At 36.8% G+C, this 57671-nt stretch carries 40 protein-coding genes and 2 pseudogenes; 24 read left to right on the forward strand and 18 right to left on the reverse strand.

What is annotated here, in order from left to right; all coding sequences use genetic code 11:
• The 4 genes and pseudogenes from HR057_RS17040 to HR057_RS09235 form a co-directional block, all read left to right on the forward strand.
• A pseudogene (locus HR057_RS17040) lies at nt 1–207 on the forward strand (IS21 family transposase); the annotation flags it as partial.
• 215 nt (nt 208–422) lie between these two features.
• Entirely contained in the window at nt 423–1469 is a 1047-nt protein-coding gene (locus tag HR057_RS09225; protein WP_173731140.1) for an IS630-like element ISBs2 family transposase, read from the forward strand.
• Nucleotides 1470–1501: 32 nt separating this feature from the next.
• Nucleotides 1502–1789 (forward strand): annotated as a pseudogene (locus tag HR057_RS09230) (transposase); the annotation flags it as partial.
• Nucleotides 1790–1827: 38 nt separating this feature from the next.
• Nucleotides 1828–2706: an IS3 family transposase gene (locus HR057_RS09235; protein WP_329955862.1), complete on the forward strand. Its 879-nt coding sequence runs from the start codon at nt 1828–1830 to the stop codon at nt 2704–2706.
• 144 nt (nt 2707–2850) lie between these two features.
• Here HR057_RS09235 and HR057_RS09240 read toward each other — a convergent pair whose 3' ends face one another.
• Entirely contained in the window at nt 2851–3360 is a 510-nt protein-coding gene (locus HR057_RS09240; RefSeq protein ID WP_173731141.1) for a hypothetical protein, read from the reverse strand.
• A gap of 139 nt (nt 3361–3499) precedes the next feature.
• On the opposite strand from HR057_RS09240, the gene HR057_RS09245 reads away from it, so the two are divergent.
• The 3 genes from HR057_RS09245 (at nt 3500) to HR057_RS09255 (ending at nt 6832) form a co-directional block, all read left to right on the forward strand.
• A protein-coding gene (locus HR057_RS09245; protein ID WP_173731142.1) for an IS3 family transposase occupies nt 3500–4641 on the forward strand; the annotation gives its coding sequence in 2 pieces (ribosomal slippage) (nt 3500–3740 and nt 3740–4641; 1143 coding nt in all).
• A gap of 164 nt (nt 4642–4805) precedes the next feature.
• Nucleotides 4806–5549, forward strand: a complete 744-nt coding sequence (locus HR057_RS09250) for a YiiX/YebB-like N1pC/P60 family cysteine hydrolase (RefSeq protein WP_173731143.1) — start codon at nt 4806–4808, stop codon at nt 5547–5549.
• A 74-nt stretch (nt 5550–5623) separates the two neighbouring features.
• The gene (locus HR057_RS09255; protein WP_173731144.1) at nt 5624–6832 is read left to right on the forward strand and encodes a hypothetical protein; all 1209 of its coding nucleotides are present in this window, start codon (nt 5624–5626) and stop codon (nt 6830–6832) included.
• A 294-nt stretch (nt 6833–7126) separates the two neighbouring features.
• Here the strand turns inward: HR057_RS09255 and HR057_RS09260 are convergent.
• Nucleotides 7127–8270 (reverse strand): IS3 family transposase gene (locus HR057_RS09260; RefSeq protein ID WP_445347035.1). Its coding sequence is split into 2 segments (ribosomal slippage): nt 7127–8000 and nt 7999–8270, totalling 1146 coding nucleotides; the frame shifts between segments, so codons are not numbered across the junction.
• Between the two features lie 641 nt (nt 8271–8911).
• Between HR057_RS09260 and HR057_RS09265 the strand changes: the two genes are divergently transcribed.
• Nucleotides 8912–10053 (forward strand): IS3 family transposase gene (locus tag HR057_RS09265; protein WP_173731146.1). Its coding sequence is split into 2 segments (ribosomal slippage): nt 8912–9152 and nt 9152–10053, totalling 1143 coding nucleotides; the frame shifts between segments, so codons are not numbered across the junction.
• Nucleotides 10054–12303: 2250 nt separating this feature from the next.
• Entirely contained in the window at nt 12304–14199 is a 1896-nt protein-coding gene (locus tag HR057_RS09270) for a PrkA family serine protein kinase (RefSeq protein ID WP_173731147.1), read from the forward strand.
• A 463-nt stretch (nt 14200–14662) separates the two neighbouring features.
• Here HR057_RS09270 and HR057_RS09275 read toward each other — a convergent pair whose 3' ends face one another.
• Nucleotides 14663–15211, reverse strand: a complete 549-nt coding sequence (locus HR057_RS09275; protein ID WP_173731148.1) for a pyridoxamine 5'-phosphate oxidase family protein — start codon at nt 15209–15211, stop codon at nt 14663–14665.
• Nucleotides 15212–15320: 109 nt separating this feature from the next.
• Between HR057_RS09275 and pdxR the strand changes: the two genes are divergently transcribed.
• The 4 genes from pdxR to yhbH all read left to right on the forward strand — a co-directional run bounded on the left by pdxR (nt 15321) and on the right by yhbH (nt 23731).
• Nucleotides 15321–16715, forward strand: coding sequence for a MocR-like pyridoxine biosynthesis transcription factor PdxR (pdxR, locus tag HR057_RS09280; RefSeq protein WP_230474413.1), 1395 nt, complete (start codon nt 15321–15323; stop codon nt 16713–16715).
• A gap of 1934 nt (nt 16716–18649) precedes the next feature.
• Nucleotides 18650–18964, forward strand: a complete 315-nt coding sequence (locus HR057_RS09285; protein WP_173731150.1) for a hypothetical protein — start codon at nt 18650–18652, stop codon at nt 18962–18964.
• 955 nt (nt 18965–19919) lie between these two features.
• Entirely contained in the window at nt 19920–21656 is a 1737-nt protein-coding gene (locus tag HR057_RS09290; protein WP_173731151.1) for an S-layer homology domain-containing protein, read from the forward strand.
• A gap of 905 nt (nt 21657–22561) precedes the next feature.
• Complete coding sequence (gene yhbH / locus HR057_RS09295; RefSeq protein ID WP_173731152.1) at nt 22562–23731, forward strand: sporulation protein YhbH; 1170 nt, start codon at nt 22562–22564, stop codon at nt 23729–23731.
• 80 nt (nt 23732–23811) lie between these two features.
• Here the strand turns inward: yhbH and mreB are convergent, their stop codons facing one another.
• The 4 genes from mreB to HR057_RS09315 form a co-directional block, all read right to left on the reverse strand.
• Nucleotides 23812–24831 (reverse strand): rod shape-determining protein, encoded by a 1020-nt coding sequence (gene mreB / locus HR057_RS09300; protein ID WP_173731153.1) that lies wholly within the window; start codon nt 24829–24831, stop codon nt 23812–23814.
• 276 nt (nt 24832–25107) lie between these two features.
• Nucleotides 25108–25476: a DnaJ family domain-containing protein gene (locus HR057_RS09305; RefSeq protein WP_173731231.1), complete on the reverse strand. Its 369-nt coding sequence runs from the start codon at nt 25474–25476 to the stop codon at nt 25108–25110.
• Between the two features lie 35 nt (nt 25477–25511).
• Nucleotides 25512–25853, reverse strand: coding sequence for a cupin domain-containing protein (locus HR057_RS09310; RefSeq protein ID WP_173731154.1), 342 nt, complete (start codon nt 25851–25853; stop codon nt 25512–25514).
• A gap of 214 nt (nt 25854–26067) precedes the next feature.
• Nucleotides 26068–27003, reverse strand: a complete 936-nt coding sequence (locus tag HR057_RS09315; protein ID WP_173731155.1) for a DMT family transporter — start codon at nt 27001–27003, stop codon at nt 26068–26070.
• A gap of 266 nt (nt 27004–27269) precedes the next feature.
• On the opposite strand from HR057_RS09315, the gene HR057_RS09320 reads away from it, so the two are divergent.
• From HR057_RS09320 to HR057_RS09340, 5 genes are all read left to right on the forward strand, one after another.
• Nucleotides 27270–29441, forward strand: coding sequence for a bifunctional diguanylate cyclase/phosphodiesterase (locus HR057_RS09320; protein ID WP_173731156.1), 2172 nt, complete (start codon nt 27270–27272; stop codon nt 29439–29441).
• Between the two features lie 629 nt (nt 29442–30070).
• Nucleotides 30071–31618 carry an L-glutamate gamma-semialdehyde dehydrogenase gene (pruA, locus tag HR057_RS09325; RefSeq protein ID WP_173731157.1) on the forward strand — a complete coding sequence of 516 codons (1548 nt, stop codon included), beginning with the start codon at nt 30071–30073 and terminating at the stop codon, nt 31616–31618.
• 210 nt (nt 31619–31828) lie between these two features.
• Entirely contained in the window at nt 31829–33301 is a 1473-nt protein-coding gene (gene putP / locus HR057_RS09330; RefSeq protein WP_173731158.1) for a sodium/proline symporter PutP, read from the forward strand.
• Nucleotides 33302–33476: 175 nt separating this feature from the next.
• The gene (locus tag HR057_RS09335) at nt 33477–34715 is read left to right on the forward strand and encodes a PucR family transcriptional regulator (RefSeq protein ID WP_173731232.1); all 1239 of its coding nucleotides are present in this window, start codon (nt 33477–33479) and stop codon (nt 34713–34715) included.
• Nucleotides 34716–35400: 685 nt separating this feature from the next.
• Nucleotides 35401–36585 (forward strand): MFS transporter, encoded by a 1185-nt coding sequence (locus HR057_RS09340; protein ID WP_173731159.1) that lies wholly within the window; start codon nt 35401–35403, stop codon nt 36583–36585.
• A gap of 112 nt (nt 36586–36697) precedes the next feature.
• Here the strand turns inward: HR057_RS09340 and HR057_RS09345 are convergent, their stop codons facing one another.
• From HR057_RS09345 to HR057_RS09370, 6 genes are all read right to left on the reverse strand, one after another.
• Nucleotides 36698–39094 (reverse strand): glycoside hydrolase family 31 protein, encoded by a 2397-nt coding sequence (locus HR057_RS09345; protein WP_173731160.1) that lies wholly within the window; start codon nt 39092–39094, stop codon nt 36698–36700.
• 334 nt (nt 39095–39428) lie between these two features.
• Entirely contained in the window at nt 39429–40307 is an 879-nt protein-coding gene (locus tag HR057_RS09350) for a DUF1002 domain-containing protein (RefSeq protein ID WP_173731161.1), read from the reverse strand.
• A gap of 117 nt (nt 40308–40424) precedes the next feature.
• A complete protein-coding gene (locus tag HR057_RS09355) occupies nt 40425–41555 on the reverse strand; it encodes a bifunctional cystathionine gamma-lyase/homocysteine desulfhydrase (RefSeq protein ID WP_173731162.1) in 1131 nt (376 codons plus the stop codon).
• A 27-nt stretch (nt 41556–41582) separates the two neighbouring features.
• A complete protein-coding gene (locus tag HR057_RS09360; RefSeq protein ID WP_173731163.1) occupies nt 41583–42500 on the reverse strand; it encodes a PLP-dependent cysteine synthase family protein in 918 nt (305 codons plus the stop codon).
• 123 nt (nt 42501–42623) lie between these two features.
• Nucleotides 42624–43085 carry an S-ribosylhomocysteine lyase gene (locus HR057_RS09365; protein WP_173731164.1) on the reverse strand — a complete coding sequence of 154 codons (462 nt, stop codon included), beginning with the start codon at nt 43083–43085 and terminating at the stop codon, nt 42624–42626.
• Between the two features lie 16 nt (nt 43086–43101).
• The gene (locus HR057_RS09370; RefSeq protein ID WP_173731165.1) at nt 43102–43740 is read right to left on the reverse strand and encodes a class I SAM-dependent DNA methyltransferase; all 639 of its coding nucleotides are present in this window, start codon (nt 43738–43740) and stop codon (nt 43102–43104) included.
• A gap of 187 nt (nt 43741–43927) precedes the next feature.
• On the opposite strand from HR057_RS09370, the gene HR057_RS09375 reads away from it, so the two are divergent.
• Nucleotides 43928–44680 carry a glycerophosphodiester phosphodiesterase gene (locus HR057_RS09375; protein ID WP_173731166.1) on the forward strand — a complete coding sequence of 251 codons (753 nt, stop codon included), beginning with the start codon at nt 43928–43930 and terminating at the stop codon, nt 44678–44680.
• Nucleotides 44681–44829: 149 nt separating this feature from the next.
• Here the strand turns inward: HR057_RS09375 and HR057_RS09380 are convergent, their stop codons facing one another.
• Entirely contained in the window at nt 44830–45786 is a 957-nt protein-coding gene (locus HR057_RS09380; RefSeq protein WP_329955863.1) for a DMT family transporter, read from the reverse strand.
• 273 nt (nt 45787–46059) lie between these two features.
• Between HR057_RS09380 and HR057_RS09385 the strand changes: the two genes are divergently transcribed.
• The gene (locus HR057_RS09385; protein WP_173731168.1) at nt 46060–47796 is read left to right on the forward strand and encodes a phospho-sugar mutase; all 1737 of its coding nucleotides are present in this window, start codon (nt 46060–46062) and stop codon (nt 47794–47796) included.
• A 236-nt stretch (nt 47797–48032) separates the two neighbouring features.
• Here HR057_RS09385 and HR057_RS09390 read toward each other — a convergent pair whose 3' ends face one another.
• A complete protein-coding gene (locus HR057_RS09390; protein ID WP_173731169.1) occupies nt 48033–48383 on the reverse strand; it encodes a hypothetical protein in 351 nt (116 codons plus the stop codon).
• A 206-nt stretch (nt 48384–48589) separates the two neighbouring features.
• Nucleotides 48590–48832, reverse strand: coding sequence for a YhdB family protein (locus HR057_RS09395; protein ID WP_173731170.1), 243 nt, complete (start codon nt 48830–48832; stop codon nt 48590–48592).
• Between the two features lie 607 nt (nt 48833–49439).
• On the opposite strand from HR057_RS09395, the gene HR057_RS09400 reads away from it, so the two are divergent.
• The gene (locus HR057_RS09400) at nt 49440–50861 is read left to right on the forward strand and encodes a SpoVR family protein (RefSeq protein WP_173731171.1); all 1422 of its coding nucleotides are present in this window, start codon (nt 49440–49442) and stop codon (nt 50859–50861) included.
• A 229-nt stretch (nt 50862–51090) separates the two neighbouring features.
• Nucleotides 51091–51885, forward strand: coding sequence for an NRDE family protein (locus tag HR057_RS09405; RefSeq protein ID WP_173731172.1), 795 nt, complete (start codon nt 51091–51093; stop codon nt 51883–51885).
• A 488-nt stretch (nt 51886–52373) separates the two neighbouring features.
• Here the strand turns inward: HR057_RS09405 and HR057_RS09410 are convergent, their stop codons facing one another.
• Nucleotides 52374–53249, reverse strand: coding sequence for a cation diffusion facilitator family transporter (locus HR057_RS09410; protein WP_173731173.1), 876 nt, complete (start codon nt 53247–53249; stop codon nt 52374–52376).
• A 232-nt stretch (nt 53250–53481) separates the two neighbouring features.
• Between HR057_RS09410 and HR057_RS09415 the strand changes: the two genes are divergently transcribed.
• Entirely contained in the window at nt 53482–54291 is an 810-nt protein-coding gene (locus HR057_RS09415; RefSeq protein ID WP_173731174.1) for a tyrosine-type recombinase/integrase, read from the forward strand.
• Between the two features lie 211 nt (nt 54292–54502).
• Entirely contained in the window at nt 54503–55396 is an 894-nt protein-coding gene (locus HR057_RS09420) for a LysR family transcriptional regulator (RefSeq protein WP_173731175.1), read from the forward strand.
• Nucleotides 55397–55468: 72 nt separating this feature from the next.
• Here the strand turns inward: HR057_RS09420 and HR057_RS09425 are convergent, their stop codons facing one another.
• Entirely contained in the window at nt 55469–57652 is a 2184-nt protein-coding gene (locus HR057_RS09425; RefSeq protein WP_173731176.1) for a malate synthase G, read from the reverse strand.
• Nucleotides 57653–57671 lie beyond the last annotated feature (19 nt).

Below are 57671 nucleotides of genomic sequence, written 5' to 3' on the forward strand. Positions count from 1 at the left end.
TTGAACGATATCGATGAGGTCTTATCAGATGAGAGTAGATTCGAAAGAACTCCCCATGAACTTGGCTGCTTATTAAACGCCAAAACAGCCATGTACCCAGAAAAAATGGAGGAAGATCATACACCTAAAATATTAATAAATCATGAGACCAATTTAGAAAATTATAACCAGCTTTGCCCTTCTTACGAAGGGAGGGTATCTGGATGATTGAATTAAAAGAAGTATGCAAGTTACTTCATCTTGCCCACGTAGCCGCTTATTAGCCCCATAATGAACTTGGACAATAAGCGTGATTTTTAATATACTGCTTATATACCAAGGAGGCTAACATCATGGCAAGAACTATATAAATTGAAATAAAGGTTTTCTCCCGTTCCACGGCGAATAAATACAAAGAGAAAATAGGGGAACGGAGAGAAAATATGATGCCAAATCACAAAGACGAGATCGAAAAGTTGTCCACTGCCATGAAAGAAGCAAAAAGTAAACGAGCATATGAACGCTACCAAGCGATTTATCTTCATTTGCAGGGATATACCAAAGGAGAAATCGCAACGATTATTGGTCGATCCAAGAAAACTATTTATAACTATATTCATGCCTACGCCCAGCGCGGTCTTGATGGACTGGAGATGAAATACTCACCTAGCGCCCCACGTCGATTGACCCCTGAGCAGGAAAAAGAGCTGGCTTTGATCATTGAACATCAGCTCCCCGTAGATGTGGGATTCGAAGCAAAATATAATTGGACGCTTGCGATAATCGCTGAACTCATTCAACAAAAGTGGGGGCCAACATACACGCTTCGCGGAACAAGTGACATTCTGCATCGGTTAGGGCTAAGCTATACGAAACCGACCTATACACTAGCCAATGCCGATGAAGAGAAACAAAAAGAATTCGTCGAAATCACCTTCCCTGAAGTAAAAAAAAAACTGGTAGATGGGAACATCGCCCATGTCCTCTTTCAAGATGAGTCGATGATTCGTGATTACCAAGCGATTCAAAAAACATGGTTTGTCAAAGGAAAACAACGAATCATTCCGACGTTTGGAAAACATCAAGGGCTGAAGCTGATTGGCACGTTGAACTACGAAACAGGGGAAGTGTTTTGCATCGAAGAAGAACGCTATGACGCGGAAACATTTCTTCGATTTCTTCAACTTGTGTTAGAACGCTATCCCACAGGCAAAATAGTGATGATTTTAGATAACGCTCGAATTCACCATGCCAAACTCATTCAGCCATTTTTAAAAGAACACGAAGATCGGTTAGAGCTCGTCTTTTTGCCACCATACAGTCCGCAATTGAACTTGATTGAAGGGCTATGGAAATGGCTGAAATCAGACGTGATTTACAACGTGTTCTATTCGAGTGTGCAAGAAATTAGAAAGAATGTCCAAGCCTTTATTCAGCGAATCAACCAGAAACCAGAACAAACGATCGATCGTTTGTGTGTTCAGTTGTAAATCTTTAATTCAACTTATATAGATATTCCAAAGATTTTAAACTGCAAGTCATCAAGGAAGCACAAGAAACAGGTAAAATTACCCTAGTAGCTCGGCGATATGAATTAAATCCAAATATGGTCGGACGTTGGATTCGTGAATATAAAGACGGTAAATATGGCAATTTGGATGTTGCCGGTCTACCAGATCTGGATACAAAGGAATTAGCGAAAGAAAATGAAAAACTTAAAACATTATTAGGTGAAAAAGATCTTGAAATCGCCATTTTAAGAGATTTAATAAAAAAGAAAAACCCTCACTTGCTGAAAAACTTGAAGTAGCCGAGAAATGGATTCAACTGGGCTATTCTATATCAAAGGTGCTAAAAATTATTGGTATTCCTCGTTCCACGTACTATTATCAAAAAAATTACCGTGTGGAAGAGAAAAAAGGAAGTGAGGGACGTCCAGCACCAGGTTATTCCACAAAAGAGGACGGTAAAAAAGTATCTGATGAACAGATTAAAGAATTTTTAATGGAAGAAATTGAAGGCGACGGATTTAACTATGGTTACCGCAAATTAACCAAAGTTCTTCGTCGAAAATATAAACTCATCATCAACAAGAAAAAAGTGTATCGATTATGTAAAGAGTTAGGCATCTTGCGTCCACAGCGACAGAAAAAATTTTCACACCCTAGGAAATTAGCACGAAACCGTATGATTACAGGCTCCAATCAACTTTGGGAGATGGATATTAAATACGGATATATCGAAGGAGAAGACCGCTTTTTCTTTGTCTTATCCATCATCGATGTGTACGACCGAAACATTGTAGGTTATCATATTGGTTTAAGCTGTACGGGTACAAACGCTGTACAGGCCGTCAAACAGGCATTATTAAAAAGGCAACAATTTAACGGAATGGAAAAACCTGTGATTCGGACGGACAATGGACCACAGTTTATTTCCCATACCTTTCAGGAGTTTTGTGAAAATTCAAAATTGGAACATGAAAGAATTCCACCAAAAATGCCAAATATGAATGCTCATATTGAATCTTTTCATCGAATTTTTGAGGATGACTGTCTATCCAGAATGCAATTTGGGACGTATGCAGAAGCCTACCAAGCTGTAGTGGAATTCATGGTATATTACAACGAAAGACGCATGCATTCTAGTATTCTAGATTTATCTCCACAGGAATTTTATAAAAAACAGCAATCACTACCGATCAGGATCAAAGAAGTTCGGGTTTAGGAAGTGCTGTATAGGTTCGAAGCACCAACTTGACTTGGAGTGGCGGGCATGATAGCCTGGGTTGGCGATGCCGATGTTGTGACACCTGGCTTCTCGGCAAGAGAATCATGCCCGCAGAGGCTCCATGTCAAGTAAACGCAGCCTTTATCGAAATAACGGCAGAAAACAAAAAATGAAAAACTGAGAAAACGAGAGATTAAGTGTGTAATTGTCCAAAATTCGGGGGTTAATCCGTTGATAAACAAGATCCAAGACAGCGAATATATTTACACCGTCTACTTCCATGACACGAAACCGTTCTGAATCAACGATTTTCAAATCAGGGTTATGAATAATTTCCTCAAAGGTCTGACTGCTTAGAAAATGATTCACACACAAGCTCGTTCGTTCTTGAATGTCGTGAATTTTCTCTTTGGATAATTGACCATCGTAATATATTTCATGGAGCATTGAATACTTGCTCGGCTGTTCATACCACTGTTGTCTTCTTTGTGTAGAATCAATGTATGCAGAATTTAAATCTGTCCGAATCCTCTCAACAAGCTCGTTTTCTGTGGGGAGTGGTTCTCCTGTTTGAACTCGTCCGATTACATCATGAATGTGACCATGAATCGAGTTGCCGAGTAAAATGTCAGTGGATACGATTTTCTTCAATCGATAAGAGTTCTTAGCAAAATCATTGGCTCCTCTTAACCATCCATTGTGTGACGAATAGTACGTGGTGCTAGTATAGTTTTATGGACAGCTTTTAGTTAACTCTCTATCATAAAAGATACGAGAGGAAGTGTCCGATATGAAACAAAAAAAGAAATATAACGACGATTTTAAGAAGACAATCGTTGAACTCTATCACACGGGTAGTTCGGTGAGTGCGTTAAGCAGCGAATATGGCGTATCTGAAGTGACAATATACAAATGGATTAAGGCTTTGACCCCAATCAGTGAGGAAACGGGGAGCCTAACCCCTAAAGACATCGCTGCGATTCAGAAAGAAAATCTTCGCATGAAACAGGAGATCGAAATCTTAAAAAAGGCTATGGCCATATTCGCCAAAAAGTAACGGACAACGAGCTCATCGATTTGATTCATGAACAAAAAGAGAACTATCCCATTCAAGTGATGTGTGAGGTACTTGACGTTCCTAGAAGTACTTACTACCAATCCTTGGAGCATATGGAATCGAATCGTGATCGTGAGAATAGGCAACTCACGGAAGAGATCCATCGAATTCACAAGGAGAGCAAAGCACGCTATGGGGCTCCAAAGATTCATCAATCCCTCCTTAAGGAGGGATACGCCGTGAGCCTTAAACGTGTTCAACGGCTGATGAGGAAGGCAGGAATTCGATCCATCACCGTGAAGAAGTTCCGTCCGCAAAAGAGTCAAGGAACGGTCATAGAACGCACGAATCACCTAGAGCAAGATTTTACAACTACCACCATTAATGAAAAATGGGTGGCTGACATCACCTATATTCATACGCTTAGGGATGGCTGGTGTTACTTGGCGTCTGTCTTAGACCTGCATTCTAAAAAAATTGTCGGATACTCTTTCTCTCGTTCCATGACAACAGACCTTGTGCTTCAAGCTCTGCATAATGCAGTAACAACGCAAAATCCCGAACCTGGCCTCATACTACATACGGATCTAGGGACACAGTACACAAGTGAAGCATTTGAAAATGCATTGAAAGCTTATGAAATAAAGCAGTCGTTTAGCCGTAAGGGATGTCCATATGATAATGCCTGCATGGAGTCATTCCATGCCATCTTGAAGAAGGAAGAAGTGCACCAAGTGAAGTATCTTGACTACGAATCTGCAAAGCTTGCCCTATTCCAATATATCGAGGGCTGGTACAATCGCAAACGTATTCATGGTCAAATAGGTTATCGAACACCTCAAGAAGTGGAAGACCTAATACGCATGTCAGCTTAACGAGTTAACTTTTTTCTGTCCAAAATATTGACTCAGGTCCATTTTTTATGCTAACTTTCATTTTTGGTTGACCATTTTTTTACAAAATAATATTTACGAATCGTAGAGTTTTTAATAAATTTGCTAATATAAGTAATTAGAGTTATGTTTTAGGAGGTAGTTTTATGTTAAAAAGTAAGCTTAAAAAGACGGTATTTCTATCAGTTATTTCTTTTTCTTTGTTAGTACCAGCAGTTTCTCACCAAGTATTTGCTTCTGACAATGCTAATGATATTTATCAAAAGATGAAATCAGCAGGAATGTCTGATTCAGATATCCAAATGATGAAGAAACATAATGAGGAAGAGTTAAAATTCATTAACGAAAACGGAATGGCTGAAAAGATTAAAAATGACAAAAAGTCTATTTCGAAACAATCCGAGCTTAAATTTGGTAAGAAATCAAATGAAGAGATGCAAATTGCTGCAGACTCCTCCGTCTTAGGAACGTATGGAGACATCTTGGTTGCGTATAACGCGAGTTCCTGGGGAATTGATTTCGGATATCCAGGTCATGCCGGAATTGTTTCAAATACGTCAGGAAAAACGGTAGAATCTTTTCCAGAAGATGGAGTACAATATCATACAAATGATTGGGGCAGCAGAGAAAATGTATATGCCATGTATGTAAAAGGGGCAACTACTACCAAATATAAAGGAGCAGCAACCTATGCAGCGAATCAGATTGGTAAGGATTATAACTGGAATTTTGTGAACCCATGGACAGAAGATTCGTTTTATTGTTCACAACTCGTATGGAAGGCATGGAAATCACAGGGAATTGATGTTGATTATATTACGATTGACCCAATCGTTACCCCAATGGAAATAGCAAAGTCCAAAAATACAATTATTTATTATTCTAACTAACCCATATATATAAAGAGAACCCAGCAGAGACTACCGTTTCTCTGCTGGTTGATCGTTTTTTAGGAGGGGAAACCTTGTTTACAAGAAAAATAATTGTCATTACCTTGATTATCATCTGTCTAGGTATTTGCAGCGCAATTGCCTACTATCTTACTACGTACACTTCGGCGAACAAAGTGTCCGAATCCAAACAGTCGGGACAAATAAATCTTCAAAATGCCTCTTTTGCTGTCATCTATTCGGATGCAATGAGGCAGGGAGCGGAAATCGTTACATACAACTCTAGTGGTAAGATCCTGGACAAGAAAGCATTGGATGGCGGCCGGGCTTTGTATCATACGGAAGAGAATGGTGGCGATTATTATATTGCATCAGAACGACAAAACCACCATTTTAAGTTAACAAAAACAGGGGAGATTATTTCCTTCTATGGACCGGCTATTTATGATAAGGATCGAGCCATTGGCACTTCTTTTATACGACGCTCAAATGATTACATGTTTTATTCTATGAACATGGGATTACATCCTAAATATTCACCAGATCGATACTCAAACGAATTAGTCTATTGGAATGACAAGACCCATCTGAATAACCATATTATACTGCCAGGTTATTTTCAATCTGCCGTTGAAATGGATGACAAGGCGTATGTTTTATATATTGATGAATCCATTGAAAAAGTCGGAATCTATGTAGTGGACCTCATGAAGAACCAACTAATCCATGATTTTCCAATCGATAACCACAAAACCTCAAATAGTGATGGCGTTTATTATCCAACGGGGCGTTTCAATGGTTCTTCTTTACAAGTGTTTCAGAACCGTATTCTCGTCCTATTAGATGGAAACCGGCCTGATATTGAAGGAAAGCCGATTATCCAAGTGATTAATCCCGCTAATGGTGTTTTAGAAAAGGAAATCAAGCTTTCGACAGAGGGGTTTAATTTATATTCTTCAACTGTTTATGATGACCAACTCTACCTGATTTCATCTGGAAATCAAGTGAATGTACTTGATCAAAAGTTTCAGCTTCACGAGGGATTGACGCTCGAAAAAACAACATCATTTATGCAAAAAGTAAAAGAGCAACGGGGATCGATGTGCGGAACGTATTTGATTGGCGATTCGGTCTATGTTCTGTATGATTTTGTGAAAAATAAACCTGCAGATCGAGACAGAGAGATTCATAAGTATAACTTGAAGACAGGAAGGGAAGAAGCTGTTATTCCCTTGTCATACAAATCAGATAAAGAAATGATTAGTTTTTTGGTATTTCAGTGAACGTGAGGCTTTGATGAAATTCCACACGGCAATAAAAAATGACCACTCGTTGGTCATTTTTTATGTTAGAACCTTCATTTTTTGTTGTTCGAGTGTAATGCCTCCCATTGTCAAGACACTTTGAGTGAAAAAATAAGTTAAGTCCTCCTGTCTTTATAAATGCTGGTGCTATTCCCGACGGCGGCTTGACATGGAGCCTCTGCGGGCATGACTTCCCCGCGATGAGGCGATGGCTAGAAGAGCAGCATCGCGAGGCTCCTCAGCCTATCATGCCCGCCCTCCATGTAAAGCTGCCTATGCTGCGGTGTTTCCATGCTGGGAATAAACCTTGCCTGGTGTTGCATAATTCAATGATTGATGGGGACGGTCCGTATTGTAAAACGTGACGTACCGTGCAAGTCCTTTCCGTAATTCCCGTGGATTTTCAAATTCATTCAGATAAATACATTCATACTTTAGAGCGCGAAAGAAACGCTCGGTACGACTATTGTCTGTCGCACGTCCTTTTCCATCCATCGATACCTGAATTTGATGTTCCGCGAGCAGCTCGAGGTAATCAGCATTCGTGAAATGGCTACCCTGGTCACTGTTCATGATGGCTGGCTTCCTTCGGCTAAACGCCCGTTTTAAGCACGTGAGGACGAACCCTTTCTCAAGCGTGCTGGATAACTCGTAGTCAATCACCTTGCGACTGAACCAGTCAATGATGGCAAACAGGTACATGAATCCCTTCCCCATGCGAATGTACGTGATATCCACTCCCCACACATGATTGGGACATTGGATGTCGAGTCCCCGTAACAAGTAAGGGCGAACATACTTGGCGTGCAGGCGCTTACTCAAATTGGGCTGGGGATGGATGCCATGAATCCCCATGAGTCGCATCAGGCGTCGCACACGCTTACGATTGACCTTGAAACCCTTCGCCCGTAGTGTTGCGGTGATTCGTCTGTACCCGAAAAAAGGCTTGTCTGTGTAGATCGCATCGATTTCGTGCATGATTTGAATGTTTTCAGCGCTCTCCGTGGATTCCTTTGGTTTGCGGTAAGCACTTGTCCGATTCACTCCTAACAACCAGGCCTGTCGTTTGATCGTGATCGTGGGATGATCGTGCTCTATCATGGTCTGGCGTTCTTTCGCCGATTTATTTAAGGCCAGATTTTTTTTTGAGCCAGTCGATCTCTACCGTGAGTTGACCGACCAGCTTTTCCAGATGCTCTTGTTTGCTCTCATATTCCTTTCTCAGTTTGTCCGATTCACTCGTTCCCTTCTCGAATACCATGGAGGCTCGGGCAAGAAATTCAGCTTTCCATCGGCTGATCATCACGGGATTGAGTTCATATTTAGCGGCAATTTCATTGACCGTTTGCTCTTCCTGAAGAACCTCAAGGACGACTTTTGTCTTAAACTCTGGGGTGTATCGATTCCGTTTTTCCATGATTTCATTATAACTTATTTATCACGCTCCCGTGTCTCAGCCTATGGGAGCATTATAGAGCAGCCTGGCCAGGTTATCGAGCGTTCGTTGATGATTTCGTTTGGGTGGAGGAGTGAGCAGAATTTTTAAGGTGTTGTTTTTTGTTTGATTCATTTTCAGGACCTCCAGTTTTATGTTTTGGTATTTTTTTACAGTTATCCTGACTTTATCATATCACAGAATAATTTTAATGTAAATATATTTTATAAAAGTTTTTTCAATAAAATTAAAAAACTACGAGAAGATGAACCACTGCGAACGAATACAAACGATAAGAACAAAAAATGTTTAGTTCATTGTTTTGGAAAAATTGCCTAAAAAACGTACAGATCTATCAAGTGTATGTCAAAGGCATATACTCAGGTGCTTAGATACTTGATCAGTACGACGAACAACTTCTCAATAAAATTTTTAACTAGAACGCAGCCACGTTAGCTATTTGCATCGTAATAATAAGAAGTTATTCGTGAAGTTACAGATTTAGAAGTTATCTGGAGCGTCCAAAAATTATCCGGAACTTCTGTAAGCTGGTGCTAGTATAGTTTTATGGACAGCTTTTAGTTAACTCTCTATCATAAAAGATACGAGAGGAAGTGTCCGATATGAAACAAAAAAAGAAATATAACGACGATTTTAAGAAGACAATCGTTGAACTCTATCACACGGGTAGTTCGGTGAGTGCGTTAAGCAGCGAATATGGCGTATCTGAAGTGACAATATACAAATGGATTAAGGCTTTGACCCCAATCAGTGAGGAAACGGGGAGCCTAACCCCTAAAGACATCGCTGCGATTCAGAAAGAAAATCTTCGCATGAAACAGGAGATCGAAATCTTAAAAAAGGCTATGGCCATATTCGCCAAAAAGTAACGGACAACGAGCTCATCGATTTGATTCATGAACAAAAAGAGAACTATCCCATTCAAGTGATGTGTGAGGTACTTGACGTTCCTAGAAGTACTTACTACCAATCCTTGGAGCATATGGAATCGAATCGTGATCGTGAGAATAGGCAACTCACGGAAGAGATCCATCGAATTCACAAGGAGAGCAAAGCACGCTATGGGGCTCCAAAGATTCATCAATCCCCCCTTAAGGAGGGATACGCCGTGAGCCTTAAACGTGTTCAACGGCTGATGAGGAAGGCAGGAATTCGATCCATCACCGTGAAGAAGTTCCGTCCGCAAAAGAGTCAAGGAACGGTCATAGAACGCACGAATCACCTAGAGCAAGATTTTACAACTACCACCATTAATGAAAAATGGGTGGCTGACATCACCTATATTCATACGCTTAGGGATGGCTGGTGTTACTTGGCGTCTGTCTTAGACCTGCATTCTAAAAAAATTGTCGGATACTCTTTCTCTCGTTCCATGACAACAGACCTTGTGCTTCAAGCTCTGCATAATGCAGTAACAACGCAAAATCCCGAACCTGGCCTCATACTACATACGGATCTAGGGACACAGTACACAAGTGAAGCATTTGAAAATGCATTGAAAGCTTATGAAATAAAGCAGTCGTTTAGCCGTAAGGGATGTCCATATGATAATGCCTGCATGGAGTCATTCCATGCCATCTTGAAGAAGGAAGAAGTGCACCAAGTGAAGTATCTTGACTACGAATCTGCAAAGCTTGCCCTATTCCAATATATCGAGGGCTGGTACAATCGCAAACGTATTCATGGTCAAATAGGTTATCGAACACCTCAAGAAGTGGAAGACCTAATACGCATGTCAGCTTAACGAGTTAACTTTTTTCTGTCCAAAATATTGACTCAGGTCCAACGTATAATAATATTGGATAGGACAGTTTAATAACGTTTTATGGCGACTAAGACTCCAACTTAAGTCAGGGTACTGTTTCACTTCAAACATCCGCTTTCACCTATTCCTCGAAATGTGCGGCTCTTGCTTTGCCTTTTTCCCACAAAAATTTCCTTACTTCCTTCTCGCTCTGAACGCTGTATCCAGGCGTTGGACTCTGCTATTCCTCTCCTTTTTGCCTCGCATATTCTTCTTAATTCCGATAATTGTGATCAACAAGATATGTTGTCCCGTACTCTCAAAAACCAATTGATTCCCATCCTCTAATCGCCATTTGAGTTTTCCTTTGAACTTCGGCATCTTTCTTAACTGTCTTTGCACCCACATCGGTGTGAAACCTTGCTCCTTGCACCTTACCAATGCATGCCTGGTGAATCTGATCTCCACGTTAATCACCTACCAATCCAAGTTCAGTTAATAGAGTTTAGGTAGTATTTTTATTGAAAATTTAAAGGGCATCGTCTCCATTGTTTTGCTTGGATCCGATGCCCTTATTTGGGGTTCGTATTTTGTTATGAGCTTTCTCCGCTTTCTTCGCATAGATATCACCTCTGACAGAACAAATGTTTGTATTTGTTAATATGGATTATAGCATGCCACAGTATGCTTGTGTATAATCACCTAAATATAATTTTCTGAATTTTTTGCCCGCCAGACAACGGAAAAGCAGGGGATGGGGTGATCGGGCGTTGGGGATAAGTTTGGATTATCCAGATGTTATTCACAATCCTTTCTGTTGATATTGTGGATATAAGAGGGTTTAAGTTTATTAGGGCTACACAATGGTTTCTACTGCTGATTATTTGTGCAACTCTTTCATACATAAGTAGTACATTTTCCATAATACTTATGAACATCTGCATAACTTTTTATCAATCCTACGATTTTCTATCCATTAAACCCACTGCATTTTTCAAACATTGTGCATAACCTTTCAGCAAATCCTTCAGAACATTTGTGGAGCAAATACAAAACAGGGGAAAGGTTAAGGATTTGTACGAAAAGAGGAGGCGATCAGTGATGATAAGTGTTATCTTCTGGGGTTCGACTATCCTTTCATTACTTTCTGCGTTGATCGCAATAATTTCTCGAAATTGGCGTTACATGATCGTAAGTGCAATCTTGTATTATCCTCTGGCCTGGTATTTGAACGCAACGCCTCGCTTTGAAGGAGCCTTACTTCTATACGTTTTTCATATCCTGATCGCTTATTCCGTCTATAGCAAACGACGGCTGATGTGGCTGGCTTGGGTTTCGTTAGTTCCGCTCATTACGTTTCCACTTTGGATTGCATTCTTGGTATTGAACCAGTAAACTGACAGTATCACGTTTTAGGAGTGTGGACATATGATCCAGAACCGACACTCCGCTCCTTTGAGGCTTAGCCTGTAATAGCCCAATCATTTCCCTGGAGGCTTTTACAGGCTAAGCTCTACTACCAGGGAGCGTGATGGAAATTGAAGCCACCGAAATCGAGCTTTTTATCGGCATCATCGCAAGCGAATTATCCATCGTAATCGTAATATCACCAAGCATTTTTGTTGGAATGTAAAGAACAATGAATATGGTCGATTAGCAAAAGGTAAAATCCATTGTTCGTGTTGGATGTGCAGAGAAAAAACTCGTTTTCTTGGTCATCCGAAATCGGAAAAAGCCAGAATTGAGGGATTTCGGCATCAGATTACTGAGTACATCAAAGAAGATCAGTAATTGAATATCAAGAGGGCATCCGAAGATGGAATGCCCTTTTCATTTGCCCAATGAACTTTATTCCGAAGCATATTTTTGAAGCTGGTGTAATCCCTTATGCCACAGCTCATTCATCTGTTCCTCAACTTTTTTCTCCTGGAACAATGGTATCTCCGCCTCTACATAGACATCGATTCATGCCCACTGATCTACCGAAATTGCTTCAATAATCTTTGAGATGCCCTCATCTTCATGTGGGACATCCCTAAACACCTGAAGACTGTTTTTATCTTCTGTCTTTACACGAGTGCATTTGCCGTTCTGCCAGTGATACAAAAGGGTATCTGATATCCGATTGGGTTTCTTTGTTTATTGCAATCATTCTTGAATAATAAAAGACATGTTCGGAGGTGGGTAAGCATAAAGTGATATAAACCACTAATTTTTTGAAATTCATCTTAGAGGGAGGTACTGGTACTTATGGATATCTTAAGAAAGATACAAAAGCACCGTGAGGAAGAAGAAAAACTGGCGTGGGAAGGTACCTTCGCTGAATATTTAGAGATCCTGAAAGAGAAACCATATGTAGCCCAATCGGCTCATTCGCGTGTATACAATATGATTAAAGATGCTGGGGTAGAGGAAGTAGACGGAAAAAAGAAATATAAATTTTTCAGCAGTCAGATTTTTGGAATTGATGATGCTATTGAGCGGCTTGTTGAAGAATACTTTCATCCTGCAGCGAAACGACTCGATGTAAAAAAACGGATTCTCCTTCTAATGGGACCTGTGAGCGGTGGGAAATCAACGATCGTAACAATGCTTAAAAGAGGATTGGAAGCATACTCGCGCACCGATCAAGGAGCCGTTTATGCGATCAAAGGCTGCCCGATGCATGAAGACCCCTTGCACCTCATTCCACCAGAACTTCGCGATGATTTTTACAAGGAATATGGCATCCGCATTGAAGGCAATTTGTCTCCGTTAAATATGATGAGACTAGAGCAAGAGTATGGCGGCCGCATTGAAGATGTTATGGTTGAAAGGATCTTCTTCTCAGAAAACAAACGGGTCGGTATAGGAACATTCAGCCCATCTGATCCGAAATCACAAGATATCGCTGATTTAACAGGAAGCATTGACTTCTCAACAATTGCTGAATTTGGTTCCGAATCAGATCCGCGCGCTTACCGTTTTGACGGGGAGTTAAATAAAGCAAATCGGGGAATTATGGAATTCCAAGAAATGTTGAAATGCGACGAGAAATTTTTATGGCATTTGCTTTCCCTCACACAAGAAGGGAACTTCAAAGCTGGCCGTTTTGCATTAATCAGTGCGGATGAACTGATCATCGCCCATACAAACGAAGCTGAGTACCGCTCATTCATTTCTAACAAAAAGAATGAAGCACTCCATTCGCGTATCATTGTCATGCCAATTCCATATAACTTAAGTTATAGTGAGGAAGAACGAATATATGAAAAAATGATTAAAGAAAGTGAAATGGCACATGTCCACATTGCTCCGCACACGTTAAAAATTGCAGCGATGTTTACGGTTTTAACACGTCTAAAAGAATCGAAAAAAGCCGGCATCGACCTTGTAAAGAAAATGCGTCTTTATAATGGAGAAATTATAGAAGGCTTTAATGAAGTAGATGTTGAAGAGTTGAAAAAAGAGCATCCGGATGAAGGAATGAAAGGGATTGACCCGCGTTACGTCATCAACCGGATTTCGTCAGCAATCATTCGAAAAGAAACACCATCTATTAATGCACTCGATGTATTAAGATCATTAAAAGACGGATTAGATCAACATGCTTCTATTTCAAATGAAGACCGTGAACGCTATATGAATTTCATCTCAATCGCCCGCAGAGAATATGATGAAATTGCGAAAAAAGAAGTGCAAAAAGCATTTGTATACTCTTATGAAGAATCAGCTAAGACATTGATGGATAATTATCTAGATAATGTAGAAGCATATTGCAATAAAAATAAAATTCGCGATCCAATTACTGGTGAAGAAATGAATCCGGATGAAAAGCTCATGCGTTCGATTGAAGAACAAATCGGAATCTCTGAAAATGCGAAAAAAGCATTCCGTGAAGAAATTTTAATCCGAATTTCTGCTTATGCCCGGAAAGGGAAACGCTTTGATTACAATTCTCATGAACGGCTGCGCGAAGCGATCCAGAAAAAGCTGTTTGCAGATTTGAAAGATGTTGTAAAAATTACAACGTCTACAAAAACACCGGATGAACAGCAATTGAAGAAAATTAATGAAGTTGTAGCTACATTGATTGATGAATACGGCTATAACTCCACATCAGCCAATGAATTGCTGCGCTATGTCGGCAGTCTTTTAAATCGATAATGAAACGTTATTTCTTTTTTGTGGTTTAATAAAATACTCCCTTGCCATCTACATTTGCTATTTTTGATGAACTTATAAAAGGTCGTCTACCATGTTAAATTAAAATCTTTGATGGGTATTGAGTTAATTACTTGTTATTAATGTAAAACTTTATATTTTTTGGAGGTACATCACTATATAGCTAGTGGTGTACTTTTTTAGTTGTAGCTTTTAAATGATTTCGGTTATCATAACAACACATAGAACTGTATTAACAACTTCATCGTAGTTTTATTATTTTTATTAATAATAGTCACTCCTAAAAGCAATTGAGCCAGATAGTTAATTAAGTGTAACTATTTATGTATATAAAAGGGAGCCATTGTATTTTTAAGCAGTGGCTCCTGATTAGTTTAAGATGTATAAAGGTGTTAGAAAATATAAAAAGATTTTTGTTGGAAACAGCATTTAGAATACTGAAAACTCAGATATCCATCTCGACGTTTCTCCCAGGATAGAAAATCCTTTGAGGATTCAATGGATTTTCTTTTGCAGTTCTTACTTTAGGAATAATTTTAAAAACAGCTGTATGACTCCCTAGAGATGAGCGATATTTTTCAACATGAGTTTGTGAAAGTTTATTATTATGGTAGCCGGGTAAATATTTATCCAACATTCCTTGCAATGCCGAAGTAGCTTCTATAATGTCATTTACACGTTCGATGACTCCAAACATCATTACACTCATATAAGCTGTATCTGTTTTTGCGGGTATAGGACTTACCAAAGTTCCGTATTCTTCAGCTACCGTAAAGCAACAGTTTGGGTTCGCACGTATTAATTCAATTTTTCTTCCTTCTTGAGCTCCATGAAAATAAATAGCCCCATTCATCCAGATGAAATTCAAAGGTACTACATAGGGTAGTTCCCCATCTGTCAAACCAAGGTAACCAATGCGTGCATTGCTTAAAAATTCATCTATTCGCTTTTCATCTGTACACATTAGTTTTTCTTTGCGAATCTTTTTTTGCATTTTTTATCCCAACCTCCATAGCAAGTGATATGATCATTATAGAAAATATCTGTACATGTTATAAGGGACAAATTTAAAAGATTTAATAGGTACAGATGGAGGGATGATCATGGAAATTACCCCATTTTTAAATCGAGAGCTTTCAGAACCTTTATATAGTCAACTGTATCATTGGATTAAGAAAGAAATTGAAGAAGGCAGACTATTACATGGAATGAAAATGCCATCCATTCGCCAACTAGCAACTCATTTAAAAGTCAGTCGGAATACTGTTGTAACAGCCTATCAACAGCTTGAATCGGAGGGATATTTAGAAAGTGTCCCGAAAAGCGGGATATGGGTAGCTGAAATAGAAAAAGCAGCCTTACATCCAATGGAGAAGGTTATTCCAGTTCGACAAGAATGGAAATCATCAAACGAAACTCTTATCAATTTTGAATATGGAAATATTGATCTTGAAAAATTTCCATTGAAGCTGTGGAAAAAATGTATTTCAGACGTTGTTAGTCAAAATAACAACTGGTTATTTGAGTACGGAGAAAAACAGGGTGAGTTTTCATTAAGACAAGAGATTTCAAAATATTTACTACAATCCAGAGGTGTCCATTGTACACCCGAACAAATTATTATTACATCTGGAACACAAAATTCCATTTCGTTAATCTGTCATCTACTAAATCTACAGCAAGAAAAAGTTGCGATAGAAGAACCAGGTTATAATGGAGTGCGAAATGTTTTTGAAAATGAAGGATGCCATATGGAACCTGTGCCTCTTGAAAAGGACGGATTATCATTAGAACATGTTCATTTGAGCAAGGCAAAAGCTGTTTATATAACACCTTCTCATCAGTTTCCATTTGGGATGATTCTCTCCATTTCGAAAAGAATCAAATTATTAAACTGGGCCTATCAAACAGGTGGATACATAATTGAGGATGATTATGATAGTGAATTTCGTTATAAAGGCCAACCCATTCCTTCCTTGAAATCTCTAGATGAAGAGGAAAGGGTCATATATCTTGGTACATTTTCTAAATCATTTCTTCCTTCCATACGTTTAAGTTATATGGTGCTTCCACCTTCGTTATTGGATCAATACACTCAAAACTTTAGGAATTATAATCAATCGGCCTCTCCAATTATTCAGCGGGCTATGGCTTTATTCATGGAATCTGGTGAATTTGAGAGGCATATTAGAAGAATGCGCAAAAAATATCAAAGAAAGCATCAAACCTTAATTAAAAGCATTGAACAAAATATGGGTAGTAAAGTACGTATCATTGGAGAAGATGCTGGATTGCATATTTTATTAAAATTAAACACTGTATCATGTTTTGAATTGATTGAAACTGCTTTACAAAAAGGAGTACAAGTTCATTCTCCATTAAAATTTTGGCTTCATCCAACTTCTGAAAGCCATCCTTACATTATGTTAGGATTTGGTGGATTATCAATTGAAGAAATTGAAAAAGGTATTCAATTACTCGCCAGCTGTCTCCCGTGAAAAAGGATGCGTAAAAGGTAATCTGCTTAAATATTATGAAAGAGTTTTTTTAACAAAACGATTAATAAATAAGTTGCTTGCTATTCAAATACTCGGCACTTTCTTTGAAAAAGGAAAGTGTCCTTTTCATTTTTAAGGGATAAATTGTGGTGGAAAATACGAACACTTCAAATATTAAGTGATCACATGGAGAACTTATAACAGTTAACAGTTAAAAAAATGAAATATTTCAAAATAATGGAAAAATAATTATTGATAATAAAAGAATGCTCTTCGTTTTCTTATTATTATTCAATATTATTAGCAAAAAATAATCTGCTAAATAAGGGATGGGTTTTATAAAGATTCATGAGGCGTATTATTTTAAGTTCTTTGAGGAAGAAAGGAAAATGTAATTCTTCTTATTTATTTTTTTCGTAAATAAAAAAATGGTTTCTTTCAGTAAATTAGTCATATGAGTCTTATTGGTGAAAAGAGGAATTTTTAAAAAATCAAATTTGAAAAATTAATGTCTATCCGAATTCATTCATAGAATTTTCTGGCAGTCACTAAAAATGGGTTCTTTATTTTACTACTATTTGCCAAGTCATTTACTTTGACACAAAAAAGTTAAATTTTGAGCATTCTAGAAAACTAGTAAAAAGCATATTGTTTTAAAATAACATCGCTTTGATTTTGTTCGCCGAATTGTTCGACATCTTTTACAAGTTTTTAATTCTTAAACACAAAAAGTTTTGTCTGATTTACAAAAAAAATTTCGTTTTCTGTTATTTTAACCGAATTTTTTGATGCGGTCTTTCTGTAAATTGAGCGATTGTTCACCGCACGAATTACAAGCAATACTAACTGATATTACGTGTTTTACTAGAGCGATTTGCGTGATAACGCAATAAACTGTTCGTTATTACTAAGCAATAACTGCGTTTTATACGGTTACCTATATAATTCTAAAGATATTATTATCAAATTGTAAGGCAAAGTCATAAAGTATTCAATTGAGATGCTCTCAATTGAAATCAAATTGACATCAATGTTTTGATAAGCAACTTCAATGTTGTAATGCCTGGAGGTGAAAAAAATGCTAAATTTCTTAGGTTTAGGCGATCTATTAGCTGGTCTAGGCAATTTACTAGGACAAGTAGCTGGTCTACTTGGTGGTTTATTAGGTGGTTTAGGTTTATTTTAATATAAACTTAATAAACTCAATAAACTAATTTTTACTCAGTGAGCTTTTTTATTAAATTGAGGAGGTGAAGATAATGTTAGATTTAGGTTTAGGATTAGGCTTATCCCTTGACCTTTTCACTGGTCTTGGCAGCATCCTAGGTGCAGTAGTTGGCCTTCTTGGCGGTTTGTTAGGTGGTTTACTATAATACAAAAATTATTCATTGGATCCTTTCATTTGCTTAAGAGGAGGTGAAAAAAATGCTAGATTTAGGCTTAGGTTTAGGTTTATCTCTTGATTTATTAAACGGCCTTGGCAGCCTTTTAGGCGCAGTAGTTGGTCTTCTTGGCGGTTTATTAGGTGGTTTGCTATAATGCAAACTCCCAATCGTTGATTTTTTCAACGAAAAGAGGTGAAAAAAATGCTAGATTTAGGATTAGGTTTAGGTTTATCTCTTGACCTATTCTCTGGCCTTGGCAGCATCCTAGGTGCAGTAGTTGGTCTTCTTGGCGGTCTACTAGGTGGTTTATTATAATATTATGCTGATTTTTGATAGGTTCTCTGTTTGTAAGGAAGAGAACGCAAATAATTTATAGCAATAGGTCTAGCAAATAATATGCTGCGTATATAAAAAATGACGTTGGGGAATAGTAGAGGGACTCAATACCGGATTACATAAAATCTTGTAATCCTATAATTCCGATAAGTTTGGCAACTCATTATAGCACAAATGATCTTTTCCTCCTTTTTCATCACAAAGGTTGAGTAGTTGATTGATAGAAAGCAGTTATGGTCTCGATTAGGAGCTTTCATTCTTCCAACTATTCACCTAAAAAGTGTTGAAAAAGGAGGGGTAATCTATTTTTATGGTAGTTTGATTTGTCTCATCACCAGTTTTTGTAATTTGAAACAAGTGGTCGTTAACTGGATTTTTGATACGACTGGACACTCTCCTTTTTTATCTTGTAACGATCCAGTTGGTGGAAAAGAAGCTGTCAAGTTTGGGGCCTTGGCAGCTTCTTTTCCACCAACTAAAAATCACAAACATGATGAAGAAGGAGAGTTTGGAAGTCGGTTTTATTGAGTGGACACATAAAATCCATCATATGAGAGTTCTAAATGGATGAATATGTAAATAAACTTTTGGGGTACATTTTCATTTTGAAACTCAGTTCTTTTTTTGGCATTGGTAGGAGTCTAAATTTGTTTTCGCTGTTTTAGTATTCGAGGATGTAAGTTCATGCCTTCCATTTAGTAATTGGTGGCAATGTTGTAAGATGACTTGAAAGTTTTTTTTAAACTTGGAGTATGTGAAAAGTTCAACATTTTTTAATAGTTATTGGTGTTTGGTAAAAAGATTGAGGCGTAATATTTTTAGTGGTTCTCATGTAGTGTCATTGGTTGTTTTTTATTTCTAAAACAGTACAAATTTTGCTTTCAATAGGCCCGTTTTCTTAAATTTTCCCTTACGAACTTTCTGAAAAACAAAAAAATATGAACGATCAAACGATTTCATAATGACTTCCCTTTCAAAAAAGGGCAAAGCAAGATTTGGTTCTGTTTATCACTTTCATTCATGTTTTGGTGTTCACTAATCTTATTAAGAGGCGGCGGATTAGAGAAACCTATAACATTGCTTTCTGTTCTAAATATTAAATGATTAAAGGCAAGAACTTGTTCCAAGAAAAATCAAATGGGTTCAAAATACGTTGATCTCTTTTGAAAAGATGGCAAAGGTAGCGAATAATTTATGACAATTTTATGACAATTTTTATACGAGAAAAAACTGAAGGGTAACTACTGTTTTCTAGATTTTTTCTCACTGGATTAAGAAATGGGATAATAAAACTCCTGTAAAGCATCAATGAAAACATTTAGGCTTATCAAATACTTGATTGCCAGAATAAAAGGAAATTTTCTTTTTTCTGTTATTTCACAAATATTTGTAAAAAATCTAGCAAGCATACATTGGAAAAATTTTTCTATTACTCCTTGACATAAGACCACATTCATTTATAATAAGCGGTGGTTGGAAAAATATGGAAAGAAAAGGAGATGGAAATCTTGTGCAAAGAAAAATAGCGGTCAGTTTGTTGTTGTCCTTTTTACTTATTTTTAGTCAATTAGCGCCATTTGTAGCCGCTAAAATGGACGATGTAAAAGGACACTGGGCTGAAAATGTAGTCACTAAGTGGGTCAATGAAGGGGTTATCAAAGGTTATCCTGATGGGTCTTTCCGTCCGAATAACAATATTACTAGAGCAGAATTTGTAGCTTTAGTAAACCGTATGTTTGATCCAACCAGTTTATATCATGGAGCTTCTTTTAAAGACGTCAAGAAAAATCATTGGTTTTATAATGAAGTAATGCGTGCAGTAGAAAATGGGTACATCAGTGGTTATTCGGAAGGCCTTTTTAAACCAAACCAAGCTATTACCCGTGAGGAAGTAGCAGCAGCTATTAGTCGTGTTGTTCGTTATCCTGATGTAGAAATGAATTATGTTAACAATTTTAAAGATGTTACTTTCATTTCTGAATGGGCGAAGTTCTCAATTAACATAGTTGCTGGTCACGGAGTAATGAGCGGTTATCCAGATGGAACGTTTAAACCACTTAATCCAATTACACGTGCAGAAGTTGTTCAAGTCCTTGATAATCTTTATAGATTGATCCAATTAGGAAAAGTATCTATTAAACAAGGAATTGTAGGAACAGTTCTTTATAAAGGTCAACCAGTAGATAAAGCTCCAGTTACATTATTTGAAGCAAATAATTACTGGCCATTGAAAACTGTTAAAACAAACGCTGAAGGTGTATATGCAATTGAAGCAAAAGATGGAACTTATGATTTAACAGTTCAACATAATAATTTAGTAGGTTATACAACTGATGCTGTCGTTAAAGGAAATATTATTAACAGAACAATCGAATTGCAAGAAGGGGTAAAAGTATTCGGTTACCTTAAATTAAAAGGAAAAAATAAAGACAAAGTTGATTACAGAGATGTAAAATTAGCGTTTACATCTGATGTTACCTTTATCACGAATGTTGATAGAGATTGGAATTTCCAAATTTACGTGCTGCCAAATAAAAAGTACACAATCCGATTACTGCTAATGAAACATAACCGAGCTATTACAATAAAAGATAATGTCTCTATCGGTGATGACGATGAAGATCTTGGTGAAATTGAAGTAGAAATTCCAGATAACATCGGCAACGGCGGTAGCGGCGGTAATGGCGGCAGTGGCGGTAATGGCGGCAGCAACGGCGGCAACAATGGTGGTAACAACGGTGGTAACAACGGCGGCAACAACGGCGGTAACAATGGCGGAAATAACGGCGGAAATAATGGCGGTAACAATGGCGGCAACAACGGCGGTAACAATGGCGGCAACAACGGCGGTAACAATGGCGGCAACAACGGCGGAAATAATGGCGGAAATAATGGTGGCAATAACGGCGGCAACAATGGTGGCAACAATGGCGGAAATAACGGCGGCGGAAAAGGCGGCGTTATTGTAGATGTTGAAGCTGGTGGCGGCGGCACAAGCGTTGACGTTGAAGCTGGTGACGTAAGCGTAGGTGTTGATACTGGTAATAAAGCCAATAATGGCAGCGGCGGTGTAAATGTAAGTGTTGGAGCTGGTACTAGCAGCAGTAGCAACAATAACAACACTAGCGGCGGTGTAAGTACTGGTGTTACAACCGGCGGAGGAAAAACTAGCGTTAATGTAAGTGCAGGTAAAGTAAATATTGGTATTAATCTACCATAAAATTACAAAATAAATGAGAAAGGTTGTTTCTAAGTCAAAATATTGGCTATAGAAACAACCTTTTTATTTTGTAATCTAACAGCAAAGCTCTCTAATTTTTTGAATGAAATTTTTGGATACATGTGTTTTAATTTAATAGTAGGAAACTGATTAGAATTGTTTTCATTCTCAAAAATATTCATGTTCTTTTATCCACAACTAAAATGAAATAATTGTTCTCCTTCTTATTTTCAAAGAAATATGCTTTTATCTATTTTTGATCAGCTTTTTGTTTAACTCATTGGAATAAAGTTAAAAATTGTTTCATTAATAGGTTTTTGTTTTTAATCGAAATTTTCCGGTTTCAGTTCTTGTACATTGTTTATTTAGGAGCTTACTATTGGGACGAATTTTTGAGATTATCAAATGCATAATATCAATCAATAGTTTAGATGAATGCAACTGTGGAACTTTTTTGTATGTATTTCTTTTGAAAAACTTTTTTATTAAAGTTTTAACAATATTTTTGTTCAAAAGTTTTACTTCTTATTGTTTGGAATAACTTTCCAACTTGTTAAAAGGGGATCTTTTTACTAAAAAAATTTATAAACGGGAAAATCTATTGTTCTTTTATGCAACAAATGTTTTTGCCTCTAAAAAAACAGTCGTATTCCGACATCTGTAAGTACTTATCCTCCTATAAACCTTCGAATATCAACATTTTGCCTACCATTTTCAGACATGCCTAATCAAATTCGCCTTGACCTTGTCCATTTTTTTGGAAAAGTTAAATTTTCATAGCAATTATTTAAAACGAATGCATAGGATAAAGTAAACTTATAATTTACAATCCTTTCACATTAGCATATGAACATTACGAATGTTTGTTACTAAAATGACAAATACGTGTAGGGAGGGGAAATGAAATGTCAACAGGCAACAATAACCATTTTACAATCTCAGAGGAAGACTGGTCCCTCCATAGAAAAGGTCATGATGATCAACAACGACATCAAGAAAAAGTAAAAGAAGCGATTAAAAATAATTTGCCAGATCTTATAACTGAAGAAAGCATAATCATGTCCAATGGAAGGGACGTCGTGAAAATTCCGATCCGATCCTTAGACGAATATAAAATCCGTTATAACTACGATAAGACGAAGCATGTCGGTCAAGGAGACGGGGAAAGTCAAGTTGGAGATATTGTCGCTCGCGACGGTTCAGGTGAAAAAGGCCCTGGAAAAGGAACCGGTGCCGGGAATTTGCCGGGTGAAGATTATTTTGAAGCTGAAGTAACATTAATGGAAATTGAAGAAGAGCTGTTCAAAGAGTTGGAGTTGCCAAACTTGAAGCAAAAAGAACGTGATGAAAATGTTGTTACAAACATTGATTTTAACGATATACGAAAAACGGGCTTAATGGGAAATATTGATAAAAGACGGACGTTAAAAAATGCCTTTTTACGAAATGCCATGCGTGGGGCTCCGGGATTTCAGCCTATTTATCGGGAAGATATACGTTTCAAAACTTGGAATGAAGTTGTCAAGCCGGAATCAAAAGCTGTTGTCCTTGCCATGATGGATACATCAGGATCTATGGGAATATGGGAGAAATATATGGCACGGAGCTTTTTCTTCTGGATGACACGTTTTCTCCGGACGAAATATGAAACGGTTGAAATTGAATTCATCGCTCATCACACGGAAGCCAAAGTTGTATCAGAAGAAGACTTTTTCTCTAAAGGAGAAAGTGGAGGTACGATTTGTTCATCTGCTTATCGCAAAGCTTTAGACATCATTGAAGAAAAATATAATCCGAATAGGTATAATATTTATCCTTTTCATTTTTCCGATGGCGATAATTTAACATCTGACAATGCGCGTTGTGTCAAGCTTGTTCAAGAATTAATGAAAGTGTCAAACATGTTTGGATATGGGGAAGTCAACCAATATAACAGACATTCCACATTAATGTCCGCCTATAAAAATATTAAGGATGAAAAATTCCGCTATTATATTCTTAAACAAAAATCAGACGTGTATCAAGCGATGAAAAGTTTCTTCCGAAAAGAAAACGAAAGCAAGGCATTTCTATAAAAAAATGAGAGGGGCAATTCAATCGTCCGCTATTTTGACTTTGAATGCCCCATTTTATATGATGGTTGTTTTCGTTTTCTTTAATTTGCAGCTTTAACTTTTTTATTGTTATTTTTCATGCCGATGGCCTTACCAGCACCAATGACAACAGCTTCAAGCGGTGAAGGTGCGATGTGGACCGGCAAATTGATTTTTTCATTTAAAAGTTGTTGGATACCATTTAAAAGCGCACCGCCTCCGGTCAAAATGATTCCATAATCAACGATATCACCGCTTAATTCCGGTGGGCATTCTTCTAGTGTAGTGCGAATAATGGTAATCATTTGCTCAAGAGATTCTTTCATCGCTTCATGGATTTCCTTTGAAGATATTGGAATCGTTTTTGGCAATCCTGTCACTAAATCTCTTCCTCGGGCACTTGTTGTAATTTCCTCATGATTCTCCGTTGCATAGCCAGCTTCCATTTTTAAAAGTTCTGCAGTTTGGGTGCCGATCAAGAGGTTGTATTTTTTTCGGATATATTGGACGATGTCATCATCCAATTGTTCACCGCCGATTTTTAACGAATGGCATGCAACAACGCCGCCATAGGAAATGATTGCAACTTCCGTCGTTCCTCCGCCAATATCAACGATCATATTGGCGATTGGTTCATCTACAGGCAAACCAGCTCCAATGGCTGCAGCAATCGTATTTTCGATAATTTGAACAGTTTTAGCACCGCAGCTCTTTAGAGCGTCTACAATCGCTCGGCGCTCGACTGGGGTAGAGTTCGTTGGAGCTGTAATCGTGGCATGTAGTTTTTTAAAGGTGAAACTCTTTTTAAATTTCGTTTTTTTCATTAAAAACGTTAAAATTTGCGCTGTTCGGTTGTAGTCGGAAATAACCCCGTTTTTGATCGGATAAATCACTTCTAGATGCTCTGGTGTTTTGCCGATCATATTTTTGGCCTCAATACCAATGGCCTCGATTTGTTTCGTGTTTGTATTAATAGCAACGACAGAAGGCTCGTTAAAAATAATTCCTTTACCTTTTTGATGGACTAATATATTTGTTGATCCTAAATCAATACCAATTTCTATATTATTGTTTGTAAACATTTCAATCATCCAATCCACGTAAGAAATAATTTCTCAATAAATTATTTCTTTGGATTGGTTATTTTTTTGGGGGTAGCTTCAAGAAGTTTGTTCGTTTTTGTCGAAAACAATGTTTTGAAGCGCTTCAAAAGTTTGTTCATTTCTGTTGAATATCGTTGTTAAGGAATTTTCGCCTTAAAATTTTGTTCATTTATGAATACATCTACTTTATTCCATAGCAAAAAAGTTTGATTGTTGAATAATCGTTTTACGGGCACTTCAAATTTAATCCAAAAGCTAAAAAAGCCTGTTCAACTTTGACTGATATCTTTTGAACGCTCCAGTTTGGCCCATTTTTCTTTTTTCCATTAATAAATTGAAACGGATAAGTTTTTCATTGAGCTTTCGTTTTAATTGTTCTTTTTCTTCTTCATCATAGCAGCAAGCGATCAAATCCTCGATTTCGAGCATTTCTTTTTTAATCTGCATTTCTTCAGGGATCATTCCAGCATTTTTTAATATTTTATAGCCGATTCTAAGCTCACTCGGAACATGGGCTAAATCATCTTTTGGAAGGGGTTTTCCTTTACCGGGAAGATTATCAAATTCTTTATTTTTCATAGCTTCTTTAATTCTTTCTTCCGCTAAAATTGAAAATAAGTCCACTTGTTTCACCTCTTTTGACCGGGTTTCCCGATCCATTAAATATTTTCCGCATATTTTTCATTCGGAATTTTATTCAGCATTACATAAAGGCTTACTGGCATGCTGCCGCTATTTTTGAATGCTAATTTTTCATCCCCGCCGCAATGGACCACATCATTTGCAGAAACCGGGATTTCTTTTCCATCGATAATGAATGTTCCTTCACCATCTAAAACAAGCAAGTAAACTTCAGTACCAGGGTGAGCGTGCTCTGGAAGTTCTTGACCAGGCATGAAGTTTAACAAAAATACTGTACTTTCACCTTTTTTAAAAATAATTCTTTTCGTAAATTTTTCATCTTGAAACTCTTTAAATGATTGAAGGGATTGTTTTTCCATTGTACATTCTCCTTTATAAAATTTTAATGTAATCATCTGTAACTTGAGAGAGGCCACATCGTTATGCAGTTTTTTAATCATCTCTACACTCATGAAAGTTCGCATAAAAAATGCTTCATACTTCCATTAAGACCTACTTTATGAATGCCAATGTCTTAAAAAACAAAATAAAAGCATATCAATAAAGAGTGTTGCTTTTTTCTAACTTTTTCATTCAATCTTTTAAGGGCTGTTCGGCATTTTCTTGTAAATGTTTATTTTTCATAGAAGCCTTAGGCCATTCTTGAATGATCATGACAGCAGTAATAACCATGATAATTCCTAAATATTGCCATCCATTAAGCACCTCTTGGAAAATGAGAAAGCTTGAGACGGCAGCAACAACTGGTTCTAATGTGGCAATAATAGATGCATTGCTCGTTTCAACCGCTGTTAACCCTTTCGTATAGAGTATAAAAGCAAGGACGGTTGAAAAGATGCCAAGGGAAATGCCGCTAAATAAAACTTTAAAGTTTGTAAGCAATGATAAAGATTCAGCTGTTGGCAACCCAATGAATGGGATTATAGCTAGTGCTGCAAAAATAAATGTATAAACAGTTACCGTTAAAGAATCGTATTTTGCTAGGGCAAATTTACCGAAAATGCTGTACAACCCATAGAATAATCCAGAACCGAGTCCTAAGATGATTCCATAAGTGGAAAAAGATCCATTTATCTTCGGAAGAATACCGACGACAAAAGCGCAGCCGAAAAACGTCAGCAGTAAAGCGGTCAGCTTTTTCGCCGTGATCGGTTCTTTAAAAAATATCCTTGAAAAAATTGTTACAAAAGCAGGTGCTGTATATAAAAGGATCGCTGCAACTGAAATCGATGTTTCTTGAATAGCATTAAAAAAACACCAATTAAAAAATACTATGCTGATGATGCCTGTGCCAACAAAATATTTACAATCGGCTAGTTTTATTTTAAATAGGTGTTTATTTTTTATATAAATATATATAAAGAGAATAATAGCAGCAATAATCACGCGCAGTGCCACTACTTGCGTGGGATTGAACCCTGCTTCATATAAAAAGGAAACAAATACCCCTATAATTCCCCAAAAAAAAGCAGCGGTCGCTATAAAAAAATAAGCAATCCTTTTATTCATTTCTTACAATCTCCTACGCTATTATTTTTCCACCATCATATCATACTTTTTATTTTCTGACATCTTTCTGAGCAATAGTTCAGCTTTTTAAAGATATTTGTCTTTAAAAGTCCAAAAGTTGTCACATTTCGACACCTTCATTCGTGAATTCGGGTTTTACAGTCTTTGTATATTATTTTATAATGTGAAAAAACGACATTTTTCGTGAATTTTGTCACCACATACATAATTTGAAATATATATGCATTTCCTTAGGGGCGAATTATATGACTAGAAATATAGAAACGCGGACAATTATTGTCATTGTAGTAGGATTATTTATAGCATTAAATACTTCCCTGATTCATGAATTGATCTTACAGTATTTAACACATGAACGGATTTTTTCAATACATACATTTATAGAAATTATTAATATTTCTGCTGCACTGGCAATTGCCGTTCAAGCATGGATCGCCTTTCCACATACATTGTCAAAACAACGTTTAATGTTAGGGGCCATTTTTTTATCAGTAGGCATGTTTGATATATTCCATTTACTTTACGAAAAAGGCATGCCTTATTATGGAGACAATTCCATCCAAGATGAACATTGGTTTTGGATGTTAGCTAGATTGTCTTTGGCTGTCGGTACATTTGTTTTATTTTGCCAACCGGAACGCACAATCAATATTAAATATAGAGGTTATACCTATTTGTTCGTCGGATTGTATGTTGCATTAATGGGTATCATTGTTTCAAAATACGTTGATGTTTTACCGATTCTTGCAACAGAAGAAGATGCGCCAACGATGGTTAAAAAGCAGCTGCAAATTTTCACAATGGTTATGTATTGTTTAAATGCTGTCATTTTTATATATATTTACCGAAAAACAAGAAATGTTTCACACCTTGCACTTATTGTAGCTTTTGCTTTTTCATTATTTTGTGAATTAGTTTTGTTAATTCCAACCGAACACAATATTTCAGGAAATGTAGTTAGCAATTTTTTAATGTTAGGAAGCTTTTATTTTTTCATTAGGGGAATTTTTGCAGGCGGAATTGAAGAACCATTTTCAAAACAAAAGGAAGCCCAAATTGCTTTACAAGAAAGTGAAATTCAATTAGAAAAAATTTCGAAAAAGGTGAATTACCTTGCTTATCATGATGAATTAACAGGACTACCAAACCGGAATTATCTACTTAGGTGTTTGGAAGAAGCGATTAATAATAATGGAAGTAAAGGACATTTGAAAATTGCTTTAATTTCAATCAATTTAAACCGTTTCAAAAATGTGAATGATACGCTTGGGACAGGAATGGGGGATTTATTTTTAAAAACCATTGCAGAGAGGCTGTTGGAATTTAAAAACAGCGAAATTATTTTATCGAGAATGGTTGCCGATGAATTTATGTTATTCATTCCAAATCAAGAAAATATCGATGAACTGATTCGATTGGCAAACGCTATTCATAAGCGTATTGAAGAGCCGATGATTGCTAAAGGTATAAAATTCCATATTGATTCTTCGATCGGTATCACATTGTTTAATGAAATGGTCGAAGATACGACGCAGCTTATAAAACAAGCTCAACTGGCCATGCATGAAGCAAAGAAAAATGGACAATCGGTTATGGTTTACCATCCAGATATGAATAAAGAATTAATGGAAAACTTGCTTTTGGAAAATGACCTTCGCCAAGCACTTGACCGTAATGAAATGGTTTTGCATTATCAACCACAAGTCAATATTGAAACAGGTGAAATCATTGGCGTAGAAGCTTTAGTTCGCTGGAATCACCATAAAAAAGGAATGATCTGGCCTAGCAAATTTATACCGATTGCGGAAGAAACAGGGCTTATCCTTCCAATTGGGACATGGGTGTTAGAGCATGCTTGTAAGCAATTAAAAAAATGGCATGAAAATGGTTATACGCAATTAAAATTGTCTGTGAACCTTTCTTTAAGGCAGCTATTTCAGGAAGATTTAGTCGAGACCGTTGCAAAGGTTTTGAAAGAAACAAAGATAAAACCTGAACAGTTAGAGTTGGAAATTACAGAAAGTATGACTGGTAATACTGAAAGAGTAATTGCCATATTACAAAGTTTGAAAAAATTAGGTGTAAGAATTTCTGTTGATGACTTTGGAACGGGTTACAGTTCTTTAAGTTATTTATATTCATTTCCAATCGACCAATTGAAAATCGATCGTTCTTTTATTATGAATTTGTTTGAAGAAGAAAATAAAGTCATCGTAAGTACGATCATTTCAATGGGCCAAAATTTAGGTCTAGACCTTATTGCAGAAGGTGTCGAGACGATTGAGCAAATTGAATTTTTGCGTACATATCAATGTGTCGGTGTGCAAGGCTATTTAATTAGCCGTCCGTTGCCGGCAGATGAACTAGAACAATTGCTTTCGAAAAAACGAATATACTTTGAACGTTATACGGGATGATAGAAAAAATGCGGATGCAAGGGAGCATTCGCATTTTTTTATGCATTTTTGTAATTGGTGTGGCATTTTTTTCAATGAAAAAACCTTATCTATCTTTTGGAAAAATACGTTTTGAGCGATTATAGAAAAGTTCTAGGGCATCCACCTTATTACATGACATTTCCTTTTAGAGTGAGTATTGGAATGCCCTGCAATTCAAAAGAACCGAAAAGTTCTTATTGTGTCAACTTGCCTTTAGAAATATATTTATTTGAAGATTTTTTAGAAAGTATTTGTACAAGGCCAATTGACAAAAGCTAAACTATTAATGATAACTTTTGAATATTTATGGCTTTCTACTAAATATGTATGAAACCAAATGGTTTCATTCCTATTTTACGAACATATTTTCAGTGTCAGCAAAAAAACAAAATATTCATTTTTAGACATAAAAAGATCATAAAGATCAAAACTATTCGAGTTGCAAAAATTGTCAAGTTGTGTAATTTCAACAATGAAAGCCCTTAAATATTGTAGACTATGAACATTGTAGGATTTTTAAAGAAAACTGTAAAATTTAATTAACATACATGATTCCAGTTATTTTATGAATAATATATTTATAATAATTGCAAAAAAGGGGAGATACGATGTATACACCGTATAAGCATGAGCCTTTTACCGATTTCACAATTGAAAGCAATCGGCAAAAGTTTAAGGAAGCTTTGGAAAAAGTAAATAGTCTTTTAGGAAAAGATTATGATCTTGTTATTGGTGGAGAAAGAATTACAACGGAAGAAAAAATTGTTTCCATTAATCCTGCCAATAAAGAGCAAGTGATCGGCCGAGTATCGAAGGCAAATCAAGAGTTAGCTGAAAAAGCAATGCAAGCAGCAGCTGAAGCGTATAAAACTTGGAGATATTGGGATCCTGAAGCGAGAGCAGGCATTCTATTCCGTGCCGCTGCCATCGTCCGTCGCCGCAAGCATGAATTTTCTGCTTTACTTGTGAAAGAAGCTGGTAAACCATGGAAGGAAGCGGATGCAGATACAGCTGAAGCCATTGATTTTATGGAATATTACGCACGTCAAATGATTGAACTTGCCAAAGGAAAGCCTGTTCAAAGCCGTGAAGGGGAGCGCAACCAATATATTTATACACCAATGGGAGTAACAGTTGTTATTCCACCTTGGAATTTCCCATTTGCGATTATGTGTGGTACAACGGTAGCGCCAATTGTTACTGGTAATACAGTCGTATTAAAACCTGCAAGCAATACGCCTGTTATTGCTGCTTGGTTTGTTGATGTGTTAGAACAAGCAGGACTTCCAAAAGGGGTAGTTAACTATGTACCAGGCAGCGGATCTGAGGTGGGCGATTATTTAGTTGACCATCCACTAACAGCTCTCATTTCATTTACAGGATCTCGCGATGTCGGTCTAAGAATTTTTGAACGTGCAGCGAAAGTACATCCTGGTCAATACCACTTAAAACGTGTCATTGCTGAAATGGGCGGTAAAGATACAGTTGTTGTTGATAAAGATTGTGATATTGAACTAGCAGCACAATCGATTTTCACATCAGCTTTTGGTTTCGCAGGTCAAAAATGTTCAGCAGGTTCAAGAGCGGTTGTTCATGAAGATGTATATGATCAAGTATTAAATCGTGTAATTGAAATTACTGAACAACAAATCGTAGGCGACCCAGAAAATTATGAAACATATATGGGACCGGTCATTGACCAAAAATCATTCGATAAAATTATGGAATATATTGAAATCGGCAAAAAAGAAGGAAGAATTGTCTCAGGCGGTAAAGGCGATGCTTCTAAAGGTTACTTCATTGAACCTACGATTATTGCCGACTTAGATCCAAAAAGTGTCATTCAACAAGAAGAAATTTTTGGACCTGTTGTAGGTTTTACAAAATTCAAAACGTTTGATGAAGCCTTGGAAATTGCTAATAATACAGAGTATGGCTTAACTGGCGCACTTATTACAAATAATCGCGAGCATATTGAACGTGCGAAACGCGAATTCCATGTAGGTAACTTATACTTTAATCGCAATTGTACGGGCGCGATTGTTGGATATCATCCATTTGGCGGCTTTAAAATGTCCGGAACTGATTCAAAAGCGGGCGGTCCTGATTATTTAATTTTGCATATGCAAGCAAAAACAATTAGTGAAATGCTGTAAAAATTATTTTAATATATTAAAAACAAAAAGGTGGAGTAAAGGTTAACTTGGCCTTGCTCCACCGAATTTTATAAAAAATCAAAATATTACAACTATAGTAAATTTACTAATAAACTATTTTAAACTAATTTAAGTTCGTGTAATATTAAAAAGTGGAATTATTTCTATAGATTTTAAAATTCTTATTATTTGATATTAGGGAGGATTTGGATGGAAAAGATTCAATTGCTTATATCTGTAAGCGTATACATGATTGGGATGTTATGGATTGGTTATTATGCTTATAAACGAACATCAAATTTAACTGATTACATGCTCGGAGGCCGTGGTCTCGGTCCGGTTGTAACCGCTTTAAGTGCGGGTGCATCAGACATGAGCGGATGGCTTTTAATGGGCTTGCCGGGTGCGATGTATGCAACAGGTCTTAGTGCATCATGGATTGCCATCGGGCTGACCCTTGGAGCATGGGCAAACTGGCTATGGGTTGCTCCGCGTTTAAGGGCGTATACTGAAATTGCAAACAACTCCATTACAATCCCGGGCTATTTGGAAAACCGATTTGTAGATGAGAAGAAAATGTTGCGTTTAATTTCCGGAATTGTAATTATGATCTTCTTTACCTTTTATGTATCAGCTGGAATGGTTTCAGGCGGAGTATTATTTGAAAATACGTTTGATATAAGTTATCATACAGGTCTTCTCATTATTACTGGAGTTGTAGTTGCTTATACGTTATTCGGTGGATTTTTAGCAGTGAGCTGGACGGATGCAGTACAAGGAACAATCATGGTATTGGCGTTAATTCTTGTACCTGTTGTTACGATTATGGAAGTTGGTGGTTTAGGCACTTCATTTTCAGAAATTCGTTCAATTGATCCTGCACTATTAAATATTTTTACAGGGACTAGTTTCTTAGGAATTGTATCATTGTTTGCTTGGGGACTTGGATATTTTGGACAACCTCATATTATCGTTCGTTTTATGGCCATCACTGATGTAAAAGAAATTAAAAACTCCCGCCGCATCGGGATGAGCTGGATGATTTTCTCTGTTTGCGGAGCGATGTTTACAGGACTTATCGGTATTTCATACTACTCCGTTAATGGAATGACGCTAAATGATCCAGAAACGATTTTTATTATGCTTGGGAATATTTTATTCCATCCGATTATCACTGGTTTTCTAATCTCAGCAATTTTAGCGGCGATCATGAGTACAATCTCTTCTCAGCTTCTTGTAACGTCCAGTTCTTTAACAGAAGATTTATATAAAACATTTGCGAAACGAAAAGCATCAGATAAAGAACTAGTAACTATTGGGCGTTTATCTGTATTAATCGTTTCCATCGTTGCATTATCCCTTGCTTGGACAAAGAACGATACAATTTTAAACCTTGTTGGTTATGCATGGGCTGGATTTGGTTCTTCCTTTGGACCGGTTATATTGTTAAGTTTATATTGGAAGCGGATGACAAAGTGGGGAGCATTGGCTGGTATGGTCGTTGGTGCGCTAACGGTTATTATCTGGTCTAATGCTGGATTATCCGATTTTCTATATGAAATGATACCTGGATTTGCTGCAAGCTTATTAGCAGTATATATTGTAAGCTTGTTAACGAAGAATCCTTCTGAAGTAGTGGAAGGACATTTTGAACAGTTGGAAAAAGCTGTGAAACAGCAATAAAAATGATCTTAGGGAAAGCGTACCTAGAGTGCGCTTTCCTTTTTGTGTTTGGAGAACATTTATATTTCAAGATTGTAATTTAGAGAATATAACTGTTTTTTAACAAATGGTTTTTTTTTCTGAAAATATGATATCATACAATTTAGGTAGGCGTTGAAAGGAGTCTCAATAGGTGATGGAGTACAAAATCGAAAAGGCAATGTCTATGACTGATGTCAATCAAATTGTAGAATTTATTAGTCATACATTGAAAAAGCCGGTTATTTTAGAAGATGATCAATATGCCCTTTTATCATATAGTGCATATCAAATTACAGATTTTGATCAGGCGAATCAACAAACGATTTTATCAAAAAGAAGCCCTAATTATATTTTGGAAAAATTTATTGAAGAAGGGATTATTGACCAACTGAAGGCAAATATGAAGCCTTTTCGTATTTCAAAAATTGCAGAAATCGGTTTAAATCATCGTGTTGTTGTAACGGTAAGGTACAAACAACACATTTTAGGATTTTTATGGATTCAAGAAATTGATCAACGTCTATCTGATGAAGAAATCAATTTTGTGTACAAAACAAGTCTTCATATCGGAAAAATTCTTTATAAAAAAAATCAAGCCAAACGTGTAAAAGGTAAAAAAAGAATCCAATTTTTCCGTCACTTGCTTAGAGGGCCTATTCGAAATGAGAAGCAAATTCGGCAGGAAGCAGAAGCAAATCATATAAGAATTCCTGCTTATATAAAAGTGATCGTCATACAATTGAAAAATCATGAAGAAGACGTATTTGATAACATAAAAGAAACCGTTCAATCTTACTTAAATGTCTCCAGTTCAATGTCTGAATTGTTTGACGAAGCAAATCAAATCATTATTGTAATGGGAGATTCCAATTTCAATCGTATCAATGAACAAGCGCTTGATTTAGTTACCCGTATTGGAAAAAGCATAGAAGATCAATATTTGATCGACGTTTTTGCTGGAATTGGCAATGCTTACGGTTATTTATCATTGTTGAAAAAAAGCTATACGGAAGCTTTAGAAGTGATCAAAGCTGCCAATTACCTTGGAACGCAAGAAAACGTACCATTGGAGTACGATAAACTTGGTGTTTATAGATATATTCATCTTTTTGCAGAACATCATAAAGAAATCAATTATGTGAATCCGAAATTGCAAAAGCTCATAGAAAAAGACCGCGAAAATCAAACAGAATTATTAAAAACATTAGAGGTTTATTTGTTGAATAATTGTAAAGCAAAACCGACAGCTGAACAGCTTTTTATTCATCCCAATACGTTGAACTATCGCTTGAAACAAATTTTTGAATATACCTCGCTTGATTTAACGGATTTTAACCAAAATTGTCAGCTTTTTATAGACATCTTATTGTTGAAATGTGAAGCGAATGGATAAAAAAATTCCCAAAATATAAAGCTTAAGAAAAGTTATGGCTTGGTGAATTTTTACAATAGATCATAATAAACAAGATAGTTAACACCGTTTGAAAAGTGGTCCTATATTAATAGAATATAGAAAGCATTATAAAGAATAAGATTAGCTGTTACTTGAAAAGTGGTCCCACATGAAGAGAACAAAGCCAAGCAGAGAATAGCTGTCATTTGAAGGGTGGTCCCATATAAGGAGAATCTAGAAAACATCAAAAGGACAAGGTTAATTGAAAGTTGGAAAGTGATCCATAACAAAATTGTGCCAATTATCAAAGAACAAGATTTGATGTGCTTAAAAAAGGGATCCTCCATAAGGAGAGTCTAGCTAGGTAGCTTTAAAGTTTATCCACTTGGAAAGTGATCCTTCACGTGGAAGATCCAACCAAGCATCATAAAACAACGAAAATAATGTTTGCCCTAATGCCGACTTCTCACAAAAGTTGGCATTTTCATTCTTCACATCATGTGGAATGCTGTTTTTTAGGCTTTGTTTATCTTATAACAAAACATCCTTTGTCTTCGTAACATTTAATATAAAACACCCTTTCAAAATATTTCCGATTTGTTAATTTAAAATGTTAAAATAGTAGTGGTTTAAAACTTTAGCCTGTAAACAGTAATGGTGTTGATAAGGAAATGGAGGAACGAACTTGGCAAATAAAAAGGCATTATTGCTTCTATTTTTAATAATGTTTCTCGTCATGATTGGCTTTGGAATTATAATTCCTGTATTACCTTTTTTTGCAGAAGAGCTTGGCGCAACACCGACACAGCTTGGTTTACTTATGGCTGTATATTCTTTAATGCAGCTATTATTTGCGCCAATGTGGGGAAGGATTTCAGATCGAATCGGTCGGAAACCGGTTTTGCTCATTGGAATTAGCGGGTTGGCGCTTTCATTTTTTCTATTCGCTTTATCGACAGAATATTGGATGCTGCTAGCATCGAGAATTATTGGCGGCTTTTTGTCTGCAGCTAATATGCCGACAGCGATGGCTTATGTGGCTGATATTACGTCAGAAGAAGATCGCGGCAAAGGGATGGGAATCGTTGGAGCTGCAGTTGGTCTAGGGTTTGTCTTTGGACCTGCTGTTGGCGGTGTTTTTTCGAAAATAAGTTTAAATATGCCTTTCTGGGTTGCAGGTATTCTTTCTACCATTACATTTCTATTTGTACTCATTGCATTAAATGAATCATTACCGAAAGAAAAGCGTTCCAATGAAGCTTCTGTACAAAAAATCCCTTGGGAAACAATCAAAAGTCCGATTGGTTTGCTTTATTTTCTTTCATTTTTCATTACATTTTCAATGGCAGGTTTAGAAGCTACTTTTGCTTATTTTGCAGCAAAACGAGCTGGAATCGATACGGTACAATTGGGCTATATTTTTATGATCATGGGTCTTGCTGGTGCAGCTGTTCAAGGGGGGCTCGTTGGACGCCTTATTAAAAAACATGGTGAAGGGAAAGTGATTCAAGCAGGAATCATCGTTTCAATTGTAGGTTTTTGTTTGCTTTTATTTACTCGTGATTTTTGGACTGCAACGATCTTTTTAACGATATTCGGACTTGGCAATGGAGTCATCCGGCCAAGCGCTTCTTCGTTAATTACGAAAACAAATTCGGAAGGGTATGGAGGCCTTACTGGGTTACTTTCTTCTTTTGAATCGCTAGGACGTATTATAGGTCCGCCACTCGCGGGGGCTGTCTACTCAGTCATGATTGAATTGCCTTATATTATCGGGGCGGTATTATCATTCGTTGCCCTCATTTTGTATCAATATTATGCAAAAAAGATGAGCATAGGTATGAAGGTTTTAAAAGAAAAAATTCAATAAAGGAAGCAAATAGAAATCTTGTAGCGTGGATGAAGAAATAAAAAAGAGCATCGAAAGCAAAATAACAAAAGTCTCTAGGGAAAGGTATGGTTAGCCCTAGAGACTTTTTCGTTTAGGCAAATGATTCATTTAAGGTTACTGTGATCGTTTTCTTTGCCAGATCCACTGACATGTTCTCCTGGCCGATTTTTTTATCGTTGATATATAAAGAGACCGGTTTGTCAACAAGATGAATGACCAAATTCCATTCTTTCCAGCTTGGTTTATAAGTTTCATTTTCATTCGTAATCGTGAAATGAATGGACCTTTCCGATTGATGACAAGTCAACGTTTTTAAGAAATAATCTCCATTTTCATAAGCGAATGTTTCTCCATCATCATCGTACAATCGATACGTGCTTACACCTTGATCATTTCGATAAAGATGAATTTCCAATTTCGTTTCTGGAATTTTCGTTGATTGTTTTACACTTCCTTGAGCAATCATTGTTCCTCTCTTTATAAAAATCGGAAGAGTACTGAGATCTGCTTCAACTATAATAAACTTACCGCCAAGCAATTTTTCATCCGTCCAATAATTGATCCATTCGCCTTCTGGTAAATAAACGGTGCGACATTTTGTATCAGGCCGTAAAATAGGGGCAATTAAGACATTATCCCCAACGAGAAACTGATCAGAAAGATTGGTGACATTTGGGTCGTGAGGATATTCAAGAAATAACGGCCTCATGACAGGAAAACCGGTTTGGCTAGCTTCTTTGAAAAGGGTATAAAAATGATGCAGCCATTGGTAACGCAATTCAATATATTTTTTAATCATTTTTTCATATTTTTCTCCAAACGCCCAAGGTTCTTGTCGGATCGATTGAAGGTTATTATGATTACGGAAAAATGGGATAAAACTACCCGCTTGCATCCATCTCACTAACAATTGCCCGTTTGCATCATGGGCAAACCCGCCAACATCTGCACCGCAAAATGGGACTCCGGAAATGCCAAGATTCATACACATTGGCAAAGCCATTTCAAGATGTTCCCAAAAGCTGCGGTTATCGCCCGTCCAAACAGCTGCATAACGCTGGATGCCGGAAAAGCCTGCTCTTGTTAACAAGAAAGGACGCTTCCCGTTAAGCAGCTTTTTTAAACCTTCGTAAGTGGCCTTTTCCATAAATAAACCGTATACGTTATGAAATTCTTTATGTGTTTTTAATTCACCATCATTTTCATGAATGACATCTACATCCATCGTTTTAGTTTCGTTAAATACAGCCGGTTCATTCATATCGTTCCAAATGCCTTCAATACCCAAATTCGTATAAAATGCGTGTTTTTCTCCCCACCATTGTTGAGTCTTCGTTTTCGAAAAATCCGGAAAGGCACAAAGGCCCGGCCATACTTCATCGATATAAATGTTTCCTTCTAAATATTTACAAAAGTAGTCTCCTAAAACTCCTTCACGATAAATGTGGTACTCTGGATCTTTTTTGACGCCTGGATCGACGATTGGCACAGTATGAATGCCTGCTTTTTTTAAATCGGCAATTAGTTTTTCCGGATTTGGGAAATTGGCCTTGTCAAACGTAAACACGCGATAGCCATCCATATAATGAATATCTAAATAGATCGCATCAATCGGAATTTGTTTTTCAATAAAGGTATCGGCAAGTTCACGTACTTCTTGTTCTGATTTATAGCTATATTTGGATTGATGATAGCCAAGCGCCCATTTAGGAGGAAGCGGCATTCGGCCCGTCAAATCCGTATATTGTTCAATCACATCTTTTGGTGTTGGACCAGCGAAAACATAATAATCAAGCTGGCCGCCTTCAGCAGAAAACGAATAGCAGTCTTCGTATGACTTTAAATCAAACGTTGTTTTCCATGTATTATCAAAAAATAAACCATGTGCTTTGCCTTTTCTAACTGTCATGAAGTAGGGGATCGATTGATACAATGGATCGGTTTCCGGATTATGTGGGGCAAACACATCGGAGTTCCACATCGTCAATTTCTCGCCGCGTTTTTCAAGAAAACCGGTTTTTTCTCCAAATCCGTAAAAATGGTCATCTTCATCCATCTGTTTAAAACAATAGACATGATTTGTATTCGTATAACCCATGCCAAGTTTTGTTTCCGCAAGTATAATGGAACCGTTTTGATCTTTAATTTGCACGCGCAATGGTGATGGATGTAATTCTACGATTAGTTTTGGAGTGTTTAAAATAATCGTTTCTTTTCCTATTTTTTTAACTTGAACATCTACATGTTCAGGTTGCTTAATACATGCAATGCTGCTCACTAATGAAGGTTCCGCGTTTTGATTCATAACAATTCGAACAATATCATTCCGGTAAAAAAGAATGCATACAAATCCGTTTTCACAGAGAATATGAAAAACATTCCCCTTTTGTTCGAAAGAGAGGAGTGCTCCAATATCATAAAAAATGATTTCTTTTTCCTTATCTTTTTCTAAATTCGGGTGGATGGCAAAACTTGAATCATTTAACATGAAAAAACCTCCAAGTTTTTCGTCCTCATTTAAAATTATTTTACTTTATTTGAGGGCGGAAATTCATTGGTCTGTCAGTTTTTATTTACAAATTCTTTTACGGAGGATGTTTTACCAGCATGATTAGTAGTTTGCGTCGCTCTACCAATTCCCAATCGGGGGGGAAGATCTTTGGAAGATAAGAATGAGTATTTGCCATTATTAAAAATGGATTATGTAGAGAAGATAGGAGGAAGATAGAATGTGTCCTAGATGTAGAAGGCAAATTCCGCTAAAAAAAGAAAGAGGGGGCGAGAAAAAGATTTTTCCCCGATCCCCAAAAACGGATTACCTATTAAGCTGCACTAAATAAACCTTTCAGCCAATTTAAAAAGGCGATTAATCCATCAATGATGCTGCTGATGATTCCTTTTGTTCGCTCATCTTGCATAAATTCTTGCAATCTTTCAGTTACATATACTAAATCATTTTTCACTTGGTTCCAATCGATGTTCATATTTTTCATTTTATTAAACAAGTCGATTAACCCTTGTTTTTCAGCATCTGTCAATTGAATGCCAAGTTGTGCTGCAATTTGGTCAATTAAAGTAGAGACTTGTTCATCTGAAATGTTTGGATTTTTTGCGATTTCCTCTTTAATTTTTGCAAGTAAAGCTGTTGCTTCATCTGCGCCGATCCGCTCACCTAATTGAGCGGTTTTAACCATTTCTTCGTTGGCTAGTTGCTTTTGTTCTTCAGGAATCACTTTTTCCCCAGAAACTTCATAGGCTTTTAAAATACCAGTTAATCCAGCGGTTCCGGATACTGCAAAAGGTGCCGTTACGTAAATATCAGCATCTTTCACACCAGCCGTGATTAATGAATTGGCATACATGTCTTCAGTAACCCATGTAATGTTATTTGTTTTAACTTGTAAACCTGAACCTTCTTCCTTTAACGTAATTTTTGCTGAAGAAATAGCTTTTGTCCCGATTTGAGCTTTACTTATATAGTTACCTAAATATTGGTGTTCTTCTGCATTGCTGACGGTAACGATTGTGTCGCCTTCTTTATAACCCATTTCTTTTTTAATAGCTTCTTGTTGTTCAGCTGTCAAATTCTCGCCAAGTGTAATGATGACATCACCAGGTTTTGCATCTGCGAAACTAACTTGTGCGGGTAATAGAAAAACAAATAGTAAAAGCAACCCTGAAATGATGCTTCGAAGTTTCATTATTTTATTTCCTCCTTATTTTTTATAGGAACTCCATTTACAATATAAAGGAAAAATTAAAATAGGGCAATTCCGACAATCGTCACGAAAAATAAAAATAGGGCGACTGATGATGCCCTATTTCAATGCTTGTGCTAAATCTTCAATTAAATCTTCAACATCTTCTAGGCCAACAGAGATGCGAACTAAACCATCCGTAATGCCAAGAGCGGCGCGCCGTTCAGGTGGAATGGATGCATGTGTCATTTTTGCTGGTAATGAGATTAAGCTTTCAACAGCGCCTAAGCTTTCGGCAAGTGTAAAATATTTTGTCCTGCTTAATAAATCTTCCGCTTTTTCACCGCTGCCAACATCGAACGAAACCATGCCGCCAAAGCCGCGTGCTTGTTTTTTATGAATTTCATGACCTTTATGCTCTGCAAGTCCTGGATAATACACTTTTGAAACAGCTTCATGGTTTTGTAAAAATTCAACGATCCGTTTTGTATTTTCTTCAATTTCTTCCATACGGATGCCTAAAGTCCGAATCCCTCGAATCAATAACCATGAATCTTGCGGCCCAAGAATAGCTCCGACCGAATTTTGAATGAAATGGAGTTTCGTTCCAAGCTCTTCTGAATTTACAACAACTAAACCGGCAACGACATCACTATGGCCGCCGATATATTTCGTTGCACTATGTAAAACGATATCGGCACCCAGTTCAATCGGATTTTGCCAATATGGTGTACTGAACGTATTGTCTACAATCAATAAAAGTTGATGAGCTTTTGCAACTTCAGCCGTTGCCCTTAAATCTGTGATTTTTAATAATGGATTAGTCGGAGTTTCTACATAGATCGCTTTTGTGTTCGGTTGAATCGCTTTTTCAATTTCTTCAATCGAACTCGTATCGACAAAAGAAAACTCAAGTTGGAAGCGGCTTAATACTTTCGACATAACACGGAACGTCCCGCCATAGACATCATCCGTTAAAATAACATGGTCGCCGGCAGATAAAAGCATCATGACAGACGTAATCGCAGCCATTCCAGAACTAAAAGCAAACCCGCGGTACCCGCCTTCAATGTCGCGGATTAATGCTTCGACTGCTTCGCGAGTTGGATTTCCCGTTCTTGCATATTCGTAAACGAAATTGCCGACTCCTTCTTGTTTAAAAGTACTTGCATGGTGAATTGGGATGGACACAGCCCCTGTATGTTTATCTCGAGAAATCCCACCGTGAATAAGTTGTGTTTTTTTACGCATCATTTTCACTCCTTAATTGTGTACAAGTTAAAATGTGTAAATATCTTTGCTTAAATACCGTTCGCTGCTGTCTGGGAAAATCGTTACAATATTTGTACCGGGCTTAGCCTTCTTTGCTTCTCGTAAACTAGCTTCAAACGCAGCGCCTGATGAACTTCCGACAAGCAATCCGCTTTTTACCGCTAGTTCAGCCACACGGGCAAATGCATCATCATCGCTGATCGTATGAATCGTGTTAAAATAAGATCTGTCCATATAGTCTGGGAGAAATTCCATTCCAATTCCTTCAGTGCGATGAGGTCCGGCATCACCGCCATTTAAAATGGATCCTTCAGGTTCAACAATGACTGTTTTTATAGATGGATTTTTTTCTTTTAAATAACGGGCAGTACCCATAAATGTTCCGCCTGTTCCTGCACCTGCAACGAATACATCGACTTTTCCATCTAATGCTTCCCAAATTTCCGGTCCTAACGTTTCATAGTAGGTTTCTGGGTTCGCTTTATTTGCAAATTGTTGCGGGCAGTAGGAATTTGGAATTTGATCGACCAACTCTTTTGCTTTGGAAATTGCCCCGGCCATTCCGTCTTTTGTTGGGGTGTTAATGACAGTGGCTCCTAAAGCCTTCATTAATTTTTGTTTTTCTATACTAAATTTTTCAGGGACTACAAAAATAACTTTTATTCCTGTTCCAATGGCCGCGAGTGCTAGTCCGATGCCGGTATTTCCAGCCGTTGGTTCAATGATCGTTCCGCCTTCACTTATATAACCTTTTTCAATAGCCGTTTTGATTAGTTTTTTTCCTAGCCGGTCTTTAATGCTTCCGCCAGGGTTAAAATATTCAAGTTTTGCAAATATCCGCACATCATTCTGCAGTTCAAATTGTGTAATTTCAATTAAAGGGGTATTGCCGATTAATTCATGAACATGCTTAAAATACTTCATATATGACACCTCAAAAACGATAAAAATAGTGTTTTCTTAGATGAATACTCGGATTTAAAGCAGGGCGTTGCCCTATTTTGACAACGCTATAATATTATAACTTTAGCCTACACTTTTTCCGATTTAGGCAAAAACTTCTGTCCATTCATCCTTTTTGGCAAGCATCTTTCTTGCGATTTCTTTAGCGCCTTCTAAGCTATGGCTAGCGGCCCATCCGCATTGAACTTCATTGCAAGCAGGTACTTCTTCAGCTGTCAATACGTCTTTTAAAGTTTTCTCTAATACTTGCAAAATTTCATCATAATCGGAATGGTTAATGACAGATAAGTAAAAACCAGTTTGACATCCCATTGGTCCGACATCAAGAACACAATCTAAATAGTTGCGAATAAATTCCGCCATCATATGTTCTAATGAGTGAAGAGCAGGCATTTCCATATGTTCTTTATTTGGTTGACAAAAGCGAATATCGTATTTGTAAACTTTATCGCCATGGACACCTTCTGTAATTCCGACTAGTCGTACATATGGTGCTTTTACCTTTGTATGGTCTAGATTAAAACTTTCTACATTCATTTTTTGCATGGATGTAACCTCCTGCTTATTGTTTTACTGCATCTATTAACCAAACAAATTTGTTCAATTGTTTGAATTGAACTTCGAAACGATGATTGGTAAAAATCGTACGGAGGACTTCGATGAAAGTGTAATATTCGCGATTTAAATCATCTACCAAATTTTTGAAGCCCTTTCGTTTCGCATTTTCTATTATAGCATGTTTTGCTTCTAAATTTTCATAAACTGTATCTGCAAAGACTATTTTAGCGCCTTTTTCTAATAAGTGGCTATATTTTTCAATGGCTAAATTTTTTTCATCATCCGTCAGATGGTGAAAAGCCCAAGTACTAACAATGGCATCAATTTTTTCATTAAATTCAGGCAACGATAAGAAATCACCATCATAAATTTTTAGATGCGGAAATTTTTTCTTCGCAATTGCCCGCATTTCTTTCGATGGCTCAATACCGATTACATGATTTCCTTTTTCAAGCAGCTTTTTCGAAAGATTTCCTGTACCGACGCCAAATTCAATGATGGTGCCGTTCACTTTCGAAGCTACTTCGTCTAAAATGCGGTCATATCCTTCAAAAACTTCTTTATATTCTATATCATGTCCGATAACAGTATTATCATAGCTTTCTGCCCAATGATCGAATAAATCAATAAATTCACGTCCCATACGTTGCACGCTCCCACATTGATGTAAATCATATTAATCATATAAAACATATAAATATACTATGTTTTATCTTCTATAATGCCACTATACAACGATTTTATTGAAAATACAATGAATAAATTTTGATTAATCATATTTTTTTCTCATATAAACATAAAAGAATAAAGGGAAGGAGGGGCAATTGTTTGTGATATTGAAGAGACCGTTGATACTAGCCCATCGAGGGGCATCGGGGGATGCTCCTGAAAATACATTAGCTGCATTCCAGTTGGCTCTTCGTCAAGGTTGTGACGGGATTGAACTTGATATCCATTTATCGAAAGATGGACAATTAGTTGTCATACATGATGACACGATAGATCGGACAACAAATGGGAAGGGAACAGTTGGTGAAATGACTGTATCCGAGCTGAAGAAATATGATGCAGGCCGTTGGTTTTCCGAAAGATTTCGTGGTGAACGGATTCCCCTACTTGAAGAAGTATTTTCAATTGTACCGAAAGAAATTTTTATTAATATCGAAATAAAAAATATACCGTCCCATTATGAAGGGATTGAAGAAAAATTAATAAATTTGCTCGAGGCATCGGGTAGAACGAAACAAGTGATCGTTTCTTCATTTGACCATCAATGTTTATATCGGTTAAAAAAACGAAATAGCGATGTGAAAATAGGCCTTCTTTATAAAGAGAATGTTGTAGACCATGTTAACTTTGCCAACATGTTCGGGTTGCCGGTTGAGTCACTCCACCCGGATTATAAAGCAATAGGGAGAAACGATATTCAAAAAGCAGTTCGAAGAGGCATCAAAGTTTTTCCATGGACCGTTAATACAAAAAATGGAATGAAAAAGATGATTGAAGCGGGAGTAAGCGGAATTATTACAAATTATCCGAATAGACTTAAAGAATTGATCGATGAAATGTGCGGAAAGAATTAATGATTGGAAGAGGATTGGAAATATTCTGTACCTATTAAAAAAAAGCCTTTAGAAAAGGAGCCGGGTTGTCAAAACAAGGATAGGAGGAACATTTGTATTGGTACTCCCTCCATTTATGGATTTTTAATGGCTCCTTTTTTTCCAAAGGCTTAATTTGCTTGATTTGTATTTTGACGTGTAAGGTCTGCAGCTAAAGCCACGCTAGTATTTGAAGGTTTTCTAGCAAAAACACCGGTTGTAATTAATACGCCAAAAATCGCAATGGCACCGCCAATGATTTGAGCTAATGTGATTTTTTCGTCTAAAAAAAGAATAGCAAAGATCGACGCGAAAACCGGTATTAAATTTAAAAAAGGTGATGCTTTTCCCGGGCCAAGTTCAGCAACTGCTTTATTCCAACTTAAAAATGCAATTACTGAGGCAAAAATGCCTACATATAAATAGCCGGCTATACTCGGCAACGAAAAATTCATCGGTTGATTTGTAATCCACTCATAGGCCGAAAAAGGAGCAAGGATGACGATGCCAATAATGATCGTAACAAGAAAAACGCCAGCTTGTGGAAATTTGTGGGCATGTTTTTTTACAATTACGGAGTAAATCGACCAAGATAAAATGGCAAGAAGCATCCAAATTTCACCTTTATTAATTGAAAATGATAATAGTGCTTCGAGCGAGCCGCGGCTAACGATCCATACAATGCCTATGATTGATAAAATAATGCCAATGATATGACGTTTTGTAACAGTTTCTTTTAAAAAGATAAAAGAAAGCAATGTGATTAAAGCAGGTGTAGGTGCATTAATTAAAGATGCGTTGATCGATGTTGTATAATGGACTGCAATGTATAGAATCGTATTAAAACCGACGATGCCTGTTAGCGACATCCAAAATAATGTTTTCCATTCTTTTTTCCAAAAGCCTTTCATGGCAATAAGCTCTTTTTTAGCAAAAGGAAGCAAAAATAAAAATGCGACAACCCATCGTATAAAAGCTAATGTAAAAGGGGACATCGTCTCTGCAAAGCCTCTGCCAATAACAAAATTGCCGCCCCATAGTAGTGTTGCTAACACGACTAATACATAAGGTGAGTGCCAAACATTCACCACCATCATCTCCAATTGCAATATGTAGTAATTTTCAACTTAGTATATCACCAATCATCTTTTTTGGAAAAATTTTTGATTTGTAAAATGCTCCTTATAGAAGATAAATATTAACCAAACCTTTTATTTGGATGTTTAGGGAAAATTTTGTTGAAAAAAATATAAAGGAAATTGAAGGTAGAAATATAAATAGTATATGTACCATGAAGATTTTATTTAAAACGCACAAAGCTTTATCTTTTTTTTACAAGGGGACAAGAGGAGGATTAATTCATGAATTGGAAACAGCATTATGAACGATGGGCAACATTTGAACATTTAGAAACAGAGCTTAAACAAATTTTGAATGATAAAAAAGATGATGAAAAATGGCTTGAAGATGGCTTTTATAAAAATTTAGAGTTTGGAACTGGCGGGATGAGAGGAGAAATTGGTCCCGGCACAAATCGAATGAACATTTATACGATCCGTAAAGCTGCGGAAGGGTTGGCAAGGTATATTGAGAGTGCGGGGGAGGAGGCCAAGGCCCGCGGTGTTGTCATTTCTTATGATTGCCGCCATAAATCACCGGAATTTGCAATGGAAGCGGCTAAAACTTTAGGATACCATGGCATTCAAACATATGTATTTGACGAATTGCGGCCGACCCCGGAATTGTCTTTTGCAGTAAGACATTTAAATGCTTATTCAGGAATAATGGTTACGGCAAGCCATAATCCACCGGAATACAATGGGTTTAAAGTGTACGGCTCAGATGGTTGCCAATTACCGCCGGGTCCTGCTGACGAAGTTATTGCAAAAGTGAATGAAGTTGACAATGAGTTGGAAATTCCTGTCGTAAGCGAAGAAGAGCTTAAAGCGAAAGGTCTTTTACATATTATTGGGGAAGAAATTGATAAAGCTTATATTGAGAAGGTAAAAACAATTTCTTTAAATCCAGAGTTGTTTGTAGAAAATAATGTGAAAGTTGTGTTTACTCCGCTTCACGGAACTGCAAATAAGCCGGTTCGTGCTGCACTTCAAGCATTAGGTTTTAAAAATGTTACTGTGGTTGAGGCACAAGAGAAGCCGGATCCGAACTTTTCAACAGTGAAATCACCGAATCCAGAAGAGCATGCAGCTTTTGAATTAGCGATAAAAGAAGGCGCAAAGGTTGAAGCGGATTTATTGATTGGTACAGACCCAGATGCAGATCGGTTAGGTATTGCCGTGAAAAATAAAGACGGCCAGTATGAAATTTTAACCGGAAACCAAACGGGGGGACTATTGCTTCACTATTTATTATCACAGAAAAAAGAAAAAGGCATTCTTCCAAACAATGGGATTGTTTTGAAAACGATCGTTACGTCTGAGTTCGGTCGGGCCATTGCAGAAGATTTTGGAATGGCAATTGTGGATACTTTAACAGGCTTTAAATTTATCGGAGAAAAAATTAAAGAATATGAAGAAAGCGGAGAGTATTCGTTCCAATTTGGCTATGAAGAAAGCTATGGTTATTTAATCGGTGATTTTGCCCGCGATAAAGATGCTGTTCAGGCAGCTGTTTTTGCAGTAGAAGTTGCTTCTTATTATAAAAAGCAAGGGAAAACTTTGTATGATGCGCTCCTTGATTTATATGCGAAATATGGATTTTATCGTGAGGGCTTAAAATCATTAACATTGAAAGGAAAAGAAGGAGCGGAAAAAATCGAAGGCATCTTGGCTCAATTCCGCAATAATCCTCCAACGGAAATAGGGAATTTAAAAATTGTCTTAATTGAAGATTATTTATCGCGTCAAAAAAGATTTATCGCTGAAAAAGAGCGGATTGAACAAATCGACCTACCAAAGTCAAATGTCTTAAAGTATGTGCTGGAAGACGGCTCTTGGATTTGCATGCGTCCATCAGGAACAGAACCGAAAGTAAAATTTTACTTCGGCGTAAAAGGAACAACCATAACGAACAGCACAGAAAAATTAGAAACAATAAGCAACGATTTCATGAATCGAATCGAACAGCTGTTGAAATAAGGTGCCGGAGAAGGTACCGGAGACGGTGCAGTAGAGGGGTCAGGCACCTACGGGTAGATGGTGCCGGAGAAGGTGCCGGAGATGGTGCAGTAGAGGGGTCAGGCACCTGCCGGTAGATGGTGCCGGAGATGGTACTGGAGAGGGGTCAGGCACCCACAGGCAGATGGTATCGGAGGAGAGCCTGACCCGCACCCTCAGATGGTGCCAGAGAAGTGCCTGGCACTTCTCTGGCACTTTTAATGATATGTGATTGTAAAAGTGGCTTCTTCTGTTTTTATGGAAATATGGTTTGGGTTTACATGCGTATGCAATTTATCGGTTAAAGGAATTTCATAAAGGTCATACGGAATTTGTTCATATTGACCATCGGATGTACTAATTTTTCCTTTTCCTTTCAATCGCAAGACATAAGGAGAGACATATCCGTCAATCGTTGGCGGTCTTTCATGTAAAGCAGCACTGCTTAACGTCATTGTTGTCACGTCTACGTCCCGATTCATTTCTTTTTTAATTTGAATTACTTTGCCATTCAGCTGATTTAAGGTTTTTTCCAGCTCCAAATCATCTTCCGTTGGTTTCCTGTGCATTTACTTTCACCTCTATAAATAGACTTCCCAGTGTGCAAAAACATTATTTGTTGATTCAAAAAAACTAACCAAAATTTACATGAAATTTGGCACTAAGAAAAAAATGAAAAAGGAAGGTATTGCTATACGCTAAAATACCTTCCTAAACAAGTATGATTGTATATTTTTTAACAGTTTTATCATACTAAAAACAAAACATTAAAAATCTAACCATAAATGGAAAGGGAAGATGATGGAACAGTTGATAAGGCATGGTCTACATATGTTAATAAGTGGTGAGCTTTATTTTCAATTTCACTATAATCGCGGCTGAAATTACATGCATGGAGAAAATGTTCAATTTTTTTGGACAAAAAGTCATCTTTTGTCCGTACCATTAAAATCAAAAGATTGTCCCATTCGCCTCTGTTCATGTAAAACAAAGCCTTATCATAATCGAGAATATCCATAAATCATTCTCCTTTCGAAGAATTACGTTTAGTTTATGAAAAAAAATATGTTTTACACGTACTGAACCGGGAGTAAAAGTTTACAGTTAAAAAATTGTGGTATTTGAATAAATCTTGCAAAAAGGTACGATCTACGGGACTTTAACAACGATATCATTGGGAAAATTCCACACCTAAACGTTTTTATTACCGGACCTAAAACAGAAAAAATTACGGAATTATGTTGAAATAATGGATCTAAAGCTAATAAGTCTGGATCTAAAGTTGTTATGTCCGTACCTTCATATTGTTAACTCCGGACTTAATGCCATTCCCTTTGGGTCTAACGAAAACAAGCTGGAACACGAAATTACAAAAACAAGAAAAAATTAATAAACCAACCTTCTATTTCCATAAAGTTTAAATATTGAGCAAAATTCAAATAACACTCACAAAAAAGAGCTATCCGATCATGGAAGCTCTTTCTTTTTTCCCCTTTTTACTGCATTCGTTTTCATCAAATGACGACCATTCTCATAAATTTACAGAAAGAAGCAAAATTGCTTTTTCCGTTAAAGAAAGTTCATTTAGCGGATAATAAAGCAGCTTCAGAAAAGGGGAGATGAAAATGGCGAAAACTGACCATGAAGCGTTGCGTTATGCGATTGATGAAATTACAGAAATTGCGAAAGGGTTTGGCTTAGATTTTTATCCAATGCGCTATGAAATTTGTCCTGCTGATATAATCTATACATTCGGTTCTTATGGAATGCCAACCCGATTTTCCCATTGGAGCTTTGGGAAGCAATTTCACAAAATGAAACTTCATTATGATTTAGGATTAAGCAAAATATATGAGCTTGTCATAAATTCAAATCCTTGCTATGCATTTTTATTAAATACGAATAGTTTGATTCAAAATAAATTAATTGTTGCACACGTTTTGGCTCATTGTGATTTCTTCAAAAATAATATCCGTTTCAGCAACACGAAAAGAGATATGGTTGAAAGCATGGCTGCAACAGCAGAACGGATTAAACGTTATGAGCTTCAATACGGAAGATATGAAGTTGAAAAATTTTTAGATGCAGTACTCGCTATCCAAGAGCATATCGATCCTTCTTTATTAAGGCCAAAACTTTCGTGGACGATTGAAGATACTTTTGTTGAAATTGACGATGATGAGCAAGTAAAACGAACGCCGTATGATGATTTATGGAGCTTGGATGACCGAAATACAAAGAAAGAACGGCCGAAAAGAAAAGAGAAACGTTTTCCGCCGCAGCCGGAAAAGGACCTATTATTATTTATTGAAGAATATAGCCGGGAACTTGATGAGTGGCAGCGCGACATTTTAACGATGATGCGTGAAGAAATGTTATATTTCTGGCCACAACTGGAAACGAAGATTATGAATGAAGGATGGGCTTCATACTGGCATGCCCGCATTATCCGTGAATTAGATTTAACTTCAGATGAAGCTATCGAATTTGCAAAATTGAATGCCAGCGTTGTGCAACCATCTAGAACTTCTATTAATCCTTATTATCTTGGGTTAAAAATATTTGAAGATATTGAAGAGCGTTATAACAATCCTACCGAAGAAATGAAAAAGTTTGGCGTAAAGCCGGGATCAGGCCGGGAAAAAATATTTGAAGTGCGTGAAGTTGAATCCGACATTTCATTTATACGCAATTATTTAACGAAAGATTTAGTGGAACGAGAAGACTTGTATTTATTCCAAAAACAAGGAAAAGATTACAAAATTGTTGATAAAAACTGGGAAAATGTACGTGACCAACTTGTGAATATGCGTGTAAATGGCGGTTTCCCTTATGTAACCGTCAATGATGGTGATTATTTGAAAAACGGAGAACTATATTTAAAACATTGGTATGAAGGAATTGAACTTGATATAAAATATTTGGAAAAAGTCTTGCCGTATATTTATCAGTTATGGGGACGCCCAGTGCATATGGAAACCGTCGTTGAAAATAAACCGATTTTATTCTCTTATGATGGAAAAACAGTCCATCGGAAATATTTGTAAAATATTGAGTTTTTAATTGCCGACATCGGATAATATTTGCAAATCACAGCCGTTTCGGTCTAGTTGCTTCAAAAAATCTGCCTACATTCTTAACGGGGCTGTCCGAAAAGCTTTGGCTGTTCAAAAAAATTTCCACCTTTCGGACACCCCACCGAAGTTAAAAATTTAAATTTATCAAAATATTCAATATAATGAAAGTTGTAACGGAACAAAAAAGGTTGTGATTGATATGTGTTTAATATTGTTTGCCTATAAAATGCATCCAAAATACAAATTAATCGTTGCGGCTAATCGTGATGAATTTTATGAAAGAAAGACGGCATCCGCTCATTTTTGGCATGACCATCCTGAAGTGCTTGCAGGGCGTGATTTGGAAAAAATGGGTACATGGATGGGCGTTAATAAAAATGGACGCTTTGCAGCTGTAACAAACTATCGGAATCCTAAAGAAAATATGATTGGAAAACGTTCGCGGGGAGAGCTTGTAAAAAATTTCTTAATTACCGATATCAAACCGGTAGATTATCTGGAGACATTAGCGAAAAAGAAGGATGAGTACCCGGGGTTTAATTTGCTTGTTGGAGCTTCAGAGGAGCTTTATTATTTTTCAAATGTAACAAATAGATATTCAAAGGTTGAACAAGGTTTGTATGGCTTGAGCAACCATCTACTTAATACTGATTGGCCTAAAGTTCGCCAAGGAAAAGAGATGTTAAGCAAAATCATAATGGACCAACAGCATGTAACCTCAAAAACTGAAGCAACAAAAAAAGAAGAAGAGCTGATTGAAAGACTTCTTCATATGCTTCAAAATTGCGATATAGCGCCTGACGACCAGCTGCCAAACACTGGTATATCATTGGAAATGGAACGAATGCTTTCACCAATTTTTATAAAAAGTGAAAACTATGGAACAAGAAGCTCGAGCATATTGCTCGTGAAAGAATCAGAAATGATCTTTCACGAGAGGGTTTATTCCAACCCGGACCAATCAGACAACCATTTTCAAATTAGGCTCATATAATATTTCTGAATGTTTTTTTGTTCCAATGTTTCCAAAACTATAACATCCTAAACAAATAAAACCATGGTGAATCATTTGTTTTTGTACCGCTGGTTAGAATTTCAAATGATCAGCCAAGACCGTGAAAAACAAACATTTTTAGCCGATTCTTAGAAACCTCAAATGAACGGCCAAGACCATGAAAAAACAAACATTTTTGAGTTGATGCTTAGAAACCTCAAATGAACGGCCAAGACCATGAAAAAACAAACATTTTTGAGTTGATGCTTAGAAACCTCAAATGAACGGCCAAGACCATAAATGATCAAACGTTTTTGAGCCATGCTTAGAAATTTCAAATGAACTGAAAAGACCATGGTGTATCAAACGTTTATGTGCCGCTGTTTAGAAGTTTCAAATAAATTGAAGAGAGCTATGATGTATCGAATGTTTTGAATCGCCAAATCCAAAGGACCTACTTCCAACTTGAATTGGACATGCATCCCTCATTAGGCCGGTTCAACATGGACATGAACATCGAATACATCATGTTCTTTTTTTAATTTAATTTCAACTTCAGTCGAAATGTCATGGGCTAGTTTTAACGGCAAATTGGCATTAACAAGAATGACGATATCAACAACTGCATTCGATCCATAATTTCTTGCACGGATTTCTTTGACACCGACAACGCCTTTAATATTGGAAATCGTATCTTTATAATCTTCAATTAACTTTTCGTCAAATCCATCGGTTAAGCTATGAGACGTATCAATAAAAATTTCCCAAGCTGTTTTACAAATCAGAAAGCCGACAATTAGCGCTGCAAGCGGGTCTAGCCAAGCAAGGTTAAATTGGGAACCGATAATACCAACTGCGGTTCCAACACTAACCCAAGCATCCGATAAATTATCTTTGGCTGCGGCCATGACAGCTTGGCTGTTTATCTTTTTCCCTAATCTTTTATTATATAGATATACAATGTACATGACGAAAGCGCTTCCTAAGCCTGTCCAAGCTGCAAGTACGTCTGGTGCTTCCTCTTTTCCTTCAAACATCGTTGTAACAGCCGCAAAAAGCACTTGCAGACCAACCGTCATCATAATAAAAGAGGCCACCATAGAAGCAACAGTTTCAGATTTCCAATGTCCGTAACGGTGATTTTTGTCAGCTGGTTTTTGGGAAAATTTCAGACCAATGAGTACTGCAACGGAAGCAATAATATCGGTGCTATTATTAAAACCATCTGCTTTTAATGCTTCCGAATTTGTTAAAAATCCGATTAATAATTTCAGCGAAGCCAATATTAAATAGGCGATAATGCTGATGATTGCACCGCGCTCGCCCATTTTTAACTCATTGATCCGTTCTTGTTGTTGCTCCATCATTGAAACCTCCATTAATTCTTCAAATAAAATAGTAACTCTTTTTTTTATAATTTTCCATATCATCCAAAAAAATGAGCAGTTCCTGTTGAACGAATCGAATAAAATGGTTCTTTTCGTACTAATCATTCCAACACTTAAAATTATAAAATTTTGACAATTTTTGAATTTGGTTTTACTTCTACGAATATAAAGTGTATAATGGACTTAGTCTGGTAATGGGGGGATCATATTGAATTCAGATGCTAGTCAAATCGAACTTTTTGAAGAGTGGCTATTACATCAAGAGAAATCTCCTAACACAATCAACACGTATAAAAGTGCGATTCAAAAACTTAGTAATTGGTTGAAAATGCGAGATCGAAGTTTGGAAAAACTTACACATGATGATGTTCAAGCTTATATGGAAGATCTTGAAGAGGAAGGAAAGAGTGCGACGACGATTGATAAAATTTATGCAACAATCCGTGTATTTGCACAATATTTAAATCAACCAGAGATTGTCGCCAATATTAAGCGCAAGGAAAAGGAAAAAAATATTTACCAGACTGTTCCTGAGTTTTTAAAGGAAGAGGAACGTATAAAACTATTAAGGGAAGTTGAAAAAGACAACGATTTACGAAACACTGCAATTGTTTATATGCTTTTATATACAGGAGTTAGACTATCTGAATTGTGCAAATTAGACAGAAGCGATATTGTAATTTCTGGTCAAATCGGCACAGTTACAGTCAATAACCACCATGGTGGGAAGAAAAGAACTGTACCAATTCCGAAAGATGCCCTCAAAATTTTAAAAAGCTATCTAGATACATTTCCAAAAAATTATGAAGGGCCGCTCTTTATTTCAAAACAAAATAACCGCTTAACAACGCGATCTATCCAATACATGTTAGAAAAATATAATATCAATCCCCATAAATTGCGCCATACATTTTGCCGTGATTTGATTGAAAAAGGGTTGGATATTGCAGTTGTTGCTCAATTAGCGGGACATAATGATATAAATATTACAAAAAGATATATAATAAAAGGAGCTTAATTATTTTTTTGTGATACACTCGGTTCCTTTGTCTTATAAATTGCGAAAAATTAGAAAAAAAGCACATGTTTGGCAGCTTCGCTATCGTGGTGGAGCTGCCTTTTTATATTGTAAACTGCATTGTAAAAAGCTATGATTAATGTAAAATAATTGATAATAAAAACATTGAGATAAATATAGTGGGGATATTGTTTATTGCGGGGTGTTACAATTGGATATTCGACATTTAGAATATTTTGCGGAGGTTGCCAAGCATTTAAGTTTCACGAAGGCGGCATCGACTTTACATATTTCTCAGCCGTCATTAAGCAAGGCGATTCAAAATTTAGAAGGGGAGTTAGGTGTACCGTTATTTTATCGGTCTCCAAAACAATTGGAACTAACCGATGCAGGGAAAGCGGTATTAATGAATGCAAAAAACGTTTTAGAGGCCTTTTATAACTTAACATCTGAGCTGACTGAAATTGCGGAATTAAAAAAAGGAGAAATTCGAATTGGCATACCGCCGATCATGGGAGCTGCTTTTTTTTCAAAATTAATTAGCCAATATAAAGAAATTTACCCTTTAGTTGACATTATTTTGTCTGAAGTAGGTTCAAAAGTAATTAAAGATGGCGTTGAAAATGGTTCTTTAGATATTGGGCTTATTTGTAATGCATCGATTAAAAACGATAGTTTTGAAGTTATTAATTTATTAAAAGATCCTTTAATGGTAATTGTTCATAAAGATCATCCATTATCTAAAGATGAGGTTATCGATTTTATCCAATTGGAGCATGAACCGTTTATTTTATATAGAAAAGATTTTTCGCTGTACGATCGTATTTTAGATGTTTGCCATAAATATGAATTTACACCGAATATTGTGTGTGAAACATCGCAAAAAGATTTCATCATCGAAATGGTTGGCGCTAAACTTGGCATTGCTTTACTTCCAAGCAAAATATGCCAAAACATTCAAAATGAAAAAATTGTTGGAATTCCTTTTGAATGCCCAGAAGTCTTTTTGGAATTAGGGATGATTTGGAAAAAAAATAAATACCAATCTTTTGCTGTCCGCGAATTTATTGCATTAGCTAAAAAAAGGACAGAACAATCGTTATAAAAATAAATTCCATAAACCGATTATCGTAAAAGATTAATCAGTTTATGGAATTTTTTGTTATATACTTTTTATTTAGTTTTGAGTGACTGCAAACTTAGCTTTTGCTTCCGCACGACGCTTATGCAAAATAGGTTCCGTATAGCCGCTTGGTGAATCATAACCTTTAAAGATCAAGTCGCAAGCTGCTTGGAAGGCAACAGAATTTTCATAGTCAGGCGCCATATTACGATAGTTAGGGTCGCCGGCATTTTGTTCATCTACAACTTTTGCCATCCGTTTTAATGTTTCCATCACTTGCTCTTTTGTGCAAATGCCATGGTGGAGCCAGTTTGCCACATGTTGGCTTGAAATGCGCAATGTTGCTCGGTCTTCCATTAAACCGATATTGTTAATATCAGGTACTTTTGAACAACCGACACCTTGTTCTACCCAACGAACAACATAGCCAAGGATGCCTTGAGCATTGTTGTCAAGTTCTTGTTGGATTTCTTCTGGTGACCAGTTTGGATTTTTCTCGATTGGAATTTGTAAAATTTCGTCTTGTAAATCAGCGATTGATTTCTTCAACTCATTTTGAACTTCGACCACATCGACTTGATGATAGTGAAGGGCATGCAATGTTGCAGCAGTTGGAGATGGTACCCAAGCTGTGTTTCCGCCCGCTTTTAAGTGGCCGATTTTTTGTTTTAACATTTCTGCCATCATGTCTGGGATTGCCCACATACCTTTACCGATTTGGGCGCGTCCTTGTAATCCGCATGTTAAACCGACATTTACATTTGATTTTTCATAAGCATTGAGCCATGTGGATGATTTCATATGGTTTTTGCGGATCATAGGACCTGCTTCCATGGAAGTATGAATTTCATCGCCTGTACGGTCAAGGAATCCTGTATTGATGAAGACAATCCGGTCTTTTACTTCATAAATGCAGTTTTTCAAGTTTAAGGATGTACGTCTTTCTTCATCCATCACACCGATTTTGATTGTGTTGCGCTCTAATTGAAGCATGTCTTCCACACGTTCAAACAGCTTGTTACTAAAAGCAACTTCTTTAGAGCCATGCATTTTCGGTTTTACGATGTAAATTGATCCTTTTTTAGAGTTTGTATATTTCGTATTTCCAATGATGTCATGGGAAGCGATTAAACTGCTGATCGCTGCATCTAAAATTCCTTCAGGCACTTCTTCGCCGTTTTCATCTAAGATGGCATTTGTTGTCATTAAATGGCCAACATTTCGGCAAAACATTAGTGAGCGTCCAGAAAGTGTCAATGTTTCACCAGTTAATGTTGTGTACGTACGATCAGGATTCAATGTACGTGTCATCATTTTGTTATTCTTTTCGAATGTCGCACTGATGTCGCCTTTAATAAGGCCTAACCAGTTGCGGTATACGCGAACTTTGTCTTCAGCGTCAACAGCCGCAACAGAATCTTCAAAGTCCATGATCGTTGTAACGGCAGATTCCATTACGATATCTTTAATACCAGCTTGGTCTGATTTACCAATCGGATGGTTTCTGTCCATTTGAATTTCAAAATGAAGCCCGTTATTTTTAAATAATAAAGTAGATGGATTTTCTGCTTCCCCTTGGTAGGCGATCAGTTTTTCAGAATCTTTTAAAGTTGTTGTTACGCCATTTTCAAGGGTAACTTGTAATGTTTGACCGTTAATTTCATATTTAACAGCGTTCTTATGTGATCCTTCTTGAAGAGGAATCGTTTGATCAAGAAACTCTTTTGCATAAGCGATAACTTTTTCACCGCGAGCCGGGTTGTATGATGCCGTACGTTCTGTACCTTCTTCTTCTGGAATAGCATCCGTTCCATAAAGCGCATCGTAAAGGCTTCCCCAGCGGGCATTCGCAGCATTAATCGCATACCGGGCATTATCAACAGGCACAACAAGCTGAGGACCTGCTTGGACTGAAATTTCATCGTCGACATTTGCCGTATTGATTGTAAAATCTTCAACTTCCTTTTCTATATAATCAATTTCTTGTAAAAATCTTTTATATTCTTCAAATTGAAAGGAATCTTTATTTTTCAAATGCCATTCATTAATTCTTTTTTGCATTTCATCTCTTTTGGCTAAAAGCGCTTTGTTTTCAGGAGTTAAGTCTTTAATGAGCGCCTCAAGTCCATTCCAAAATTGTTCAACAGTGACGCGAGTTCCTGGAAGAGCTTCATTGTTAATAAAGTCTTTTAGGATCGAAGCTACCTGTAAATTGCCGATTTTTTCATAGTTCGTCATCATTTGTTTCCTCCCTAAT

Source organism: Calidifontibacillus erzurumensis (assembly GCF_013303125.1).
GTDB classification, from domain to species: Bacteria; Bacillota; Bacilli; order Bacillales; family Bacillaceae_J; genus Calidifontibacillus; species Calidifontibacillus erzurumensis.

Bases quoted from the DNA above. Each gene is read 5' to 3' on its own strand.
- HR057_RS09315 (WP_173731155.1), bottom strand. From the start codon at position 27,003: ATGAATAAAAGGATTGCTTATTTTTTTATAGCGACCGCTGCTTTTTTT.
- HR057_RS09425 (WP_173731176.1), bottom strand. From the start codon at position 57,652: ATGACGAACTATGAAAAAATCGGCAATTTACAGGTAGCTTCGATCCTA.
- HR057_RS09275 (WP_173731148.1), bottom strand. From the start codon at position 15,211: ATGCAAAAAAAGATTCGCAAAGAAAAACTAATGTGTACAGATGAAAAG.
- pruA (WP_173731157.1), top strand. From the start codon at position 30,071: ATGTATACACCGTATAAGCATGAGCCTTTTACCGATTTCACAATTGAA.
- HR057_RS09410 (WP_173731173.1), bottom strand. From the start codon at position 53,249: ATGGAGCAACAACAAGAACGGATCAATGAGTTAAAAATGGGCGAGCGC.
- pdxR (WP_230474413.1), top strand. From the start codon at position 15,321: ATGGAAATTACCCCATTTTTAAATCGAGAGCTTTCAGAACCTTTATAT.
- HR057_RS09290 (WP_173731151.1), top strand. From the start codon at position 19,920: ATGGAAAGAAAAGGAGATGGAAATCTTGTGCAAAGAAAAATAGCGGTC.
- HR057_RS09395 (WP_173731170.1), bottom strand. From the start codon at position 48,832: ATGGATATTCTCGATTATGATAAGGCTTTGTTTTACATGAACAGAGGC.
- HR057_RS09355 (WP_173731162.1), bottom strand. From the start codon at position 41,555: ATGCGTAAAAAAACACAACTTATTCACGGTGGGATTTCTCGAGATAAA.
- HR057_RS09345 (WP_173731160.1), bottom strand. From the start codon at position 39,094: ATGTTAAATGATTCAAGTTTTGCCATCCACCCGAATTTAGAAAAAGAT.
- yhbH (WP_173731152.1), top strand. From the start codon at position 22,562: ATGTCAACAGGCAACAATAACCATTTTACAATCTCAGAGGAAGACTGG.
- HR057_RS09250 (WP_173731143.1), top strand. From the start codon at position 4,806: ATGTTAAAAAGTAAGCTTAAAAAGACGGTATTTCTATCAGTTATTTCT.
- HR057_RS09400 (WP_173731171.1), top strand. From the start codon at position 49,440: ATGGCGAAAACTGACCATGAAGCGTTGCGTTATGCGATTGATGAAATT.
- HR057_RS09335 (WP_173731232.1), top strand. From the start codon at position 33,477: ATGGAGTACAAAATCGAAAAGGCAATGTCTATGACTGATGTCAATCAA.
- HR057_RS09225 (WP_173731140.1), top strand. From the start codon at position 423: ATGATGCCAAATCACAAAGACGAGATCGAAAAGTTGTCCACTGCCATG.
- HR057_RS09385 (WP_173731168.1), top strand. From the start codon at position 46,060: ATGAATTGGAAACAGCATTATGAACGATGGGCAACATTTGAACATTTA.
- HR057_RS09270 (WP_173731147.1), top strand. From the start codon at position 12,304: ATGGATATCTTAAGAAAGATACAAAAGCACCGTGAGGAAGAAGAAAAA.
- HR057_RS09360 (WP_173731163.1), bottom strand. From the start codon at position 42,500: ATGAAGTATTTTAAGCATGTTCATGAATTAATCGGCAATACCCCTTTA.
- HR057_RS09310 (WP_173731154.1), bottom strand. From the start codon at position 25,853: ATGGAAAAACAATCCCTTCAATCATTTAAAGAGTTTCAAGATGAAAAA.
- HR057_RS09350 (WP_173731161.1), bottom strand. From the start codon at position 40,307: ATGAAACTTCGAAGCATCATTTCAGGGTTGCTTTTACTATTTGTTTTT.
- HR057_RS09365 (WP_173731164.1), bottom strand. From the start codon at position 43,085: ATGCAAAAAATGAATGTAGAAAGTTTTAATCTAGACCATACAAAGGTA.
- HR057_RS09320 (WP_173731156.1), top strand. From the start codon at position 27,270: ATGACTAGAAATATAGAAACGCGGACAATTATTGTCATTGTAGTAGGA.
- mreB (WP_173731153.1), bottom strand. From the start codon at position 24,831: ATGTTTACAAACAATAATATAGAAATTGGTATTGATTTAGGATCAACA.
- putP (WP_173731158.1), top strand. From the start codon at position 31,829: ATGGAAAAGATTCAATTGCTTATATCTGTAAGCGTATACATGATTGGG.
- HR057_RS09390 (WP_173731169.1), bottom strand. From the start codon at position 48,383: ATGCACAGGAAACCAACGGAAGATGATTTGGAGCTGGAAAAAACCTTA.
- HR057_RS09405 (WP_173731172.1), top strand. From the start codon at position 51,091: ATGTGTTTAATATTGTTTGCCTATAAAATGCATCCAAAATACAAATTA.
- HR057_RS09370 (WP_173731165.1), bottom strand. From the start codon at position 43,740: ATGGGACGTGAATTTATTGATTTATTCGATCATTGGGCAGAAAGCTAT.